The following is a 57,671-nucleotide window of genomic DNA, read 5'->3' as shown; positions in this document are numbered from 1 at the left end:
CCGCCCGAGGTGCCCCCACCCAGCGGCAAGGGGTGGGGGCAGATGATGATGATGCTGCCGATGCTCGCCGGCTCCTTCGCGATGGCGCTGATGTTCGCCGGTCGGGGTGGCTCGACTCTGGGCTATGTGACCGGCGGCCTGTTCGGGCTCTCCGCCATCGGCATGCTCGGCTCCCAGCTGACCAACAATGCCGGTGGGCCGAGCAAGCAGGAAATGCTGCAGAAGCGTCGGGAATACATGACGCACCTGTCGCGCCAGCGCCGCCGGGTGCTCAAGACGATCCGCAAGCAGCGTGAGGCGGCCTTCTACCGGCACCCGGATCCGGACGTCCTCTGGTCCCTGCCGCTCGGGCCACGGCTGTGGGAGCGCCGTCGCGGCGACGTGGACTTCGCCACCGTACGCATCGGTCTCGGGCCGCAGGAGCTGGCCACGCCGCTGGTGCCACCGCCGGCGACCTCGCTGGAGAAGCTCGAGCCGATGTGCGCGCTGGCCCTGCGCCGCTTCCTCACCACCTACGGCGAGGTGCCGGACCTGCCGGTGACCATGGCGTTGAACGGTTTCGCGCGGGTGTACCTGCGCGGCGACGACGACGCCGCCCTGGGCATGGTCCGGGCGATGCTGGCCCAGGCCACCGCGTTCCACGCGCCCGACGACATGCTCGTCGCGGTCTGCGTCTCGCCGGACCGGCGGGCGCACTGGGAGTGGACGAAGTGGCTGCCGCACGCCCTGCACCCGTCGCGTACCGACGCGCTCGGCCAGCTGCGGTTGGTGTCCGGCTCGGTCACCGGCCTGGAGGCGATGCTCGACGACGTGCTGGCCAGCCGGCCCCGGTTCAACGCCAGCGGCGGCGCGGCACAGGTCGGCGGGCCACACGTGCTGGTGGTGATCGACGGCGGGGACACCGCCGGCTCGGACCACCTGATGACCGAGGGCGGCGTGGAGGGCGTCACGCTGCTCGATCTCTCCACCGCGCCGCCGCGCCTGCTCGACCGGGCGCGACTGGTGCTCGACGCGACGGCGGACCGCCAACTGCACAGCACCACGGTCGACGGGCCGGCGGAGATCGGCCGGGCCGACGACTGCCGGCTGGCGGAGATCGAGGCGCTGGCGATGCAGCTGGCCCCGCTGCGTTTGTCAGCCGCCTCCCGGGCCAGTGGCGACAGCCCGCTCGCCACCGAACTGGGCCTGGAAGAGCTGCTCGGCATCGGTGACCCGTACGAGTTCGACGTCGACCGGGCCTGGCAGCCGCGCCCCAACCGCGACCGGCTGCGGGTGCCGATCGGCCTGGGTGCCGACGGCGCACCGGTCGAGCTGGACCTGAAGGAGTCGGCGCAGGACGGCATGGGCCCGCACGGGCTGCTCATCGGCGCCACCGGTTCCGGCAAGTCCGAGCTGCTGCGCACCCTGGTGCTGGCGCTCGCGGCGACGCACTCCTCGGAGAGTCTCAACTTCGTCCTGGTCGACTTCAAGGGTGGCGCCACCTTCACCCGGCTCGACGGGTTGCCGCACACCAGCGCGGTGATCACCAACCTGGCCGACGAGCTGCCGCTGGTGGACCGGATGACCGACGCGATCAACGGCGAGCTGGTACGCCGCCAGGAGCTGCTCCGCGCGGCGGGCAACTACGCCTCGCAGCGCGACTACGAGAAGGCCCGGGCGGCGGGCGCCCCGCTGGCACCGCTGCCCAGCCTGCTCATCATCTGCGACGAGTTCTCCGAGCTGCTCACCGCCAAGCCCGACTTCATCGACATGTTCGTGCAGATCGGCCGGGTCGGCCGGTCGCTGGGCGTACATCTGCTGCTGGCTTCGCAGCGGCTGGAGGAGGGCCGGCTGCGCGGGCTGGACACCCACCTGTCGTACCGGGTCGGTCTGCGGACCTTCTCGGCGATGGAGTCCCGGGTGGTGCTCGGCGCCACCGACGCGTACGAGCTGCCCCGCTCGCCGGGCCACGGTTACCTGCGCTTCGGCACCGAGCCGCTGGTGCGGTTCAAGGCCGCGTACGTCTCCGGCGTCTTTCGGGGCAAGACCGCCGCGGCCGTCGCGGCCGGTGGCGGTGGGGACCAGGTACGCGAGTACAGCACCACCTACGTCGCGCCGCCGGTGACCCGTACGCCGAAGGAGGAGGAGGCGTCGGAGCCGGCCGACGGGGTCGGCGAGAGCGTGCTGGACATTCTGGTCGGACGGCTCGTGGGGCGGGGCAAGCCGGCCCACCAGGTCTGGCTTCCGCCGCTCGCCGAGCCGCCGACGCTGGACCAGATGCTGCCGCCACTGACCGCCGACCCGGCCCGGGGGATCACCGTGGCGCACGCCGGTCTGCTCGGCGAGTTGCAGGTGGCGGTCGGCATCGTCGACAAGCCGTTCGAACAGCGCCGGGACGTGCTCTGGTTCGACCTGGCCGGCGCGGCGGGCCACGCGGTGATCGTGGGCGGTCCGCAGAGCGGCAAGAGCACCCTGCTGCGGACGATCGTGACGTCGCTGGCGCTCACCCACACCCCACGCGAGGCGCAGGTGTACTGCCTCGACCTGGGCAGCAGCGCCCTGTCGTCGCTGCGCGACCTGCCGCACGTCGGCTCGGTGGCAACCCGCCTCGACGCCGGCCTGGTCCGCCGCACCATCGCCGAGCTGCAACTGCTGATGGGTGAGCGGGAGCGGCGCTTCGCCGAGCGGGGCGTGGACTCGATGTCCGCGTACCGGCGTGCTCGCCGGCACGGTCAGCACAACGACGACCCGTTCGGCGACATCTTCCTCGTCATCGACGGGTGGTCGACGCTGCGGGCGGAGTTCGAGGACCTGGAGGCGACCATCAACGACATCGCCAACCGGGGGCTCTCCTTCGGCATCCACCTGATCGTCACGGCCGGACGCTGGATGGACCTGCGCCCGGCCGTCCGGGACGTCTTCGGCACCCGGCTCGAGTTGTGGCTGGCCGACCCGAGCGACTCCAACCTGGACCGCCGTGCGGCCATGAACGTGCCGGAGAAGTCACCGGGCCGGGGCATCACGCCGGACGGGCAGCAGTTCCTGGCAGCGCTGCCGCGCACCGACGGTGCGCAGGAGGCCGACAGCCTGCCCGAGGGCTCCCGCAAACTGGTCACCGATCTGGCCGCTGCCTGGCAGGGGCCGGGGGCCCCGCCGATCCGCCTGCTTCCGCCGACCGTCCCCTACGGCAGCCTGCCGAGCACCGGACGCCCCGGGGTGCCGATCGGCATCGCCGAGGTCGACCTCCAGCCGGTGCACCTGGACTTCGCCGGCGACCCGCACTTCATCCTCTTCGGCGACGGCGAGTCGGGTAAGAGCACCTTCCTGCGGGCGCTCGCGCAGACGATCGTCGACCGGCACGAGCTGACCGAGGCACGGCTGGTCATCGTCGACTACCGGCGCAGCCTGCTCGGCGACATCGACACGCCGCATCTGATCGGCTACGGGTCCACCGCACAGGTCACCGAGGGCATCGTGGCCGAGGTGGCCGCAGTGATGCGGGACCGACTGCCCCCGCCCGACATCAGCGCGGAGCGGCTGCGGGCCCGCGACTGGTGGAAGGGCCCCGACCTGTACGTGCTGGTCGACGACTACGACCTGGTCGCCGGAGCGGGCAGCAATCCGCTGACCCCGCTGCTGGAATTCCTGCCCCAGGCCCGGGACATCGGCCTGCACCTGGTCATCGCCCGCCGCACCGGCGGCGCGAGCCGGGCGCTCTACGAGCCGGTGCTGATGCGGTTGCGCGAGATCAGCACGCCGGGCATCGTGATGTCCGGCAACCGGGACGAAGGGGTGCTGCTCGGCACCGTCCGCCCCGGACCGCTACCGCCCGGCCGTGGCTGGTTGGTGTCCCGGCGCGGCGGGACCCGGTTGGTGCAGCTGGTGAACCTTCCGCAACGCTCGTGAGCGGCGTACGGGGTTGCCCGATCGACCTACGGTCGGCCAGAGTGGACGCACGGTGCGCGGCTGCGACCCCTCGATTTGCCACGACGAGGGTCAGCCGCGCCAGCACCGGGTAAGGCATCGGGGGAGGAATCATGGGCGGCGAGTGGCTCGTCAACGAAAACATCGACGTCGACGTCAACCAGTTGAAGGACTTCGCGCAGGCGATCCAGAACGAGTTGAAGACCAACTTCGTGCCCAGCTACGAGAACGGCGTGAGCCCGATGCTCACCGTGCAGGCGCCGTTCGGCCGAGGCGGGCTCAAGGAGGCCGCGTTCTTCCGGGGACGGCACGACGAGAGCCGGATGGCCGTGTCCCACCTGATGGGTGACGTGATGAAGGGCCTGACCGCGCTCAGCACGGCGGCCCTGTCCATCTCCGCCGAGTACCTGATGGGCGACGCGTTGGCCCAGGCGACCAACGACGACGTCTACAACGCTTTCCAGGCGGTCGACGGCCAGGACACCCTCAGCGGCGCCTGGCAGCAGAAGGGCGACCCGGCCGACAAAGTCCCGGCGGAGGCCAAGAACCCGGAGGTCGTCGGCCCCTACTACGGCATGGACTCCTGCACCGTCGAGGATAAGCGGGAAGAGGCCCCGGAATGGACCAAGCCGGACACCGTGGGTGAGGGGCCGGGCGCGTACCAGATCCCGGGCGAGGACCAGCGCATGCACGGGGACGACTTCCGGATGGACCAGTCCGGCCGGCGCTGACTGGCGGCAGGGACGCGGGTACTGAGGAGCGGGGATGACGGACGACTACTACGGCTTCAAGCCGATCAGCTATCCCGTGTACGCCGGGGTGTCGGACGACTACGCGGCCGAGCGGGCCGCGCAGGCCACGCCGTACCAGCCCACGGCGTGGGACGACGTCAACATCGAGACGATGTGGGAGCACGTCCGCAAAGAGAGCGACGAACGCACCACGGCGCTCGCCGAGATGTGGCGCCGGGCGGCAAGCCTGCTCGAATCCACTCGGGACAACCTCAAGCGCCACGCCAACTCGCTGGACGCGAAGTGGAGTTCGCCGGCCGCTCGGGAGTTCATGTCGCGGGTGGGCGCCACGCTGCACTCGCTCGACGAGTGGAAGACCGTGGCCAGCAACAACGCCACCGGCCTGGAGCAGTTGGCCGGGAAGATCGCGTCCAGCCAGCGCCAGATGACCGAGCTCTGGAAGGAGTACCAGGCCGAGCAGAAGCGGCAGCAGGAGATCTTCGAGAAGGACAAAGCCAAGATCACCTTCGGCGACATCTTCGGCGACAAGCACAAGTCGTACGACGAGGTGCAGAAGGACTTCCACCAGCGCGCCAAGAACATCGTCAAGCCGCTCGCCGACCTGTACATCGACGTCTACATCTCGAACCTCTCCCGGGGCGGCAAGTTCAAGGGCCCGACGGACGCGGTCGTCCGTCATTCGGGCAACGTGCCCAGGCCGGGCAGACCGGGTGCACCGCAGCCGGGCACGCCCCCGAGCGGGCCGGGCCCGAACCGACCGAACATGCCGAACCGGCCCGACATGCCGAACCGGCCCAACCTGGGCGACCAGCCGAACCGACCCGACCTGGGCGATCAGCCGAACCAGCCCGACCTGGGCGATCGGCCGAACCAGCCCGCCATGCCACCACCGAACGTGCCGGACGGCGTCGGGCTCGCCGGCGGCGCCACGGTCACCGCGCCTCCCGCGCCGGCGCCCACCCCGCCACCGGTCACCTCCGCGCCGAACGCGCCCACGGCGCCCGGCCCGGCCGTTCCGCCGATGGGCGGACCAGGAATTCGCCCCGGCAACCCGGGTCCGGCCTCGCCGAATCCGGGAGCCCGGCCGAACGCACCCCGGACCACCCTGCCGGGTTCGGGTGGCCCCGGCGCACCGACCAGCCGCGGCCCGGCGCCGAACCGTCCTACGCTGCCCGGCGCCGGCGGTCCGGGCAGCGGGTCCGGAGCACCGGGCGGTGGCCGACGCGGCCCCGCGCCGAGCCGTCCGACCCTGCCGGGCAACACCGGCGCCCCCGGCGCCGGTCCGGCCCGGCCACCCGCCAGTGCCCGGCCGGGGGCATCGGCCACCCCGCCGCCGTCGAGCCCGCGCCTGCCGGGCTCCACCGCCCGCCCCGGCCAGCGCGGCGCCACCCCGGGCACCCCGCCGAGGATCGGATCCCCGCTGACCGGTCGTTCCGGCCAACCGGCCAGCCCTCCGGCCGCGGGGCCGAGCGCCCCAACCAGCGGCGGTCGGCCCGGCCTGAGCGGCCGGACGGGCACCGGGCGGCCGGCACCGACCACCGGACCGGCACCGTCGCTCGGCGGCCGGCGCGGTGGGTCGGCTGCCCCGGGCCAGCGCAACGGCGGGCAGCGGGACGTGGAGCAGGAGACCTGGGAGTACGGCGACGGCGACGACGAACTGTGGGCCACCGAGTCCTCGGCGGTCGGCGTCGTCGAGGCACCGACGGAGCACCGCCCCCGTGAACAGGGCCGGGCGCTCGGCCAGGGCTGACGTCGAACGGGCCGGTCAATCCACCTTGGGTGGCCGGCCCGTACCATGCGGTGACCGTCCATCCCCGGCCGTACCGCCATGAACCACAGAGGAAGGTAGGCGGGCATGCATGTCCTCACCCGATCGGCGGCTGCCGCGGCGCTCAGCACCGTGAGCGTCCTGGCGGCCCTGGCCCTGCCCGCGGCGCCGGCACTGGCGGACTCCGTCCGGGACGACTCGTGGCATGTCAAGACCCTCGAACTCGCCGAGATGCACAAAGTCACCCAGGGTGAGGGCATCGTGGTCGCGGTGATCGACACCGGGGTGGACGCGAAACACCCGGACCTGAAGGACAATGTCCTGCCCGGCGTCGATCTCTACGACGACGACAGCTTGGGGCAGGTCGACCGGGAGCGGGAGGGGCACGGCACCGGCGTGGCCTCGCTGATCGCCGGCCACGGGCACGGGCCGGGCAACCGGAACGGGGTGCTCGGCATCGCGCCGAAAGCCAAGATCCTGCCGGTGACCATCAAAGGTAAGCGGAGCCCGCTGATCGCACCGGCGGCGCTGGCCGCCGGTATCGACTGGGCGGTCGACAACGGCGCGGACGTCGTCAACGTCTCGCTCTCCAGCAGCTTCAACGACGACCTCAACCGCGCGGTCGCGCGTGCCTACCAGCGCAACGTGGTCGTCGTCGCGGCCGCCGGCAACGACACCGACGTCCTCGTCGGCAGCCCGGCCTCGCACCCCGGCTGCATCTCGGTCAACGGCGTCGACCGCAAGGGCGTGATCAGCAAGAAGGCCTCCGTTCCGGGCACCCTGGACCTGCGGATCGACATCGCCGCGCCCGGTCAGGACATCGTCCTGGCCATCCCCGGCGGCCGGTACGGCACCGCCACCGGCAGCAGCAACAGCAGCGCCATCGTCGCCGGTGCGGCAGCCCTCATCAAGGCCAAGTACCCGGACCTGACCTCCTACCAGTTGTTCCAGCGGCTGCTGGAGACCACCAAGGACGCGGGCGAGCCCGGTCATGACTTCTACTACGGCTGGGGCGTGCTCGACCTGCGGGAGGCGCTGACCGGCGAGCCCGACGGCCGGGGCAGCCGCACCGCGAGCGCCGCACCGGCACCCGATGGGGTCGAACGGTGGGCCGACCCCCGGGAACGCGAGGACGGCATCCTGATCTTCGTGTGGTCGGTGATCATCGCCGTACTCATCCTGCTCGTCGGCGGGGTCGTGGGCACCGTCATGCTGCTGCGCGGCCGAGCGCGTCGGCGCCAGGCCGAGCTTGCCGACCAGGACCCGCAGTTGGCCGGGGACGATCCCGCGATGCCGCACGTCCCGCCGCAGGGTGGCCCGGCGGCGCCCACCCACGGCCCCGGTCAGCCGACGGAGACGACGGACGACGTCTGGCGGCGGCCTTCCGGCTGACCGATCCGACCTGAGGAGGTAACGGCAGCCATGTCGACCCCACCCGGCGCGATCCCGCCCCCGGGCCCGCCCCCACCCCACGGGCCGCCCGCGTCCGCCGTACCTTCGCCGCCCCCGGGTCCGCCAGCGGCCGAGTCGAATTCCCGGGCTCGGCGGCCGCCCGTCGTCACCCTGGCGGCCCTGCTGATGCTGCCCGCGATCGTGACCTGGCTGATCGCCGGCATCGCCTTCTTCCTGGCGATGCTGCGGACCGAGGGCGACGGGCTCGGCAGGATCCTGGTGGTGGGCATCGGGGCGGGCGTGCTCGCGCTCGCCCTGCTGGTGGTGTTCCTCGCGTCGATCGGCATCCTGATGGCCTGGACTGGCGACAACGCGCAGGGCCTGGCGGTGCCGGCGAGCTTCACCTTCGGGCTCTTCGTCGTCGTCATCGTCGTGTTGCTGGCGCAGGGCAAGCTGACTTATCAGCCGACGATGGTCACACCCCTGGTCGTGGGCGGGCTCGCCGGTGTGTCGCTAGCCTTGATCAAGAGCTCTCCGGCGCGCGCCTGGTTCGCCGGCCGCGGTCGCTGACCGCCGCTGCGGCCGATAGTGCCGGCCTGGCCCCGGCCGGTGCCGCAGCTCAGGCCGGTGACCAACGACGGGCGGCCGCGTCGAAGCGGGCCAGCAGCTCGTCGCGGCCGTCGTGGTGCAGGCAGTGCAGCTCGGTGCCGTCCGGCACGACCAGGGACTCCATCCGGGGCTGGCCCCGACCCCACTCCTCCGGCGTGTCCTCGCCGGGCGACCAGCGCAGCGCCGCCACCCACTCGTCCGACTCCTCGAACGGCGAGCCTGCACCGAGCAGTCCCAGGCGACGGTAGAGCCGTACCGGGGTGTCCCGCTCCGGGCCGTGCCAGGCGTGCACCAGCCCGGCCGCCCGGTCGTATCCCTCGTCCAGGTAGGACGGCAGGTAGCGGTGCGGGATGACCAGTTGCAGTCGCAGTGGCACGTCGGGGTCGGGCCCCTCGTCGACCACGGGATCAGAAGCTGGCCGGGGCACCGGAACGCCCACCGTCGACGGGTCGGCGTACGCGGCGCTCACCCGCCGCTGGCGCTCCTGCTCGGCCGCGTCGTCGAGCACGTGCCGCAGCTCGCCGAGCCAGTCGCGCAGCGCGGACACCGCCTCGCCGGGCAGCGCCGCGGCCAGCGGCGTCTCCGGGTTGAGCAGCAACTGCCAGGACGAGTCGGGCCAGTGGCCGGTCAGCTGGAGGCTGCTGACCACCACCGAGTCGTGATCGCCCAGCGCCTGCCGCAGCCGGGCCTCCGAGGTGAACACCGGCAGGCTCGTCCGCCCCTGCTCGTCGGGCAGGCCCCACCAGGGAAACTCCGGGTCGGCGAGGTCGCGCGTCGCCGGGCCGTCCGGCCGCAGCGGTAGCACCAGCTCGGCCCGGAGCAACGCCGCCATCAGTGCGTCCGGGTCCTGCCGCTGGACCGCCTCGCGCAACGGCCGCTCCGCCTCGACGGCCGGGGCGGCGAGGGTACGCAGTTCGTCGGCGGTGAGCCGGACGCCGATGGGCAGCCCGGCGTCGATCGCCAGCACCCAGCGGTCGTCGGGCCAGTCGACGGCGAGGTCCGCCAGTGCGGACACCCGGTAGCTGACGGACTGTCCGGGCAGGCCGGCAGCGATCGCCATCGGCGAGGTGTAGGCGACCACGTGGGTCACCCCCTCGTGCCGGCCCGTCGGCCAACCGACCGGTTCATCGACGGCTGCCGTCGGTGACACAGGCAGCAGCAGCGGACCGGCGGCGAGTTCGGTGTGGAAGGCCGTTTGATCGCCGGCCTCGACGGCGGCCAGGAGCGCACGCTCGGTGGCCGTGCTCGGCTGCCAGCTGGTCACCAGGTGCCGTCCGCGCGTACCCGCCGGGGGTGGCGGCCGAGCACCAGCGTGACGAGCGCCTCGTCGACGCTCGCCCCGAGGAACCAGTCCCCGGTGTGGTCGAGTACGAAAACCCGGCCCTGCTCGTCGACGGCGAGGATGCCGGTGCCGCCGCCCTCCTCGCCCAGCGGGGTGAGCGGCGCCCCGGTCGCCTCGGCCAGCTCGGCGAGGGTGGCCACCGAGTGGCGTACCCGGAACGGGTCGAGGTCGAAGGCGCTCGGTGCGACCTGCTCGCCCGCACCCTGCGGGCGTACGCGCAGCCCACCGAACTCGGCGTACGCCTCGATGGCGGCGGCCGTCACGACGTGCTGGCGGCCGTCCGGCGCGGCGTCGGCGGCGATACGCAGCGCCCACTCGCGCGCCCGCTGCTCGTCGCGCCCCTGCGGTGACCAGCCGGCCATGGCGAGGGTCTCGGCCACCAGCGACGGAAAACGTTCGGTCATGGCAGTGCCTCGATGCCGAACCAGTCCAGCAGGGCCGCACACGATCGGCAGGGCGGCTGGGTCTCGCCGTGGCGCGGGTCGCCCTCCTCCCGGACGCGGGTGGCGCGGACCTTCGCGCCCCACAGCAGCGAGCGGGCCCGGGCAGCTTCGAGCGGCGGCCCGCCGGCCTCGGCGGCGTACAGCCGGTCGGAGATCAGCACCGGCTCGGCGCACCAGTCGGCGAAACGCTCGCGCTGCTCGGTGGGCAGCCCGTGCAGGAAGCGCCGGACCACCGGATGCAGCTCGGGCGGCACGTCGCCGCGTACCGAGGTGTGGGTGTGGACGGTGCCGTCGACCAGCAGCGCGCCCGCCGCCAGCGGCAGCATCCGCAGCTGCACCATCCGTCCTCCCGCGATCGACGGGGATCCGACCCGGGGTCGGTCCGCTTCCGCCCGAGCCTATCGAGCGTCGCCCGGTGCGGGCCTCCACGGTGTGCGGCGCCTGGGATATCGTCGGCGCAACCCCTCCTGCCGTCGTACGAAGCCCGGAGCCATGACGCGCACCCTTCTCGTCTCCCCGGATCAGCCCGGCGCCTACCCCTCGATCGGGGAGGCCCTGGCGGTGGCCAGCGACGACACTGTCGTGTCGGTGAGTCCCGGCACCTACTACGAGGCGCTGTTCATCAACGACCGAGGCGTCACCATCGTCGCCGCCGAGGGCGCGGGGACGGTCACCATCGACGCCTCCTCCGGGACCTATCCCACGGTGTCCTGCAACTCGGGTCGGCTGGAGTTGCGCGACCTCGTCCTCAAGGCAGGTGACGCGCCGGTCGTCGTGGCCGACCGGGCTGCGCTCACCATGATCGGGTGCGAGCTGAGCGCCAACTTCGGCGCGGCGATCCAGGTGGCCGGCCGTACGGAGTTCACGCTGGCCCGCTGCCAGGTCACCGGCGGCCGCTACGGTCTGGTGGTGGAGGACTCCGACGGCACCGTCGAGGGGTGCGAGTTCGCCGACCTCAGCGAGGACGGGATCATCGTGCGGATCGGAGCCGCCCCGACGATCCGCACCAGCACGGTGACCCGCTGCGGCAACCGTGGCATCTACGTCTACCAGGGCGGCCGACCCACCATCGAGGCCTGTGACATCTCGCAGACCGGTCACGCCGGGGTGGCCGTCGTGCATCAGAGCGCCCCGGTGCTGCGGCGCTGCCGCATCCGCGACACCCGCGGCCCGGCGGTCTCCTTCGGCCGCGGCTGCAACGGCACGGTCGAGGAGTGCACCACCGAGAACAACACCCAGCCGGCGATCGAGGTCGCCGAGGGAGCCAACCCGACCATCGTGGAGGGCGCGGCGAGCCGGAAGGCCACGTACGGCGCGGACGCCGCCCGCGCCGCCGCCCAGCAGGACACCGCGCGGGTGGAGAAGCTGCTCGCCGACCTGGAGGCGATGGTCGGCCTGGAGTCGGTGAAGGAGGAGGTCCGTGCCCTCATCGACGAGATCCAGGTCAACGAGTGGCGGCGCAGCGCCGGGCTGCCGGTCGGCGCGGTCAGCCACCACCTGATCTTCGCGGGCGCCCCCGGCACCGGTAAGACCACCGTGGCCCGCATCTACGGTGACCTGCTCGCGGCGTTGGGCGCGCTGCCCGGCGGCGCGTTCCGCGAGGTGTCCCGCCGCGACCTGGTCGGCCAGTACATCGGCCACACCGCCGAGAAGACCGCCGGAGCGTTCGACCAGGCGCGCGGCGGCGTGCTGTTCATCGACGAGGCGTACGCGCTGTCCCGGTCGTCCGGAGGCAACGCCGACTTCGGGCAGGAGGCCATCGACACGCTGGTGAAGCTGATGGAGGATCACCGCGACGAGGTCGCCGTGATCGCCGCCGGCTACACCGGGGAAATGCTTCAGTTCCTCGACGCCAACCCCGGTCTGGCCTCCCGATTCGCCAAGACCATCGAGTTCGGAAACTACTCCCCCGAGCAGTTGGTCGTCATCGTGCAGCGGATGGCCAGCGGCGACGAGTACCTCCTCGCCGACGGCGTCGCGGAGGTGCTCCGGGAGCACTTCGGCACGATCGAGCGGGATCAGAACTTCGGCAACGCCCGCGAGGCGCGCAAACTGTTCGAGGGGGTCCGCAAGGCGCAGGCGCAGCGGTTGCGCCAGTCCGGCCAACGGCCCAGCCTCGACGAGCTGCGTACGGTCACCGTCGCCGACGTGCGCGCCGCGATCGGACGCTGACCCCCTGGCGGCAGGGGGCCGAGACCGGCTGACACCCCGCCAGCCCCCCGCCAGCCCCTGCTCCAGCGGCGCCCCGGCAAGCAGGTGCACCGCAGTTTCGGGGAAGTTGCGGTGTCAGGGCCCCTCTGAGGCAACAACTTCCCCGAAACTGCGCGGATCATCAGGGCCGGATCGGGAGAGGTGGGTGGCGGAAGTGCCGCCGACCCGGTCCTTGGCTGTGTTGTGGCCCCTGATTCCTGAACGCGACCATCCGCACAGCCCGACGGCATCCCCGGGTAGGGGTGCGGAAGCCTTTGCTCTGCTTCACTCCGCGCAACGGTTTGCCGACGAACCCGTTGCGTAGGTTGAAGCAGAGCAAAGGGGGCAGTGTGGGGAAGTAAGGGCGCGCTGACCCATCCACCCTGTCAACACCGTGGGGCCGACGCCGCCCTCGACCGGCCGTTAGGCGGCTGTCAGCGACGCCGCGATCGGGCGCCGATCCCCGCGCGACAGGGAATCGAGGCCGGCTGACACCGCAGTTTCGGGGAAGTTGCGGTGTCAGGACGCCTCTGAGGCAGCAACTTCCCCGAAACTGCGCGGATCATCAGGGCCGCCGGAGGGCGGCGCGAGCCGGGGCGGGGTGGGGGAGGTGGCGGGAGTGCCTGCTCAGGCCGGGTCGGTCTGCAGCGCGTGCAGGAAGCCGGCCCAGGCACCGGCGTCGAAGGCGAGGGCCGGGCCGGAGCGGTCCTTCGAATCGCGTACGCCCACCACGCCACCGGCAAACCGCACCTCGACACAGGCCGCGTTGTTTGAACTGCGGGACGACTTGAACCAGTCACGATCGGGTGCACGACGAGGGGTGTTCACGTCATCTCCTTGGCGATCCGCCGGATCAGGGCCAACGACTCCTCCGAGCCTAACGCCCGCTCCCGCGCCTCGGCGAAGGTGACGACGTAGTCCGCCACCCGGCTGGACTGATCGATGATGTCGCTGGAAGTAAGCACCTCCTGCCAAACCAGCTCGGGCAGCCGGGGCGACGGGAAAGACAGGATCTGGAATGGTCCACCGAGCGCGGGATGGGCTCCAGCGGTAAACGGCATGACCCGGATATCGACCTGCCCGGCTCGTTCCATCAGCAGCGTGGCCAAGTGGTCGAGCTGAGCACGCATCAGTACCGGCCCACCAACCTGTTGGCGTAGCGCACCTTCGCCGATCACGGTGGTCAACCGTAGTTGCGCCCGACCCTCAGTCAGCCGCGACTGGCGCGCCATCCGGACGCTGACCCGTCGGTCAATCTCAGTGAGCCGGACGTAGGTGTTGCCACCGCGGATCACCGCACGCGCATAGTCCTCGGTCTGCAACAGTCCGTGCAGCAGCTCATTGTCGTAGCTACGAATGTGTTCAGCGCCGGCCTCGTAACCAAGGAATCGGAGGAACTCGGCCGGGAAGAGTTGGGAGTGCTGGTGCCACCAAGCGCGCTGCATCGCGGCTACTCGCAACTCCTCCAGCTCAGCGGCTTCCGCCGGATCGATCTCATAGATCTTGACGAGCTGGGTCAATCGATCCGCCGGCAGTTTGACCCGGCCAGCCTCAACTCCGGACACATACGCCTGCGTGATGCCGCTTGCCTTGGCGGCGGCAACGGCTGTCATGCCTAGCTCTTCCCGGCGCTCCCGGAGCCGAATGCCCAGCTCCCAGCCATGCACTGTGGGAGAGGAGAGCGACGCCTTCGATGCCCGGGGCGACCTCGCCTGCCTGGGATTCATGACGACTCCTACGAGTGGACCGGCAACTGTCCATACCCTACGCGTGAACCTTCGCGTGGACCAGGTCTTGATATAAGCGAGAGATTGCTCGATGCTAAAAGCAGACTTCGCCCGAAGCTGGGAGACAGCCATGAAAGACACGGGTCGGTGGGTGTATCAAGAGGAGCAGGTGCCGTACGCCTTCTCGCTGTGCCGCGTGCTCGACGCCGGCACGGCCGACCAGTCGTACGACCTGCTCGGGATCGTCCGGGTCAGGGTGGATCGGCTGCATCCGGAACGGCTGCCCGCCGGTCTGCGGCCGTGGGCGCTGGCCACCCTCGCCAACGGCGGCTACGGCTTCGGCCGGTTCTACGCCTCGTACAGCACCCTCGACGAGGACGGCGAGCCGGACAGCAACCTCGCCGACGAGTACATCGACTGGTCCGGCAGCGAGGTCCTCTCCCCGCAACAGGCACAGCCCTCGACCCGCTGATCGGTGTCCGCCGTGCAGGGCGGCGTCGCGACGGGATCGCACGGTGTCGAACGGCTGGGATATCGTCGGTCCAACCCTCATCGCCGTACAAAGCCCGGAGCCATGACGCGCACCCTCCTCGTTCCGCCGGACCAGCCGGGCGCCCGCTCGTCCACTGGGGCAGCGATGGCGGCCATGATGGACCGGTCAGGAAGGGGCGGGCGGTGACGCATCCGGGTGCGGACCGGCCAGGCGAGCCGGGTTGGCAGCATCACCCGGACCCGGCCGCGCCGCCGCAGCAACAAGCACCGCAGCAGGCCGGAGCGTCGGCCCAGCAATGGGCGCCACCGCAGCAGGCCAGCGTGCCAACACAGCACCAGGCTGGGACGTCGACTCAGCAGCCCGGTGTCGCGGCACCCGTGCTGGGTGGGACCGGGCCGGGGCACAGTTGGGCAGCCCAGCGCGGGCAGGGCCGGGCCACCGTCGGCGGCACCTACACCAGCCAAGCGGCCGGCAGCGCCGCGCAGACCGGCCAGGCCGGCACCGGCACCGCGCACCCGGGTCAGACCAGCACCGGCACCGGCACCGGCACCACATACGGCCGGCAGGCCAGCACCGCACCCAGCGCACAGTCCGGCACCACGCACAGCGCACAGCCCGGCACCACGCACAGCGGACAGGCCGGCACCGCACACAGCGGGCAGCCCAGCACCACGCACAGCGCACAGCCCGGCACCGCACACAGCGGACAGGCCAGCACCACATACGGTGCGCAGACCAGCACCACATACGGCGCACAGACCGGCACCGCGCACGCCGAACAGGCCGGCACCGGGCAGGTTGCCGGCGTGGCGGCGGGGGCGGCGCCCGCGCCGGCTGCCCGGGCGGAGGCTGTCGCGACCGGGACGCCGGCTCGGACCGCAGCGGCGGAGGCCAGCGGCGTGGCGGCTCCGGTGGTACGCCCGCATCGGCGTCAGCCCCGGGTCGCCGGTATCCACGTCGCGCAATTGGTGGCCTGGCAGGCCGGTGCGGCGGCGGTGCTGGCCGCCACGCCACACGGTGTGCCGATGACCGTCGCCGTGGCCGCCATCGCGCTGGTGCTGCTCGTCCCGACGATGGTGCGCCGCCGGGGCCGGTGGCTCTACGAGTGGCTGGGAGTCTGGTGGAGCTACCGGGGCCGGCGCCGGCAGTTGACCGCCACCGGGCCGGACGCCGTGTGGCAGTTGCTGACCCAACTGGAGGGCAGCGTCGAGCTGGACCAGGTCGAGATCGACGACCAGCCGGCGGTTCTGCTCACCCACCGGGGTGGGCTCAGTGCCGTGCTGGAGGTGGATCCGACCGAGGGCGCGCTGCTGATGGGTGCGCCGCAGGCCCTGCCGTCGCCGATGTCGCTGCTGCCCGCGGCCGATCCGAAGACGCCGCTGGTGGCGGTGCAGGTGCTGATCCTGGTCACCCCGGCACCCCGGGTCGGCGCGGCGGCGGTGGACCGGGCGTACCGTGAGTTGACCGGCGGGAGCGTGCCGGCGAGCCGGCAGGCGTGGGTGGTGCTCCAGGCCCCGCGTACGCCCGACTTCCACGCCGACCGCGATCTGCGGCCGGCGCTCACCGCGGCGATCCGGCGGACCCGGCGCCAGCTGCGCCACGACCGGGTGGCGGCCCGCCTGCTCAACCGCGACGAGGTGCTCGCCGCCGTCGCCAACCTGACCCATCTCACCGGCGCGGCGGCGGGCGGGGACCGCCCATTGGTTCGGGAGAGCTGGCGGAACTGGTCGGCGCAGGGCACTCCGCAGAGCTGCCACCGGCTGCTCGACTGGCCGGACCGGGCGTGGGAGGTGGACCCGCTGCTACGCGCCCTGCCCGCGGCGGCCGGCGTGGTGTCGATCGCGGCGGCCCGCCAGTCCGGCCGGCCCGGCGAGGACGAGGCCGTGCTGGAGGTGGCGTTCCGGCTGATCGGGGCGGACGCCGCCGGTCTCACCGCCGCCGACCGCGCGTTGGACGAGGCGATTCGCGGTCACGGCGGTCGTCTGCAACGACTCGACGGCGAGCACGCCCATGGTGTGGCCGCCACCCTCCCGCTCGGAGGATTCCTGCGGTGAACAGCGTCGCTTTTCCCGGCAGCCGGATCGGGCTGCACGTCGCCGACGGCGCCACCCTGGCCGGGCTGCGCCTGGTCGCCGGGGGTGGCGGGCTGGTGGTCGGCCGGAACCGGCAGCAGGAGCCGGTGGGCCTGCGGGTGTTCCGGGCCGAACCGACCCGGCTGATGCTGACCGGCGGGGTACGCGCGGCGGAGCTGCTCGCCTTCCGGGCTCTGGCGCTCGGTGCCCGGCTGTTCATCCAGACCGCCCGGGAGCAGGAGTGGGACGCCTTCCTGCGGCGCTGCGTCATCGGGCGGGAGATCGCCTCGTTCCTGCCGCCCGGGGTGGCGCCCCCGGTGCCGGCCACCCCGACCGAACCTCAGCTCGTGGTGATCGACACCGGCCCGGTGACCGGGCCGGACACCAATCTGGCCGCGCCGTGGCGGGCCACCCTGGTGGTCCGCGACGACCTGGCCGGCTGGGACGTCGAGGTGCTGGTCCGCAGCGACATCGTGGTGCTCCAGCGGCTCACCGAGGCCGAGGCCGCCACGGCGGCGAACGCCCTCGGCCTGGTGAGTGTGCAGAGCTGGTTCACCCAACTGCACCCGGAGATGGTCGGTCTGATCACCAAGGGCAAGGTGCAGTGGGTGATGCTCAGCGTGACCGGCACCGAGCGCCAACTGGTCGGGCCGGTGGCGCGGGGCGCTTGACCTTTTAGCCGGCATTCGTCCCATGTGAGGACTACTATCCGGATAGTTCGCTTCGACAGCTGGAGGCATCCGGATGAACGACACCCCGGCGACCGTCTACCGAGTCCGGACCGACCGAGTGGCCTGGCGTACGGCCGGTGACGAGGGCGTACTGCTGGACCTGGAGCAGGCCGTCTACTTCGGGCTCGGGCCCTCGGCCGCGCTGCTCTGGCCGCACCTCGTGGACGGAGCCACCGCCGAGGAGCTGACCCGCGCGTTGGTCGAACGAGCCCCGGTCGACGAGGAACGGGCCGCCGCCGACGTGTCGCGGTTCCTGAGCGAGTTGGAAGCCGCCGAGCTGGTCGACCGCAGCTGAGCGCCGCCCGGTCGCACCGCAGCTGACCGCCGCCGGTCGCACCGCAGCTGACCGCCGCCGGTCGCACCGTGCTGAGCGCCGCCGGTCGGACGGTCAGGACAGCCAGGTCGCCGGCGTGGGGTGGCGCAGCAGTTCGACCATCTTCTCCCGCTCGGCGTCGGTGTCCCCGTCCAGCCAGGCGTGCGCGTGGAAACCGGCGCTCGGCGCGGTCACCCCGATCACGATGGTTCGGCTGATCCGCCGGGCCGCGTACCAACGCTGCCGGACCAGCGCGCTCTCCAGGCAGTTGGCCCTGTCCCGGCGCAGCGCGCGGTGCATGACGTCCGGGTCGGTGCCGGGTGGCGGTCCCGGCAGGCGTACGGCGGGGAGTCCGCCCCGGGTGAGCTGACGTCGGACCCGGCGACGGGCGCGGACGGTCCAGAACGCCAGGCGTACGCCGGCCAGGCCGCTGCCCCGGGCCAGCCGGATCAGGCCGGGCACGAGTCGCACGGCGGTGTTGGCGCGTCGAACGAGCGTCACCATGCCACTGGTCGCCACGGATCCTCCTAGCTGCCCGCCGACCAACCTCCGAAACGGATACTATGCCCAACGAGGTCGTTATCAGACTATGACCAGGAAAGGTCGATTTCATGAGTGAAATCCGCAAGAAAGCAGCCGCGACGAAGGGGGCGTACGAGCCGCCTCGACTGCGCCGGTTGGGGACCCTGGCCGAGCTGACCAAGGGGGGCACCAGCGGAATCCCTGACGGACTCGGTGGCGTCGGCTTCTCATGACCGACCGCCTTCTCACCCGGCCCACTTGTCCAGCTTGTCCATTCAGCTGAGGCGGGCCACGCGCCGGTTCCGCCATCGGCCAGTCTTCACCGATCTGGACCTCGATGTGCCCCAAGGTGGGCGGCTCCTGCTCGCGGGCGACAACGGATCGGGCAAGACCACGTTGCTGCGGTGCCTGGCCGGGACGCTGGCCCTCACCGCCGGACGAATCTCGGTGGCCGGCGAACCAGTCGGTTCGCCGGCCGCCCGTCGGCTGGTCGGTCTGTGTCTCGCGCCCGAGCAGGGCCTGTACGGCCGACTGTCCGCCCAGGACAATCTGCGGCTCGTCGCCCGGCTGCGGCTGCCTCGCCGATCCGTGGAGCCGGCGACGGCCCGCGTCGTCGAAGAGTTGGGCATCGGGACGTACGCCGATCGACCGGCGGAGAAGTGCTCGGCGGGGATGCGGGCGCGGGTGAGCATCGCCCGTGCCCTGCTGGGTGATCCGGCGGTGCTGCTGCTCGACGAGCCGACCCGCTCCCTCGACGAACCGGCCCGCGCGATGCTGTGGGCAGCGCTGGACCGCCGTCCTCACCTGACGTGTGTCATCGCTTCCCACCATCGAGAGGACCGGGCCCGGTGCGATTCGATCCTGACCCTGCCGGTGGGGCGTTGACGACCGTCGAGGATCGGATCCGCCGCGTCGCGGCGGTTGCCGGGCGGTCATCCACGGGAACGCTGGCCGCCCTGACCGCCCTCATCCGCCGGGACCTGCGAACCGAGCCACTGGTGCGGCTCCCAATCCTGCTGGATCTCGCCTTCGCCACCGTCAATCTGGCGATCTTTCTGTTCATCTCCCGCTTCCTGGCCGCACCGGGCCGAGGTTCCGTCGAACCGTCCCACAGCTACTTCGACTACGTGGCGGTCGGCATCGCCTACATGCTGGTCGTGCAGGCGGCCACCACGCAGCTCACCATGCGCATCACGGCCGAGCAGCGGGCCGGCACGTTGGAGATGCTGGCGGCTCAGCCGATGTCGCCGGCGGCCCTGGCGGTCGGCACCTGTGGATACCCGTTCCTGTTCGCCGCCATCCGCGCCTCGATCTACCTCGCCGTGCTCGGTCCGTTGCTCGGTCTCCGGGTCGGGCACGCCGACTGGCTCGGCATGGTCGTGCTGCTGATCGCCGGATGCGCCGCCATGGCCGGCATCGGAATCCTCCTCATGGCGATCACGATCGTGATCGGGCACGGTGACGCGGCCGCCCGGGTGATCGTCGTCGCGCTCACCTTTCTCTCCGGCACGTACTTCCCCGTCGACGCCCTCGGTCCGGTGCTGCATCCGCTGTCTGCGGTGCTGCCCAGCCGCTTCGCGCTCGACGGCCTGCGTGCCGCGCTCGCCGGGGCGGCCTGGACCGGCCCCGCGCTCGCCCTGCTCGGCATCGCCGTGGTGCTGCTGCCGCTGTCGATCTGGATCTTCGGCGGAGCGCTGCGGCTGGCCACCAAACGAGGAGTCCTGACCCGTGAATGAGCTGTCCACATCGTCGATCCCACGGCCCACCCGGCTGGACATCGCCAGCGGCTCGGTGTTGGGGCACGGCGCCCGCTCGCCGTCGCTGATGGCCGCCGACCGGCCGGTGCCCGCCTCGCCGCTGGCCGCGCTGGAACAGGCGGTACTGCCCGCGCTGGCCCGACCGCCCTGCGTGGTGAGCTTCTCGGGCGGGCTGGATTCCTCGCTCGTGCTCGCGGTCGCCGTACGGGTCGCCCGCCGTGAGCAACTACCACCGCCGGTGCCGGTGACCTGGCGGTTCACCGACGCGCCGAAGGCCGAGGAGTCCAACTGGCAGGACGAGGTGATCCGGGCGCTCGATCTCACCGGTCCGTGGCACCAGCTGTCGGCCGGCGACGATCTCGACTTCGTCGGGCCGGTGGCCGGGCGGCTGCTGCACCGGTACGGCGGCGTGCTGCATCCCGGCAACCTGCACCTGCACCTGCCCATCATCGAGTTGGCGCAGGGCGGTTCCCTGCTCACCGGCGCGGGTGGCGATCAGATACTGGCCGGTTGGTGGCGCCCGGCCCGCACCATGCGGATCCGCCTACGGCGGGCCCTGGCTCCGGCCGTCCGGGCGGTGCTGTCACCGGGCCGGCATCGGGCCGTCCGGGCCTTCCCCTGGTTACGGCCCGACGTGGCAACCGACTGCCACCGATCGTACGCGGCGGAGGTGCGCGCCGAGCCGCACCGCCTGGACCGCCGGATCCACTGGCACCTGCGCCGCCGAGATCTCGCGATGACCTGCGCGAGCCTCGCCGGGGTCGGTGCCGACCATCAGGTGTCGGTGGTCAATCCGCTGCTCGACGCCGGTTTCCTGGCCGCGCTGATCGTCCGGGCCGGTCGTCTCCGCACCCCCACCCGGCAACAGTTGCTCACCCTGATCGCCGGGGACGAACTGCCGGCGGTGGTGACCGCACCCCGGGGCAAGGCGACGTTCCTGGAGGCCTTCGTACGCCGGCATGCCCGGAACTTCATGGCCGGATGGGACGGCTCGGGCGTGGATGAGGATCTGGTGGATCCCGTCGCGCTGAAGCGGCTCTGGTCGACGTGGCCGATCGTGCCGGGCACCACCGCCCTGCTCCAGCACCTGTGGTGGATGACCCGGTCCAGGCGGACCGGTGGCGTGCCGCCCGGACCGGCCCTCGCTCCGGAGCGGCCGACCGTGGCAGCACCGGAATGAGTGCGGCGGCTACCGCCGGGGTGGATCCGAGGCGGATCCGTCATCAGCGTGCCGGGCGGCACGCAGTTCGCGTACCCCCCGCGGCAGACGGGCGGCGTGCCAGCCCAGTCGACCGGCGTACGCCAGGAGAAGGCCGAGCCGGCCGCGCCGGGCCAGTGGGCTGAAAAAGCGCATCGACGCCGGCGACGGCAGCAGGCGCAGCCGGAAGTGCCGCAGCCGGGCGCGGGCCGTGGGCTGTTCGGTCAGCCGGGCCAGCGACTTCGCGGTCGCGCAGGAGCGGTGCGCGGCGAGCCACCGGCTCGGCGTGTAGACCACGGGTAACCCGCCCAGGTCGGCGGCGAGCAGCCGGCCGCGTTCGGTGGTGCGCAGGCCCAGGGCAAATGCCTCCTCGGCGGCACATCGGCGGGCGACGGCTGCGGCGGCCCGCCAGTCGTCGATCGTGAACATGTCCAGGGCCCGGCTCAGGTCGGTGACCGCGTGGTCGGCCTTGCCGGGCCGGGCCGCGTGCAGAACGGTCAATAGGGCGGCGCAGATCCGGTCCGGGACGAGCACCCACCCGTCGGCCAACGGCAGTTCTCCGGCGCCGGAGCGCATCGCCTGCCAGAACCCCTCCGGGTCGTCCACCCCGCCGAAGCCCCGATGTAGATCGACCACCAGCGAGACGGAACCGGGTACGAACCACTGCCGTTCGTGGAACAGCTGCTCGTCGGGACGGGCACCGGCGACCACCGGGCGGTATCCGGCAGTGGCCAGCGCCTGCTGTGCGGCCTCGAAGGCCGCCGGCGCGACGAGCAGGTCCACATCGATGTAGCGACGTTCGACCCCGAGCAGACGGGCCAGGCCGGCGCCCTTCAGCAGCACCGCGTCGATGCCGTGGGCGCGGAGCAGCGCGCAGGTCGCGGCGGCGGCCGAGTCCAGCGCCAGGCAGCGGACGGCGTCGGCGAGCGCGGTCACGACGGCACCCCCACCGGTGTCGCCAGCGCCCGGTCGAGCAGCCGGCGGGTCATCTCGACCGCCGCCCACTCCTTCGGCCGGACCAGGTCCCAGGCCGGCAACGCGGAGAGGGCCAGCAGCACGGCAGGGTCGGAGGAGAGCGCCGGCCAGGTGCGCAGCGCCGCGAGCCGGGCCAGCAGGTCGGTCGGAGCGACCGGGACCGCGGCCGACTCCCCGCCCCACCGTAGGAAGAACCAGCCGCCGAGGGGCAGCCGATCGGCCACGGGCGGCAGCGCGACCCGGAGCCGGGTCGCGTACCGCGCCGGCAGCGGGGCGAGATCGATCCCGGGGACCGGCTCCCGCAGGTCGAGGCAGCGCGGCCCGGCGAAGGCGTACCGCCCGTCGGTGATCAGCGCGTCGTCGGCGAGCACCGGCACGCCGTCGGCCGCCAGCACCGCGAGCAGGCTGCTCTTGCCGGCGGTACGCGCACCGAGCACCGCCCAGGCGCGACCGCCGCCGACGAAGGCCCCGGCATGGAAGGTCTCCCGGCTGCTCCACCGGTTGACGATGGTGGCCACGGCGGCGAGATACGGATGGGCGAGCAGGTCCGGCGCCGGCGTGGGGCCGTACAGGGTGGCCCTCGCCCGGTCCCGGTCCACGCTCATCCACCGGCCGTCGGCCAACATCCGCACGCACCGGCGTTCGTCCGGTCCGCCCGGCTGCGGCGGTGTCCCGGTGGGGTCGGACCGGATCGCCACGGTCGGCCGCCCGTCCGGCGGTCCGGCCGGCGCCAGCTCGACGACGTGGTCGAGGCCGCGCACCCGCAGCCCGTAGGCGTACCGATCGGTGTCGCTGTTCGGCATCTGTGCCCTCCCGGGGCGTGCCTCGCGGGCGGCACCGGCCGGTGCCGCCCGCGAGGGTCGGTGTGGTCAGTTGCTCTCGTGCCGTTGGCGGTGCGCCCTGGCCTGGTCGGACCGGGGTTGGGTCAGCTCGCGCGGCACCACGCCAGCGTCGCCGTTAACCTGGGTCCGGTTCGAGCGCTTGCTTGCGGCGGTCGACACCGTGGGCGGGTCGATGCCCAGTGCCAGGACGTCCCAGGCGCCCCAGAACGATCCGGCCGACTCGACGCTGAACGTCAAGGAGTAGTTGAGCGTCCCGCCTGGCGGCAGGCCACCGAGCGGCAGCGGCAGGGTCGCCTCGCTGTAGAGGCCACCACCGGGCGGGTCATCGGACGGGAGGTCCATCCGCAGGTTGTTGACCGTGACGGTCCGCCCGTCGCTCAGCGTGAACGTGCTGGTCAAGGTCGCCGGGTTGCGCCACCGCAGGTCGGCGTACGGCGGCCGCGGAGAGCTCCCGGCGGGCGGCGGTGCCCCGTTCAGCTGACTCAGGCTGGAGATCCGCAGCTTGATCTGGCTCGCCGGCGTGCTGGCCCGGTTGGTGAGCGTCCGGCGGATGATCAACTGCCCGCGGCGGGTCGGCGTGGGCGCGATGTACTCCCGGTTGGGTGCCGCGCTCGCGGACACACCGCTGTCCAGCAGCGTGGTCTGGAGCAGAGCGTTCACAATCCGAGGCCCGTTGGCGTTGCGGGGGTTCCCGGTGCCGATCGCCGACGGTATCCCGCCCTGGATGCCGCCCGTCGTGGTGAGGAACCGGAAATCGGCTCGGGTGTTCCCGGTGTCCAGCGGTCGGCCCGCCTCGCGCAGTCGACCGAAGATGTTGCGGACCGTCGGCGTGTAGCTGAAGGTCGGCAGCGGGCTGCCCCGGTAGAACCCGGGGGTGGAGCCGGCGGCGTCAGCGATGGTGCCGGTGCCGGGGGTGCCGGAGTCCGGGTACCGGACGCGTAGCCCACCGATCGCGCCCAGTGAACACACCGGGCCGACCACGACGGTGCAACTTCCGTCAGCGGGATCAGGGCTCAGCGCCAGATCCGGCTCGGCGACGGCCCCGAGCGAGTAGTCCGCGGCCGTGATCAAGAAGGCCTGACCGACCGCAAGGGACAGCCGGGTGGGCGGAACGGTGACGACCGTGCCGTCCGCTGCCTCGACCCGTAGGCCGGACACCGGCAACGGGATCGGGCTGTTGTTGTAGATCGAGACGTACTGGTCCAGTGGCCCGGCGACGCCGGACTGGCGGAACTGGGTGATCAGGGCCTGTCCGGCCACCCCGGTCGCCTGCACGTTCACCGAGTTGGAGTTGACGACCGCGTTCGTGTTGCTGGAGTCGTACCGCACGTCGAACTGGTTCGTCCCGAAGTCCGGCACCCGGATGGTGAAGGTGGCCTGGTTGCGCGTGACCGGGAAGGTGCCGAGCAGGGTACGCGTCCCGGCGCTGTTGTCGAAGAGGCTCACCGAGCCCTGCGCCTCACCCGGGCCGATGTTCACCGTGAAGGTGACCTCGTCGGCGAAGTTGACCGATGGATCGTCGACGCTCAGGGCGACCACGCTGCGCGCCTGGACCACGAGCCGGATCTGCTGGACGTCGGTCGCCCCGAACGCGTCGGTCACCCGGACGTCGGCGCCGTGGGTGCCGGCGACCGTCGGCGTGCCCGAGATGAACCCGTCGACCGTGTTGAGGGTGACGCCGGGTGGCAGCGACCCGGCCGCCACCGACCAGGTGAACGGCGGGGTGCCGCCGAGCACGGTGAGCCGCTGCGAGTAGGACGCGCCGACCTCGCCGAGCGCCAGGCTCGGCACCACGATCTGCGGCCGGGCGTTGATGGTGATGACGGTCAGCACACTTCCTTCCCGACCCTCGGCGTCCACCACTCGGAAGATCACCGGATACTGGCCAGCGGTAGTGGGGACACCGGTGACGGCAGGGCCCAGCCGGTTCAGCGCCAGGCCGGGCGGCAAACTGCCGGTGATCGGGCTCGGCTCGACGGACCAGGTGTAGGGCGGCACTCCGTTGCTGACCGTGACGTTACCCACGTACGCCGCGTTGACCGTGCCTTCGGGTCCCACGTACGACACGTTCGGCGAGACGTCGGTCGTGACCGGCACCGACCGCTCGGACTCGGGGCCGGTGCCGAGCGCGGTGCGGGCCGCCACTGTGAAGGTGTAGGTGGTTCCCCGGGTCAGACCGGTCACCGTCGCCGTGGTCACCGACGGCACCACCTGGGCCGACTGCGCCGTTCCGTCGATGTACGGCGTGATCACGAACTGCGTGACCGGTGAACCGCCGTCGTCGGCGGGCCGAATCCAGCTCAACTGCGCCGACGAGGTGTGGGCGGTGACCGCGATGATGGTGGGCGCGGCGGGCAGCGCTACCGGTACGGCGGCCTTGGAGCGGGGACTGGCCGGGCCGGTGCCGGCGTCATTGGCGGCCGCCACGGTGAACGTCCACTTCCCGCTGGCCGGGGAGATCTTCACCGCGCGGCTGGTAACCGACGCGTCGAACTTGCTCGGGGCCTGCGCCTTGCCGTTGCGGAACGGCGTCACCACGTACCCGGTGATCTTACTGCCGTTCTCGGCGGGCTTGCGCCAACTGACGGCGGCGAGATCGCCGCGCTTGCCGGCCGTCGGCCGCTTCGGCGCGGCCGGCTTGCTGGCGGCCTTCGGTCGGACCGGATCGGCGGCGTTCGCCGAGCCGGTGACCGCCGGTTTGACGGGGCGGGCGGAGGCCGCCGGTGGCGCGTCCCCGGGGGAACGCGCGGAAGCGGGGGTGGACACCATCGCCGACGCGACCAGCGCTATGGCAAGCGCTGATCCCACCAGCGTCCGAAAACGACGCGGCATGGACATGGGACTCCTACCTCTGATGCGGAAATCACCTTCACGCAAGGAGGGCCGATCGCCGCTTCCGACAGCGTTGTCGCTGGTGGTGAAGCCCTCCGGGCTCGGCGATTTCCACTGATCGCGGAAATGACGAACCCCCATCGCATTTAAGACAATTGATTAGCACGCCATCTCTCTATAGCACGCCCGCGGCCCTCGGGGCAGTCGCCTAAATCAACTTCAGCCGTCGCCGATCAGAATCGAAATCACGAATTCCCTTGCCATGCGCAGCAAACGAACGAAATCGGTTATGGATGCTGTCGCATGTCGGACATTCCACTCCGGCCTCCCAGCGAGCCTGCCCTCCGGCAGGCGGCCCCGATCGCCGCACCGACGCCATCGAGACCGCGATCGAGCAGGCCAGCCGGCTGAGGTAGACCACGAACGTTCGCCGCTTTGATACATCTGGTGGCTGCCGCAAGGACACCGGGGCCGCTTATCCTCCGACGGTCTACCCCCTCGGAGGCCGCGCAGATGCAGCGAAGAAGAAGCACCCGACTATTCACAATTCCGGGCGTACTGGTCACCGCCACCGCCCTCACCCTGGCCGGTGGCACCGTCGCGTTCGCCGACCCGGCGCCGGCGACGCCGTTCATCAGTGAGATCCACTATGACAACGCCGGCACCGACGTCGGCGAGGCGATCGAGATCGAGGCACCGGTCGGCTTCGACCTGACCGGCTGGCGCGTCGTCCTCTACAACGGAGGCAACGGTGCCGCGTACCACACCCGGGCCCTGACCGGCACGGTGCCGGCCGCCGGTGTGATCGTCGAGAGCTACCCGGTCAACGGCATCCAGAACGGCGACCCCGACGGCATCGCCCTGGTCTCCCCAACCGACTCGGTGGCCGAGTTCCTCACCTACGGGGGCACCTTCACCGCGGTCGGCGGCCCGGCCAACGGGATCAGGGGCACCGACATCGGGGTCAAGGAGTCCAGCTCCACCCCGGTCGGTCACTCGTTGCAGAAGATCGCCGGCAGTTGGCGCCCGCCGGCACCGAACAGCTTCGGCGTACGCAACGCCGCGCCGGACCCGGACCCGGACCCGGAACTGGGCTGCACGATCGCCGTCGACCACACCATCGCCCAGGTTCAGGGCACCGGTGCCGCCACACCGGTGGCGGGCACCCGGGTGACCGTCGAGGGAGTCGTCACCGCCGACCACCGCACGGGTGGCTACAACGGCGTGTACGTGCAGACGGCGGGCAGCGGCGGAGATCGCCCGGTCGCCGCCGACGCCGCCTCGGACGGCATCTTCGTCCACCTCACCACCAACACGGCCAACCACCCGTCCCTCGCGATCAGCGACCGGGTCCGGGTCAGCGGCACCGCCAACGAGTTCAACGGGCTCACCCAGCTCACCATCGCGGCCAAGGGCGACGTGCAGGTCTGCGAGCGGGGCGCGCCGCTGCCCGCCCCGGTTCCGGTGGAGTTCCCGCTGGCCGAGGAGGCCCGCGAGTCGGTCGAGTCGATGCTGGTCGCGCCGGTCGGCGCGTACACCGTCGCCGAGGTCTACAACACCAACCGCTACGGCGAGGTCGCTCTCGCCGCCGGCGACCGGCCAGCGCTGACCCCGACCGACCGGGCCCGCCCGGGCACCGCCGAGGCGCGGCGCATCGCCGCCGAGAACAAGCTCCGTCGGGTCCTGCTGGACGACGGCAAGACCACCAACCTGGCGACCGCCGGGCTGCTGCCGCCGTACGTGTCGAAGGCCAGCCCGCTGCGGGTCGGCGACTCGGTCGAGGCGTTCGGGCCGTCGGTGCTGTCGTACGGCTTCAACGAGTGGCGCCTGCAGCCCACCCGCCCGGTCGACGCGGACACCCCGCCAGCCGCCCGGACCACCTTCAAGGCCACCAACCCGCGTACCGCCGCTCCCGTCGATGTCGGCGGCGACCTGCGGGTGGCCAGCTTCAACGTGCTGAACTACTTCGTCCACTTCGGTGGCGACGCGCGCGGTGCGGCCAACGAGGGGGCGCTGGCCAAGCAGGAGAAGAAGATCGTTTCGGCGATCAGCGCGCTCGACGCCGACGTGGTCGCGTTGGAGGAGATCGAGAACTCGGTCCGGTTCAGCCCCACCGACCCGCAGCGGGCGCTCAAGCGCCTGGTCGCCGCGCTGAACGTCAAGGACGGCGCGGGCACCTGGGACTACGTCCGCGCTCCGGCCGAGCTGCCCGGTGCCGCCCAGCAGGACTTCATCACCACGGCGATCATCTTCAAGCCGGCCAAGGCGCAGCCGAAGGGCGCGTCGCGTTCAGTGAACGACGAGAGCGTCTGGTTCAACGCCCGCGAGCCGATCGCGCAGACCTTCACCGCCGGCCCGCTCGACTTCGTGGTGGTGGCCAACCACTTCAAGTCCAAGAGCGGGGCGGGCAGCGGCGACAACGCCGACACCGGGGACGGCCAGGGCGGTTGGAACGGTGACCGGGTCCGGCAGGCCACCGCGCTGGCCGCCTTCGTCGCCAAGGTCAAAACCGACAGCGACACCGACAACGTGCTACTGCTGGGTGACTTCAACGCGTACACCCAGGAGGACCCGATGCAGGTCCTCTACGCCAGGGACTACCGCAACCTCAACGACACCGGGAAGACCAGCTACGTCTTCAACGGAGAGTCAGGCTCGCTCGACCACGCCCTGGCCTCGCCCACCCTGGCGGAGCGGGTGACCGGCGTCGACGTGTGGGAGATCAACGCGGTCGAGTCGTACGCCTTCCAGTACGACGGGCTCGACGCCTTCTACGCAGCCGATCCGTACCGGGCCAGCGACCACAACCCGCTGGTGGTGGGCATCAACACCGGGTCCGGCCCGGTCGACCTGCAACTGCTGAGCATCAACGACTTCCACGGCCGGCTGGAGTCCCCGGCCACCGTGGGCGGTCAGCCGGTCGGCGGTGCCGCCCAGCTCGCCGGGCTGGTCGGCCAACTGCGCGGGCAGAACCCGAACACCGCGTTGGTCTCCGCCGGTGACAACATCGGCGCGTCGACCTTCATCTCGGCGATCGACGACGACAACCCGACGATCGACGCGCTGAACCGGATGGGCCTGGCCGCCTCGGCCGTGGGCAACCACGAGTTCGACAAGGGCATCGCCGACCTGACCGGCCGGGTCACCGACCGGGCCGACTTCCCGCTGCTGGGCGCCAACGTCTACCGGGACGCCGACCGGGTGCTGCCGGCGTACTCGGTCAGCACCGTCGGCGGCGTCCGGGTCGGCTTCGTCGGCGTGGTCACCGAGCAGACCGCCTCGCTGGTCAGCCCGGACGGCATCGCCGGCCTCACCTTCCGCGACCCGGTGGCCGAGGCCAACGTCGTCGCTGGCCAGCTCAAGGACGGCGACCCGGCCAACGGCGAGGCCGACGTGGTGGTGCTGCTCGCCCACGAGGGCGCCGCCACGGCGAACATCGACTCCGCCGAGGCACTGGCCGCCGACCCGGTCTTCGGCAGGTTCACCCGGGCCGACGCCACCATCGACGCCATCTTCAGCGGCCACACCCACCAGCCGTACGCCTTCGAGGTCCCGGTTCCCGGCACCGACAAGCTGCGCCCGGTGGTCCAGGCCGAGGACTACGGCAAGCGCCTGGGCAAGGTCACCCTGACCTACGACCCGGAGTCGGGTTCGGTCACCAACGCCGACGCGTCGCTGGTCGACGTGGTGGGCGCGCCGCAGGACCCGGCGGTGGCCGAGATCGTCGCCGCCGCGAAGGTCCGGGCCGAGGAACTGGGCAAGCAGCGGCTCGGTGAGATCACCGCCGACATCCGGCGGGCGTACACCGACGGCAACGAGGACCGGGGCAAGGAGTCGCCGCTGGGCAACTTCATCGCCGACGTGCAGCTCGCCGGCACCGGCGACGCCGGCCGGGGCGGGGCGCAGATCGCGTTCATGAACCCGGGCGGTCTGCGGGCCGACCTGCTGTACCGGACCGACGGCACGGTGACCTACGCCGACGCCTTCGCCGTCCAGCCGTTCGCCAACGACGTGGTCACCAAGACCTACACCGGTGCCCAGCTCAAGCAGGCGCTGGAGCAGCAGTGGCAGCCGGCGGGCGCGTCCCGCCCGGTGCTCTGGCTGGGCGTGTCGAAGGGCTTCAACTACACGTACGACCCGACCGCCGCCCAGGGCTCGCGGATCACCTCGATGAAGCTGAACGGCACGCCGATCGACCCGGCGGGCAGCTACCGGGTGACGGTGAACTCCTTCCTCGCCTCCGGTGGGGACAACTTCACCGCGCTCGGCCAGGGCACCAACCCGGTCACCACCGGCGACAACGACCTGACCATGCTGGTCAGCTACTTCGCGGCGAACTCGCCGGTCACCCCGGACAGCACGCCCCGATCGACCATCGGCGGCGGCGAACCCGAGGTGCCGGCGTGGGACGTCGAGGTGACGGCCCGCAGCCAGTGCGTCGGTACGACCGCGTACGTCGCGGTCACCGCCCGCAACGCCGACGACGTGGCGCTCACCATCGAGCTGGTCACGCCGTACGGCTCGCGTACGGTCGGCGAGGTCGCCGCCGGCAAGTCCGCGTACCAGTCGTTCAACACCCGGGTCAGGTCGGTGCCGGCCGGCACCTCCACGGTGAAGGTCACCGGGACGGTGCACGGTACGCCGGTGACCGCGCAGGTCGAGGCGGCGTTCGCCGCCATCACCTGCGGCTGACCCTTCTCGCGGTGGCGGCGCCCCGGCCGGGGCGCCGCCACCATCGCATCCCTTCGAATTCAGCAACGGAGCATGCACATGAGCACAACCAGGCGCAGGCGCCTCTTCGCGGCGGTGGCCGCGAGCGCGATGGTGGCCGGATCGGTGGCGATGGCCGCACCGGCATCGGCCGAGCCGGCGGACAGTGCCGATGTCGAGGTGACTGTCGACATCGAGGAGATCAAGGAGCCGGGAGTGCTCGCGCTCTCGGTGGCGGCGGACTCGGTGGCCCTGTCCGAGAACGGGTCGACGCTGCTGGTCCGGCAGTTCGTGGGCACCCTGCCGACGGTGACGGTGACCGACACCCGCACGGCGGACGAGGTGCCTGCGGGCTCGGCGTGGGCCGTGGTGGGCAGCGCGACCGACTTCGTCGGTAACGCCGGTCAGGAGCCGATCGGCGCCGGACACCTCGGTTGGCGGCCACGGCTGCTCGACGGCGGTGACACCGGCCTGGTGGCCGAGGGCGAGGAGGTCGTCACCGTCCTCGACGAGCCGACCCAGCCGGGCAACAATGTGGGCCTGGTCGACCAGGAACTGCTGGTGTCGACGTTCGACTCGGGTGCGGTGGCCGGTGGCGAGTACGCCGTGAACGCGGAACTGTTCCTGCGTACGCCGGCAAATGTCGCAGCCGGCGCGTACTCCTCGACGCTGACCCTGTCCCTGTTCGAGTAACACCCGTGGTGGGGGCCGCCGGTTCCGGCGACCCCCACCACACTGCACAAAGGATGCCGTCATGACCCGAACCTCGTCGCGGGCCCTGCCCCGGCTGCTCGCCGCTCTGGCCGTGCTGCTCGTCGCCGCACCGATCGCGCCCGCCGCCGCCGCGGAGCCGACCAAGCCGTCGGTGACCTGGTCGGTGCAGCCGGCCAACCAGAACGGCCCCGACGGCCGGCGATGGATCGAGCGCACGCTCGACCCCGGTCAGGTCGTGACCGAGCATCTGGCCGTACGCAACTTCAGCGACTCCGCCGTGGTCTTCTCCCTCAAGGCGGCCGACGGCTACCTGACCGACAAGGGGCGCTTCAACATGCTGCCCTCCAACGAGAAGTCGGTGGACGGCGGCACCTGGATCACCGTGCAGGAAAAGGTCTCCGTCGGGGCCAAGGAGACGAAGGTGGTGCCGTTCACCATCACCGTGCCCACCGACGCCAGCCCCGGCGATCACCCGGCCGGCATCGCGGCGACGGTCACCAGTTCCGGCGGCACCGTCGCTGTGGAGAGTCGCGTCGGATTCCGGGTCATGCTGCGGGCCAGCGGCACGATCACCGCCAGCATGGCGATCGAGAACCTCACCGCCACGTACACGCCCTCGTGGAACCCCTTCGCCGGCGGCACCGTGCGGATCGGCTACACCGCGACCAACACCGGCAACGTCGCGGTGACCGGCGGCGGCCAGGTCACCGTCGCCGAACTCTTCGGCCTGATGGAGCGGGACACCCCGGCACAGATCGAGGAAATGCTGCGGGGCGGCGACCGCGCGGTCGAGACCCGGGTGAACGGCGTGTGGGGGCTGGGCCCGATGCGCGCCACGGTCGAGGTGACGCCCGCCGTCCTCGGCGGCGACGCGACCGGCGCCGACATCCGGACCACCTCGGCCACCGTCACCACCTGGGCGCTCCCCTGGGCGCAGCTGATCATCGCGCTCGCCCTCGGCGTGCTGGTCTTCGCCGCCCGCACCGTCACCCGGCGGCGAAAGCAGCGCCTCGCACAACTCCTCGACCAGGCCCGCAAGGAGGGCCGCACCCAGGCCCGCGAAACCCCCCTCGCCGACGCACCGCCGAAGTCCTCCTGACCCCACCCTCCCCCACCCCTCGCCCTCGCCCTCGCGGTCTTGCACTTCTGGTCGCCCTTTTGCCCCGATTGACACGAATTCGAGCGACCAAAAGTGCAAGATCGGCGAGGGGAGGGTGGGGTGGGGAGGGTGGGGTTGCGTCAGGCGGGGGCGGCGCGGAAGACGACGGTGTAGCTGAACGACGTGCCGTCGACCTGGTACGCGTAGCAGCCCGGACCGCTGACCGTGGTGGTGGCCGGCAGGTCGGTGTCCGGGTTGGTGAGCACGGCGTGGTGGCCGTCGTCGCGGGACTCACCGAGGTAGGAGAACTGCATGGAGGCGCTGCCCGGCCCGTCGATGCGACCGACCCGTACCAGCACCGGGCCGGTGTAGCCGGCGGCGAGCCAGCGGGCCTTCACCGTGTAGCTGCCGTCCTGGTTGCGGTCGCGCAGCGGCAGGGCGTTGTCGGGGAAGTAGGACGCGATCGGGTAGAGCGGGCCGGAACCGATTACCCGGGGTGCCTGATCTGGGTTGGCCCAGGGCTTCGACTCGGTGACCGGGCAGGCGGCGCCGGGGGCCACGCTGGGCAGTCGCAGTGGTGGGACCGGGAACTCGCCGGGCGAGGTGGAGACCTGGGGCTCGGTCGGGGCGGAGACTGTCGAGCCGGTCGGGGCGGCCTCGGGTGTGGCGTCGCAGGCCGTCACCGCCGATACGAGGCCCACCGCCGCCACCACCACTACCCGGGCACGTCTTCGCATCCCCACAGTATCGACCATGCCCGCCGATGCCGCTGTCCCGAGCGATCGACCTGGCCGCGCGTCCATGGCGGTCGGGCTACCTGGCTGCGGCCCGGTCGAGCAGGGCGCGCCGCTCGGCGTCGCCAGGTGTCCGGGCTGCCGCCGCGCGGAACAGCTCCGCCGCCCGCTCGCCGTTGCCCTGCCGGGCCAGCAGATCCGCCTCCACCGCGAGCGCCAACGGGTAACCGTCCAGGGCGCCGCCGCTGCTGGCCTCGGCGAGCCGGGTCAACCCGACCGCCGGCCCGTACGCGTAGCCGTACGCCACGGCACGGTTGAGCGCGACCACCGGGCTCGGTTGGAGCCGGGCGAGCTGGTCGTAGCAGTCCGCGATCCGTCGCCAGTCGGTCTCCTCCGCACTGGGCGCGGTGGCGTGGCAGGCCGCGATCCGGGCCTGCCACGCGTACGGGCCGGGCTGCGGCGATCCGGCCAGCAGGCGGACACCCTCGGCGATCGCGTCCCGGTCCCAACGCGACCGGTCCTGCCGGTCGAGTGGGACCAGGTCGTCGTTGTCGTCACGCCGTGCGGCGTGCCGGGAGTGCTGCAACAGGAGGAGCGCGAGCAGCGCCGACGCCTCCGGCTGCTCCGGCACGAGCCGGACCAGCAGCCGGGTCAGCCGGATCGCCTCGTCGGCGAACGCCGGTTCCCCGTCCGCGTCGTACCCCTGGGTGAAGAGCAGGTAGAGCACGGCCAGCACCCCGGGCAGCCGCTCGGTGAGGGCCGGCCCCTGCGGCACCCGGTACGGGATCCGCGCGGCGGCGATCTTCGCCTTGGCGCGGGTCAGCCGGCGGGTCATCGTCGACTCGGTGACCAGGAAGACCCGGGCGATGTCGGCCGTCGGTACCGCACAGATCGTCCGCAGGGTCAGCGCGACCCGGGCCTCGATCGGAAGCGCCGGATGGCAGCAGGTGAAGATCAGTCGAAGTCGGTCATCCGTCACCTCCTCCCACGCCGGTTCGGCGGTCGCGGCGGTGACCGCCAGCACGGCCAGCTCGCGCAGCTTGCGCCGCTCGACCGAGGCTCGGCGTAGTACGTCGAGGACCCGGTTGCGGGCCACCGTCATCAGCCAGCCGGCCGGGTTCGCCGGTACGCCGTCGGCGGGCCAGCGGTCGAGCGCCCGGAGCAGCGCCTCCTGCGCGCTGTCCTCGGCCAGCGTCCAGTCACCGGTGATCCGGATCAGGGCCGCCACGATCTTGGGGTACGCGTCGACGGCCGTGGCCGCGACGGCGTCCGCCGCCGCGGCCCGGTCCGGGTCGGTCACTGCTCGAAGTCGGCGAACGGCCGGAGTTCGATGCGTCCCGCCCAGGCCATCGGATGCGCGCGGGCCACCTCGATCGCCTCGTCCAGGTCCGCGCACTCCAGCAGGTCGAAGCCGACGATCATCTCCTTGACCTCGGCGAACGGCCCGTCGGAGAGCAGCAGTTGGCCGTTGCGCACCCGGACCGTGGTCGCTGCCGATGCCGGTGCGAGCTGCGCACCCTGCAGACGCCGGCCGGCTGCGTCGTTCTCCGTTACCCACACCTCGACGTCCGGATGGTTCGCGTGGTCCGAATCCGGCTCCGGGTCGGTGCAGACGAACATCATGTACTTCACGTCAGATCCTCCGTGTCTCCGTCATGAGGGTGTTGCACCGTCATGACGAACGGCGCGACCCCGTCCGGACAACGCGCGATTCCTCGGCCCGGCCCGGCGCGAACCTCGGGTCGCCGCAAGCAGACGCGCCCCGGCAGTCCCGATCTCCGAGCCACCGAGGCGCGTGCGTGCCGAGCCGGCGGTCAGCCGATCGCGTACGCCCGGATGATGGTCACATCCGTGTAGCCGCCGGTGGTGTCGGTGACCCGGGCCCGCAGCGACACCGCACCCGAGGGCGGGTTGGTGACCTGCGCGGTCCACACCCCGCTGACCTTTTTGACCTTCACCGACCGCCAGGTCTTTCCGCCGTCGAACGACGCCTTGGCGGTGACCGTCTTCACCTTCGAGTTCTTGCCCAGCTTGGCGTCCGGTTCGCCCTTGAGCCGGGGCAGCTTCAACTGGACGTTGGTGCTGCTGCCCGGCTTCGCCCGGTTGTTGAGGTCCAGCCCGGTGGGCAGCATGGTGATCGCGTAGACCGGTGCGGTCACCCAGGTGTTCGGCTTCGCCTTGAACCGGTACGTGACGCTGGTCTTCGGCGACAACATCCCGGCCGGGAAAGTGATCTCCGGGTAGTGCCGGCTGGCGGTGTTGGTCAGCTTGTACCAACCGGCCTTCTTCACCTTGTATTCAAGGGCGGTCCCGTAGGGGTCCCAGCCCTTGTCCTTCACCGTCTTCACGGTCTTGCCGCCGAAGGTCAGGGTCGCGGTCGCCTTGTCGCCAACCTCGGCGCTGTCCCGGGGGAAGCCGGGGTCGGCGAACATGTCGTTCAGCGAGTACGAGATCCGGCCGTTGAGCACCACCGGCAACCGTGTCGAAGGGCCCCAGGCGGAACGGAAGAAGTTCAGGTTGTACGACTTGCCCGCGACCACCGTGCGCGTCGCGGTGTAGCCGCCGATGTTGTACGACGAGCCGTCCTTGGCGCTGCCGGAACTTCCTGCCCGGAAGTCCCACTTGCCGGCCGTCACCTTGACCTTCGTCCGGTACGCGGCTTCGCTGCCCACCAGGTTCCGGTAGATGTGGCTACCGCAGGAACGGCCGGTCGGCTGCGCGACAAAGTCGCTCAGGTTGCCCCCGGAGGGGCCGCGCCGGGCGGTCACGTCGACGGTGGCGAGCGAGGACTGCTTGATGGTCCGAGAAGGATTGGTCGGTACACCGGTCGTCGTGTACATCACCGCGTACTGGGTGGACCCGGGGAGTCCGGAGCCGTCGGCCCAGGTCCGCAGCGCGGCAAAGGCGTAGGTCTTCGACGAGTTCGGAATCACGTACAGGCTGCGGTTCCAATCCGAGCCCTCGACCACGTGCCTGAGCGAGGTGGTCCTGACGCAGATCTGCGCCACGGTGTCCCCGTCCAGCCCTTCGCCGGCCGGCGAAGGGCTGAGGCCGACCGCAACCTTCTTGCCCTTGCGCGCGTCCACGGTGGTCTTGCTGGCACCGGAGACCTTCACCGTACGCACGCCGAGCGTCGTCGACGAGCCGTCCTTGACCGAGGCGAGCACCGCGTAGCTGCCCTTCGGCAACTTCTTCGGCTTGTTGGACTTGACCGAGTAGGTGGAGTTGGTGCTGAGGTTGACCGCATTGGCGGTGACGGTCACCTTCTTGCCGTTACGGTCCAGCGTGGTCAGGGTGAGCGTGTTGCCCGCGGCGACCGCCGGAACACCACTGCCGAGCACGATGGCCGGCACGAGCGCCGCCGCGACGATCCTGGAAGCCAGGCTGCGACGGGAACGGAACGACGAGCCGAGGCTGAAGCCAGCCCGGTCAGACAGAGAAGACAATTCCACATCCCCATGAGTGGAAGGGTGATCCCCGGCGTACGACAACGGCGGGAGATCATCGTAGGTCAGGCGCGGCGAATTCGCTCTCCCGCTTTCCGGCGGCGTGAGGTCATCACCAACGCCGGTGCCCCGAGCGTGACGGGCCACGCTCGGGGCACCGATACCGTGCGGGTGCTCGGCTCAGCCGATAGCGTACGCCCGGATGATCGTCACGTCGGTGTAGCCGCCGTTGGTGACGGTGACCCGGACCCGCAGCGAGACCGCACCGGAGGCCGGGTTACCGACGATCGCGGTCCACTTTCCGTTGATCTTTGTGACCTTGACCGATCGCCAGGTCTTGCCGCCGTCGAACGACGCCTTGGCGCCGATCGACTTCACCTTCGGGTTCTTGCCCAGCTTGGTGTCCGCGTACATCTTGGACCGGTTCAGCTTCAGCTCGACGTTGGTGGTGCTGCTCGGCTTCGCCCGGTTGTAGAGATCCAGCCCGGCCGGCAGCATGGCGATCCCGTAGACGGGCGCGACCACCGAGGCGTTCGGCTTCGCCTTGAACTTGTAGGTGACGCTGGTCTTTGGCGAGAGCATCCCGGCGGGGAAGGTGATCTCCGGGTAGTACCGGCTCGCGGTGTTGGTGAGCTTGTACCAGCCGGCCTTCTTCACCTTGTAGCTCAGGTCAGTGCTCTCTGGCTCCCAACCTCGGTCCTTGACCGTCTTGACGGTCTTGCCGCCGAAGGTCAACGTCGCGGTCGCCTTGTCGCCGCCCTCGACGTTGCCCCGCGGGTAGCCGGGGTCGGCGAACATCTCGTTCAGCGGGTAATTGATCCGGCCGTAGACCGTGGCCGGCACGTACGCGGACGGGCCCCAGGCGGAACGGAAGAAGTTCAGGCTGTACGACTTGCCCGCGACGATCTTGCGGGGCGAGTAGTAGTGCCCGATGAACGGCGACGAGCCGTCCTTGGCCGTGCCGGAGCTGTGCACCGGGAAGTCCCATTTGCCGGCCGACACCTTGACCTTCGTGCGGTACGGCTCGTTGCTGTTGAGCAGACCGTGGTAGATCCCGTTGCCGCACGGGCGGTCGATCGGCTGCACCGCCAGGCTGCTGTAATCGCCGGCGGAGGGACCGCGCCGGGATGCCACGCTGACGGTGGCGAGCGCGGACTGCTTGGCCGTCCGTGACGGCTTGCTCGGCACACCGGTGGTCGTGTACATCACCGCGTACTGGGTGGACCCGGGAGATCCGGAGCCGTCGGCCCAGGTGCGCAGCGCGGCGAAGGCGTACTTCTTCGAGGAGTTCGGAATGACGTAGACGCTGCCGTCGCGGTAGTCCGAGGCCTGGACGGCGTAGCTGGCGGAGGCGGACCTGGTGCAGACCTCGACCGTGGTCTGCGCGTAGAGCCACTCGCTGGCGGGTGCCGGGCTGAGGCCGACCGTGACCTTCTTGCCCTTGCGCGCGTCCACGGTCGTCCGGCTGGCGCCGGAGACCTTGACGGTACGCACGCCGAGCGTCACCGCGGAGCCGTTCTTGATGGAGGCGAGCACCGCGTAGTTGCCCTTCGGCAGCTTCTTCGGCTTGTTGGACTTCACCTTGTAACTGGAGTTGGTGGTGAGGTTGACCGCCGTCGCGTTGACGGTCACCTTCTTGCCGTTGCGGTCCAATGTGGTGAGGGTGAGCGTGTTGCTCGCGGCGACCGCCGGAGCGCCGGCGCCGAGCAGGATGGCCGGCACGAGTGCCGCAGCAGCGATCCTGGTGATCACGCTGCGACGGGTACGGAGCGACGGGCCGAGGCTCGACCTGGCCCGGGTAGACAGAGAGAACAATCCACGATCCCCATGGGTGGCGGGTGATCCCGGCGTACGACAACGACGGGAACAATGAGCGTAGGCCATGCGCGGTCGATCTCACTCGCCCGTTTGCCGCCGGTCGCGACCAGGGCTCACGGAACAGCGGCGTCGTCCTCGGCGGGGGCACCGGCCGGGGCGGCGTCGGAGGGGAAGCCCAGCCAGGCGCGAACGGTTGCCACCTCCTCATCGGACAGGGGCAGCTCGGCGGCTTCGGCGCGGTTGAGGACGTTGCCGACGAAACCGGCGCCGATCTGTGCGGCGGTGGGCGGTGGCTGGCCGTGCAACGGGGAGCCGCCGAACGACGCGCCGCGTACGACGAACGCGACGGCGTTGCGACTGACCGGTAGCCCCTGATCGCGGAGCTGGTCCCGGCACCAACCGGTGCACCTGTTCAGGTTGAACCGGTGGGACTGGGCGTAGTCGGCGAGGGTCTGGTAGATCGCCGGCCACCAGGAGTCGGGCAGCCGGGGCAGATCCAACTGGTCGGCCAGCCGCTCGACCGGCTCCGGGAGCGCGATCTGCGACGAGGCGGCGGCCGACTCGGCGGCGGCGTGCCGGCTGTCGTCCCAGAGCAGGTGTTGTGACATGCGCAGGTTGGGCAGGTCCAGGCTCTGCACGGCACGGGCGAAGCTGCCGAAACCGAACCAGCCGCTGTCGCTGACCGAGCGGCCCAGTTGGGCTCGCAGCCGGTGGGCCAGCGACGCCATGTTCAGCGGCTCGGATGCCTCGTCGTACTCGTGGGTCATCACCGAGCGGAACTCGTCGTACCCCTCGCGCTGGTCGGCGGCGGCGACCGCGCCCTCGAACTCGGTGCTCACCTCGTCGTGCGTGTCGTCGTCGAAATCGACCGACTCGCCCTGGACCAGCGCCAGCAGATGTTGGCTGTCCAGGACCTGGTCGGCGATGGACGTGAAGGCTTCGGCCGCATCGGCCGGCGAGACGATCATGGTCCGCCGGTCGGACCGGCGCAGCCGTTGCAGCAACGGCGTCATGTCGGAGTCACCGGAGGCGATGACGAACTCGTCGTACCGGGTGTCTGCGGAGAGCGCATCGAGTGCGTCGACCACGATCCTGATGTCGGCCGCGTTCTTGGTCCCGCTGTAGCGCGGGCAGTCGATCACTTCGAAGCCGGCGCGGACGAACGAGGGCCGGAACTTGGAGAAGAACAGGCGGGGCTGCTCGCCCGTCGGGTCCGGGTGATAAACCCAGCCGGCGGGGTTGAGGTAGCAGCGCAGCACCAACCAGCGCCGGGTGGCGCCCGTCGTCGAGGTCGTCGACAGCTGGCGCAGCCACCCGCCCGGATCGCTCGCGAACTGGACCGCCGCCTCCGGATCCAGCTTGTAGAGCCCGCCGAACACGTTGTCGAAGTCGAGGTAGAGCGCCGTTCGGGTGTCACCCATGACGGCAACCTACCAACGCTGCTCGGGCGTACGGTCACGCGCGCACCGGCCACCGGGAACACCGCGCGGACTCGCCCGAAGCCGAACTCGATCGCCGTAGGTAGGACATCGATCCCGGCGGCGTCCGCGAGCTGCAGCAGTGGCGGCTGCCAAAAGTTTTTGTCGGGTTCCTACAACTGCGGCCGCCCTGGGTTCGGTGGTTACGGTATGGCGCTACCGGGCCGCAGGCAGAAAAGTGATGAGTGCCGGGGGTCGACGTCCCGCGGCGTTTTCGTCGTACGTCTACCGGAGGGGTCGGTCGGGTGTTCAGCCGTATCGCCATCGTCAACCGTGGTGAGGCCGCCATGCGGCTCATCCACGCGGTCCGAGAGCTGGCTGCCGAGACCGGGACCCGGATCGAGACCGTCGCCCTGTACACCGACGTCGACCGCACCGCCACCTTCGTGCGGGCGGCGGATATCGCCTACGACCTCGGTCCGGCGGCCCGGCGGCCGTACCTCAACCTGACCGTGCTCGAACGGGCGCTGGTGGAGACCGGGGCCGACGCCGCCTGGGTCGGTTGGGGCTTCGTCGCCGAGGACCCGGCGTTCGCGGAGTTGTGCGAGAAGCTCGGCGTCACCTTCGTCGGACCGCACGCGGAGGCCATGCGGCAGCTGGGCGACAAGATCGGCGCGAAGCTGATCGCCGAGGAGGTCGGGGTACCGGTCGCACCGTGGAGCCGCGGCGCGGTCGAGACCCTGGACGCGGCGCGGGCGGCGGCGACCCGGATCGGTTACCCGCTGATGCTGAAGGCGACGGCAGGCGGCGGCGGACGCGGCATCCGCGTGATCAACAACGAGGCCGAGCTGGTCGACGCGTACGAGCGCACCAGCCAGGAGGCGGCGCGGGCGTTCGGCAGCGGCGTGGTGTTCCTGGAGCGCCTGGTCACCGGCGCCCGGCACGTCGAGGTGCAGGTGATCGCCGACGGGCAGGGCACCGCATGGGCGCTCGGCGTCCGCGACTGTTCCGTGCAGCGGCGCAACCAGAAGGTCATCGAGGAGTCGGCGTCCCCGGTGCTCAGCGCCGAGCAGGCGGCCGAGCTCAAGACGTCGGCCGAGCGGCTGGCCGTCGCGGTCGGCTACCGGGGTGCGGCGACGGTCGAGTTCCTCTACCACCCCGGCGACCGGCTGTTCGCGTTCCTCGAGGTCAACACCCGGCTCCAGGTCGAGCACCCGATCACCGAGTCCACCACCGGGTTCGACCTGGTCAAGGCACAGCTGCACGTGGCCTCGGGTGGGCGGCTGGAGGGCACGCCGCCGGTGGAGCGGGGGCACGCCATCGAGGCCCGGCTGAACGCCGAGGACCCGGACCGCGACTTCGCGCCCTCCCCCGGGCGGATCGCCCGGCTGGACCTGCCCGCCGGGCCGGGCATCCGGGTGGACACCGGCGTCAGCGAGGGTGACACCATCCCCGCCGACTTCGACTCGATGATCGCGAAGATCATCGCGTACGGCCAGGACCGCGACGAGGCGCTCGGCCGGCTGCGGCGGGCGATGGCGGACACCACGGTGATCATCGAGGGTGGCGCCACCAACAAGAGCTTCGTGCTCGACCTGCTCGACCAGCCCGAGGTGATCGACGCCAGCGCGGACACCGGCTGGATCGACCGGGTCCGCGGGGAAGGCCGACTCGTCGGGTACCGGCACTCCGCCGTCGCGCTGGCGGCAGCCGCCATCGAGGCGTACGAGGACGAGGAACGCGCCGAGCGGCAGCGGCTGCTGGCGACGGCGGCCGGCGGCCGTCCGCAGGTGCGGCACGCCAGCGGCCGACCGCTGGATCTCAAACTGCGCGGCGTCGGCTACCGCACGCGGGTGGCGCGGATCGGCGCGCACCGGTTCCGCGTCGGCATCGAGGCGGGCGCCGCCGTCCGTACCGCCGACGTCGAGCTCGATCGCTTCGACCGGCACACCGGTCAGATCGTCGTCAACGGCGCCCGTTACCACCTGCTCACCGGGACGTACGGGCCGGACCACCTGATCGAGGTGGACGGCGTGACGCACCGGGTCAGCCGCGACGAGGGCGGCGTCGTCCGCTCACCCATGCCCGCGCTGGTCGTCGCCACGCCGGTGGAGGTCGGCGCCGAGGTCGAGGCGGGCGCGCCGGTGCTGGTGCTGGAGGCCATGAAGATGGAAACGGTGCTGCGGGCACCGTTCAAGGCGCGGCTGCGGGAGTGTTCGGTCTCCGTGGGCAGCCAGGTGGAGGCCGGCGCGGCGCTGCTGCGGCTGGAGCCGCTCGCCGACGGGACCGCCGAGGCGACGGAGGAGCCGACGGGCACCTCCGTCGAGCTGGACCTGCCCACCCCGACCGGGACGGTCCCGGCACCGGAGCGCATCCGGCGCTGCCAGGAAGATCTGCGCGGCCTGCTGCTCGGCTTCGACGTCGACCCGCACGACGACCGCCGGGTACTGGACGACTACCTCGCCGCGCGTCGGGCGGCCGGCGAGGACGGCCACCGGCCGCTGGCGGAGGAGATCCACCTCGTCAACGCCTTCGCCGACCTCGCCGAGCTGAGCCGCAACCGGCCAACGGGCGAGGACGGTGGGGCCCACCTGCACAGCGCCCGCGAATACTTCCACACCTACCTCCAGAGCCTCGACGTCGAGCGGGCCGGGCTGCCGGACGCGTTCCAGGCCAGGCTCGCCCGAGCCCTCGGCCACTACGGCGTCACCGATCTGGAGCGCTGCCCCGAGCTCGAAGCCGCCGTCTTCCGGATCTTCCTCGCCCAGCAGCGCGGGTCCACCGACGCCACGGTCGTCGCGGCGCTGCTGCGGGCCTGGCTGCGGGAGCCACCGCCGGACCAGGCGCTGCGCGAGCCGGCCGGGCTCGCACTGGAGCGGCTGGTGGCCGCCACGCAGGTTCGCTTCCCCGTGGTCGCCGACCTCGCGCGCGGCGTGGTGTTCGCCTGGTTCGCCCAGCCGCTGCTGCGCCGCAACCGGGCCCGCGTCTACGCCGACGTACGCGCGCACCTGCGTCACCTCGACGCGCACCCGGACGCGCCGGACCGCGCCGAACGGATCGCGGCGATGGTCCGCAGCACCGAGCCGCTGGTCCGGCTGCTCGGCCAGCGACTCGTCCGCGATCACCTGGACAACGCGGTCATGCTGGAGGTCTTGACCCGGCGCTACTACGGCAACAAGCGGCTCACCGCAGTGCACACCCGGGCGGTCGCCGGTTGCACGTTCGTGGTCGCCGAGCGCGCGGACTCGAGCGTCGTCTCCGCCGCGGTGAACTTCGACGCGCTCGGTGGTGCGTTGCGTGGCCTCGCCGAGCTGGCGAGCGACGGGGACGTCATCGACGCCGACATCTACCTCGCCTGGGAGAACCAGCCGGAGGATCTGGACGCCACCGCAGCCGCGCTGCTCGATGCCATCAACGCGCACCCGCTGCCACGACAGGTGCACCGACTCACCGCCACCGTGGCGGGTCGCGGCGGAGCGGTGATGCACCACCACTTCACGTTCCGCCCCACCGGCGCCGGGATGACCGAGGAACGGCTGATCCGCGGCCTGCACCCGTACATCGCGCAGCGGATGCAGCTGGAGCGGCTGCACAAGTTCGACCTGACCCGGCTGCCCTCGGCGGACGAGGAGGTCTACCTCTTCCAGTGCGTGGCCCGGGAGAACCCGTCCGACGAACGCCTCGTCGCCTTCGCGCAGGTGCGCGACCTGACCGAGCTGCGCGACCAGGACGGCCGACTGGCCGCCCTGCCGACGACCGAGGACACGGTCGCCGCCTGCCTCGACTCGATCCGTCGCGCCCAGTCACGGCGGCCGTCGAAGACGCGCTTCAACACCAACCGGATCGTGATCTACGTCTGGCCGCCGAACCGGCTCACCCGCGAGGAGATGACGATGATCGCCGGGCGGGTGCGCCCGACGACCGCGGGCGCCGGCCTGGAGGAGATCCTGTTCATCGCGCGGCAGCGCGACCGGAGCACCGGTGAGCTGGTCAGGATCGGCGTACGGATCTCCTTCGACGCCACCGGCGGCGCCGAACTGGCGATCGGCGAGCCGCCGGCCGAGCCTATCGAGCCGCTCGACGACTACCGGCTCAAGGTGCTGCGGGCGAGCAGCCGCAACACCGTGTACCCGTACGAGCTGACCCGGCTCATCGGCGACTTCGTCGAGCACGACCTCGACGACGACCACGCGCTCGTCCCGGTGGACCGGCCGAAGGGACGCAACAGCGCGGCGATCGTCGCCGGCGTGGTCACCACGCCGACTCCGCGACACCCGCAGGGCATCACCCGGGTCGTGCTGCTCGGCGATCCCACGAAGTCACTGGGTGCCCTGTCGGAACCGGAGTGCCGGCGCGTGATCGCCGCGCTGGATCTGGCCGAGCGGATGCGGGTGCCACTGGAGTGGTACGCGCTCTCCGCCGGGGCCCGGATCTCCATGACCTCGGGCACGGAGAACATGGACTGGGTGGCGGCGGCGCTCAAGCGGATCGTTGAGTTCACCCAGGCCGGCGGTGAGATCAACATCGTGGTGGCGGGCATCAACGTCGGCGCACAGCCGTACTGGAACGCCGAGGCGACGATGCTGATGCACACCAAGGGCATCCTGGTGATGACCCCGGACTCGGCGATGGTGCTCACCGGCAAGCAGTCGCTCGACTTCTCCGGCGGGGTGTCCGCCGAGGACAACTTCGGTATCGGTGGCTACGACCGGGTGATGGGCCCGAACGGGCAGGCGCAGTACTGGGCGCCGAACCTGACCGCCGCTCGCGACGTGCTGATGGCGCACTACGAGCACACGTACGTCGTACCGGGCGAAGCGGGGCCGCGTCGGACCGCCACCGTCGATCCCACCGATCGCGACATCTCCGACTTCCCGCATGTCGTGGCCGGCAGCGACTTCACCACCGTCGGCGAGATCTTCTCCAGCTCGACCAATCCGGAGCGCAAGAAGCCGTTCGACATCCGGACGGTGATGCGGGCGCTCGCCGACCAGGACCACCCGGTGCTGGAACGTTGGGCGGGCATGGCCGACGCGGAGACCGCCGTGGTGCAGGACGCCCACCTAGGCGGCATCCCGGTCTGCCTGCTCGGCATCGAATCCCGGGCGGTCCCCCGGCGCGGCTTCCCGCCCACCGACGGCCCGGACACCTACACCGCGGGCACGCTGTTCCCACGCTCCTCGAAAAAGGCCGCGCGGGCGATCAACGCGGCCAGCGGCAACCGTCCGCTGGTGGTGTTGGCGAACCTGTCGGGCTTCGACGGCTCACCCGAGTCGATGCGGAAGCTGCAACTGGAGTACGGCGCCGAGATCGGCCGGGCGATCGTGAACTTCCGTGGGCCCATCGTCTTCTGCGTGATCTCGCGCTACCACGGCGGCGCGTTCGTGGTCTTCTCGAAGGCACTGAACCCCAACATGACCGTGCTGGCGCTGGAGGGCTCGTTCGCCTCGGTGCTCGGCGGCGCTCCGGCTGCGGCCGTCGTCTTCGCCGGCGAGGTCAAGGCCCGCACCGCGGCCGACCCGAGGATCCGGGAGCTGGAGGCCCGTGTCGCCGCCGCCTCGGGCGCCGACCGGGCCGCGTTGACGGCGGAACTCGACGAACTCCGCTCCTCGGTGCACGCGGAGAAGCTCGGCGAGGTGGCCACGGAGTTCGACCGGGTGCACAACATCCAGCGCGCGGTCGAGGTCGGCTCCGTGGACGCCGTCATCCGCGCCGCCGAACTCCGTCCCCGGGTCATCGAAGCCATCGAAACCCACCTCTCATCGACCTGACCCCCCCCTCCCCCGGACCCGCTCGTTGATCATGAAGTTATTGCCTCCGGAAATCGCTTTCCGGGGCAATAACTTCATGATCGGCCGAGGTCGGGGGCTTTCCCGCCGCCGGGCCCACGCCGACCGACCGGACCCGGCGCAACCTGGCAACTCGATCCGTGAGGCACGGGATCAACGCCCCCATGCCTCCGCCGGCCGGCAGTCATCGGAGGACCTGCCGTAGACAACCTCGCCCGCTGGGGTGGTGTAGCAGTGGGCGAGTTGGTCCTCGGCCTGGAACAGCGGACGCCGGTCTATCTCCGAACCCTCGGCGTCGTAGCTGACCAACTCGGGATTGTTGGCTGCGCTGAGCCGGGCGTCGGTCGTCAACAGGCCGAACGCTCCGCCGGAGAGACGTGCGGGGGTGGTCCGGCCATCACCGTGGTCGAGCACCAGTCGGTCGACCCGGGCGCTGACCCGACCACTGACCGCGACGTCCCCGCCATCGACCTCAGTCGACGTCAACAACAGCCGCTGCACCGGGCCCGGCAGCCACCCGCCGGGCAGCCAGCGGTCGTACGCGATGCTGCGGCCCACCGCCGTGTCGCCGGACGCGGGCATCTCCAAGACCCAGGAGTCACACGTCGCATAGCCGGCATCGTTCATGAACAACACCAGCGCGTGATCCTCGGCGTCGATCGTCACCGCGAGATCGTGCATGGACAGTCCCAACCATGGAGCCTGCCGCTCCAGGGCAGCGCCGATGCCCTCGGCGTGCCACCGCAGGCATCGCTCGGCCACGTCATGCAACGACGGTGACGTCTCGGCAAGCCCCATGGCCACCAGACGGACCCTCGATCCGGGTTCACCCGGCCGGTCCCACATCCCGGCCACCACACCAGCGGCCGCGATGGACAGCGCCAGCCCGGCCAGCGCGATCCTCAGCCGTCCCGCACGTGCCGAGCGGCGCCCGGCCGCGCGCAGCAGTCTGGCCCGCATCGCGTACGCCGCACGCGGCGGCAGGTCCCGCTCCGCGGGCGGGTCAAGGATCTCGTTCATCGCTTCGCCTCCTGAATTTCCGCAGGTAGCAGGCGGGCCAGCCGGCTGCGGGCACGACTCACCCGGGACCGGACCGAGGCCTCGCTGATTCCCAACACCGCCGCCGCGTCCGGGTACGGCAGGCCTGACCACAGGCACAACGCCACCGCCTCCCGCTCGGCGGGCGAAAGCCGGCGTACGACCGCGAGCAGGGCATTCATGCGCCGCTCGTCGTCCAGCCGCGCGGCGACCTCCTCGGCGAGATCGCCGTCAGCGTGGTCCACCGCCGGTACCCGGTGCAGCAGCGCCAGCCACCGGCGGGCCGACCGCCACTCCGAGCGCACCGCGTTCGTCGCGACGACCAGCAGCCACGGCAACGCCGAACCCGCCACCAGCCGGGCGTCGTTGCGCCGACGCCACGCCACCAGAAAGGTCGCCTGGGTGACGTCCTCCGCTGTCGACCACGAGCCCGTCAGCCGGAACGCGTGGTTGTAGACCGCGCGGGAGTGGCGATCGAAGAGCTGCCCGAAGGCTGTCTCGTCACCAGCGACGATCGAGGACCACAGTTCCTCGTCCGAGGGCCGTACCTGATGTGTCACACCTGACTATGGCCGCCACCGGCACGCCTGTTGCACGGCCGACCATCGTCGGAGGCGTCAGGGCGGCGGCAGCGTCACCGTGACGGTCAGGCCACCGCTGGGGCGCGGCTGCGCCTCGGCGCTGCCGCCGTGCGCCCGGGCCACCGCCCGCACGATCGACAGCCCCAGTCCGAAGCCCCGGGCGCCGGCCGTCCGTTCCCGGCTCAGCCGCCGAAACGGCTGGAACATTGTTTCCACGTCGTAGCCGGGCACCACCGGGCCGGTGTTGACCACCACCAGCGTCGGTCGCCCGGCCGTCACACCGGTGCGCACCTCCACCCAGCCGTCGGCCGGCAGGTTGTGCCGTAACGCGTTCTCCACCAGGTTGAACGTCAACCGCTCCAGCAGCACCGGGTCGCCCACCGTCCCGGCCGGGCCCAGGGAGTGGCGCACCGGAATGCCGGGTGATGCCGCCTCCGCCTGGTCGATCACGTACGCGGCGATCTCAGCCAGATCCATCTGGGTACGCTCGGTCAGCTCGTTCTCCGAGTCAGCCAGCGTGAGCAGGCCGTCGATCAGCCGCTCGTGCCGCTCGTTCACCGACAGCAGCGCCTCGCCGAGGTGGCGCACCTCGGCCGGGGCGTCCGGCCGGCTCACCGCCAACTCCACCAGCGCCCGGTTGATCGTCAGCGGGGTCCGCAGCTCGTGGGACGCGTTCGCCACGAACCTCCGCTGCCCGTCGAAGGAGCGGTCCAGCCGTTCCAGCATCTGGTCGAACGTGTCGGCGAGTTCGCGTACCTCGTCGCGGGGGCCGGTCAGCGCGATCCGCTCGTGCAGCCCACGCCCGGCGGAGCCCGCGCTCGCGATCCGGCGGGCCGTCCCGGTGATCTGGTGCAGAGGTTGCAGCGCTCGGCCGGCGATCAACCAGCCGATCGCCACCGCCGCCGCCGAGACCACCACCAGCGCGAGGACGCCCTGGGTGAGCAGTGACTCCAGGGCGTTACGCTTCGCCTCGCTCTGCACGTCCTGTACCAGCATGCGGATCCGGTCGAGATCCTGCTCGCTCGGCAGGGAACGGGCGGGCATCACGGCCCGGTCCGGGAATTCGGCCCGGAACGGCTGCGGCATTCGCTGCTCCACCAACACGTACGTGACGCCGAGCAGAACGATGCCGGCGAGCAGGAAGAGACCGCCGTAGACCAGGGTGAGGCGGGCGCGGAGGGTGAGACGCTTCACCGGATCCGATACCCCGCTCCCGGCACGGTCTCCACCACCGGAGGATCACCGAGCTTGCGCCGCAGCTTCATCACGGTGACCCGCACGACGTTGGTGAACGGGTCGATGTGCTCGTCCCAGACCCGCTCCAGCAGTTCCTCGGCGGAGACCACCGCACCGTCCGCGCGCAGCAGCTCGGCCAGCACCGCGAACTCCTTACGGGTCAACGGCACGTACCGGCCGTCGCGGTGGATCTCGCGGCGGGCCGGTTCGAGCACGATCCCGGCCCGGCGCAGGGCCGGCGGCGCCACCGGGCCGGCCCGCCGGGTCAGCGCGTGCACCCGGGCGGCCAATTCCACCAGCGCGAACGGTTTCACCAGATAATCGTCGGCGCCCAGCGCGAGGCCGGCCACCCGGTCGCGAACCGCCGCCGCCGCGGTGAGCATCAGCACCCGAGTCGGCCCGCCGGCATCGACGATCGCCCGGCACACGTCGTCGCCGTGCACCACCGGCAGGTCCCGGTCGAGCACCACCACCTCGTACGCGTTCACGCCCAGCCGCTCCAACGCGGCGTCCCCGTCATACGCCACGTCGACCGCGAACGCCTCCCGGCGCAACCACTCCGCGATGGCGTCCGCCAACACGTCCTCGTCCTCCACCACCAGCACTCGCACCCGCCAATGGTGCCGCGACCGGAGATAACACCGCCGTAAACAGATTCGGTTATGCCCGCGATACGCGGCGTCGGCTGAACTGGCCCGGTCGTCCGGCGGCTGCGCCGGGCGCACCGTCCGGCGAGAGACGCCGGACGCCGGAAAGGACACCGACGATGCGACGGAGAACTCTCTTGCTCCCCGCGCTGCTGGCGCTCGCGCTGACCGGGTGCGCCGGCCGGGACGACGCCGGCACCGGCGTGGCCACGGCCGGCGGGGCGGCCACACCCTCCGCCTCCGCGACCGGCACCGAGGGCAGCGACGCCGAACGGCGGCTCGAATTCACCCGGTGCATGCGGGAGAACGGCGTGGACCTGCCCGACCCGCAGGGCGACGGCGGGCCGGGGTTGCGGTTCGACGGCAGCGTGGACCGGAGCAAGGTCGAGGCGGCCATGGAGAAGTGCCGCGAGCTGCTGCCCAACGGCGGCCAACCGCCGCAGCTCGACGCGCAGCAGCTCGAACAGATGCGGGCGATGGCCCGGTGCATGCGGGAGAACGGCGTACCGGACTTCCCGGACCCGGCCCCGGACGGCCGGATCCAGATCCAGCGGGACGCCTTCCGGTTCGACATGGACGATTCGACGTTCCGCGCGGCGATGGAGAAGTGCCGGCAGCACGCGCCCCGGTTCGGGGATGGCCGATGACGCGGCCCGCCCGTCGTAACCGGGTGGGGGCGGTCGCCGGGGGCGTGGCGTTGCTGCTGGTCGCCCTCGCCGGCGTGGCAGCCTCGGTCGGTTTCGGTGGTGGCGCGGGCGGTGCCGCCGCCGAGGCCGGCACCGCGCCGCCCGCCAGTGCCACCGTCACCCGGCAGGCCCTCGCCGACGCACAGACCGTCGACGGTGAACTCGGGTACGGCCCGAGCCGGACCGCCACCAGTCGGCTACCCGGCACGATCACCGCGCTGCCGGAAACCGGTGCCACCGTGCGGCGCGGCAAGGCGCTCTACGCCGTCGACGGCGATCCGGTGGTGCTGCTGTACGGGAAGGTGCCCATGTACCGGACGCTTCAGCCGGGCGTCGAAGGGCCGGACGTCGAGCAGTTGGAGCGGAACCTGAAGGCGCTCGGCTACACCGGCTTCACCGTCGACGACGAGTACACCTGGGCCACCGCCGACGCGGTCCGCGCCTGGCAGGAGAAGCTCGGCGTGGCCGAGACCGGCCGGGTCGAGCTGGGCCGGATCGGGTACGCCGACGGCCCGGTCCGGATCGAGGGCCACCAGCTCGACGTCGGCGCGATCGTCCAACCGGGGCAGGCGGTGCTGACCTACAGCGGCACCGACCGACTGATCACCACGGAACTCGATGTCGACGACCAGCGCCTGGCCAAGCGGGGCGAGCCGGTCGAGATCGGCCTGCCCGACGGCCGGCGGGTGGCGGGCAGGGTCAGCACGGTCGAGACGAAGATCGTGAGCGGCGCGACGGGCACGACCGGCGACTCCACTGGCGAGACGAAGATCGAGGTGGTCGTCAGCGTCGACGACCAGAAGGCGTTGGCCGACTTCGACCGGGCCTCGGCCGAGGTGACCTTCACCGTCAGCGAGCGTCCCGATGTGCTGACCGTTCCGGTCGCCGCGCTGCTGGCGCTGGCCGAGGGTGGCTACGGGCTGGAGGTCATCGACGGCGGGTCGAGCCGGATCGTCGCCGTCACCACCGGGTTGTTCGCGAACGGCCGGGTCGAGGTCACCGGTGACGGGATCACCGAGGGCACGACCGTCGGGATGCCGCGATGACCGGGGACGTGATCGTGCTCGACCAGGTCGGCAAGCGGTATGCCGGCGGGGTGGTCGCCCTCGCCGCCGTGTCGCTGCGCGTGCGCCATGGCGAACTGGTGGCGATCGTCGGACCGTCCGGCTCCGGCAAGTCGACCATGCTGAACGTGATCGGCACGCTGGACCGACCCACCTCGGGCACGGTGCTGATCGACGGTCACGACGTGGCGCGACTGACCGATCGGCAGCTCTCCACGCTCCGGGCCACCCGGATCGGCTTCGTGTTCCAGCAGTTCCACCTGGCCCCGGGCGTACCGGTGCTCGACAACGTGGCGGACGGGTTGCTCTATGCCGGCGTACCCCGGCGGGAGCGACGGCGGCGCGCGGAGGCCGCGCTGCACCGCGTCGGCCTCGGCCACCGGCTCGGGCACCGGCCACACGAGCTTTCCGGCGGCGAGCGACAACGGGTCGCGGTGGCCCGCGCGGTCGTCGGCGAGCCGGCCGTGCTGCTGGCCGACGAGCCGACCGGCAACCTCGACACCAGCTCCGGCGCGGCCGTGCTCGATCTTTTGCACGGGCTGCACCGGACCGGGACCACGGTCGTCGTGATCACGCATGACCGGGAGATCGCTGCCAGCCTGCCGCGTCAGGTGCAGATGCGCGACGGGCGGCTGTGCGCCGACTCGCGACCGGTGCCGAGCGGGGTGAGCTGAGATGACGCTGCTCTCCCCGGACCGGACGCCCCGGCTCGCCCCGGCCCGGATGCCTGCGGCCGATATCGTCCGCGTCGGCGGGGTCGGGTTGCGGACCCGACCGCTGCGGGCGTTCCTCTCGGCACTGGGTATCGCCATCGGCATCGCCGCGATGATCGCCGTGGTCGGGATCTCGTCGTCGTCCCGTGCCGAGCTGGATCGCACCCTCGCCGCGCTCGGCACCAACCTGCTGACCGTGTCACCGGGCCGGACCCTCTTCGGCGGCGACGCGCAGCTTCCGCTTGAGGCGGTGGCGATGATCAAGCGGATCGGGCCGGTGACCCGAGCGACGGCCACCGGCCAGCTCGCTGGCAACGTCTACCGGACCGACCGCATCCCGGTGGCGGAGACCGGCGGCATCGCCGTCCGGGCCGCCCAGCTCAGCCTGCTGGAGACCGTCGGGATCGAGGTGGCGAGCGGCACCTGGCTCAACGAGGCCACCGCCCGGTACCCGGCGGTCGTGCTCGGCGCGACCGCCGCCGAACGCCTCGGGCTCTCGGCCGCCGGTCCCGACGTGCAGGTGTGGCTAGGTGGCCGCTGGTTCACCGTGGCGGGCATCCTCGCCCCCGCCCCGCTCGCGCCCGAACTCGACAGCTCGGCCCTGATCGGTTGGGAGGTCGCGGCCAGCCACCTGGGGTTCGACGGCCACCCGACGACCGTCTACACCCGGGCCGAAGCCAACCAGGTCGAGGCGGTCCGTGCGGTGCTCGGGGCGACCGCCAACCCGGAGGCACCGAACGAGGTCGACGTCTCGCGCCCCTCGGACGCCCTGGCCGCCGCCCAGGCCACCGACGAGACGTTCACCGCGCTGCTGCTCGGCCTGGGTGCGGTGGCCCTGCTCGTCGGCGGGGTCGGGGTGGCCAACACCATGGTCATCTCGGTGCTGGAACGGCGTGCCGAGATCGGCCTGCGCCGCTCGCTCGGCGCCACCCGGGGGCAGATCCGCACCCAGTTCCTCTCCGAGTCGCTGCTGCTGTCGGCGCTCGGCGGGACCGGCGGGGTGCTGCTCGGCATCCTGGTCACCGCCGGATACGCGCTCTCCCAGGACTGGCCGGCCGTGGTACCGGCGTGGGCGACGCTCGGCGGCGTCGTCGCCACGTTGGTGATCGGCGGCCTCGCCGGCCTCTACCCGGCGATCCGAGCCTCCCGCCTGGCACCCACCGAAGCGCTCGCCACCGGGTAGCAGCGGGCAGCAGTGGCCCCCGGTGCCGGGCGTGGCACCGGGGGCCACACCGGGCGAAGAAGGGTCCGTTGCTGCGTCAAGGCACCGCGCGTCGGGTTGCCCGCCGGGCTTACGTTTGAAACGGCTTGTCACCCTGCGGCCACGAACCGTCAACGCGGCAGCAGTTCATCCAAGAACTACGATCCGAGGGCAGAGGAGGGCCGCCGTGTTTGAACGGGCCTGCATCGCGCCCCAGGGGCAGAGCCGAGAGTACGCCCGGACGACGCGCAGATCGCTGCGGATATCGGTCGCACTGCTCCTGGCCACGTCGCTACTGATCTCCTGCAGCTCGTCCGACACCCCGGTTCCTCCGGTCCCCTCGACCACCTCGGCAGCGCTGGCCCCGGAGTTCGTCGTGGCCATCGGCGCGGACGGCCTCGCCCTGGCGGGCACCGACTGGTTGGCGCGGGTGGACGGCATCGAGCCGGCGGAGAGCGATCCGCGTGGTCAGCTGGTGGCCGGGATCGACGCGGCACGTGCGGCGGTGGTCTACGCCGATCACATCGCGGTGGTGCAGCAGCACCGGCCGGCGATCATCGCGGACTGCGTCGACTGTGTCGGGGTCGCGGTGACCGACCGCTTCATCGTGACCAGCCGGAGAAACTTCACCCCCGGCAACGGCTTCGATCTGGTGCTGTTCGAGCACGACCTGTCCACGAGCCGGGCCGTTCCGGCCCAGCGACTGGAGGAGCGCGCCACCACGGACTATCCGGCGGAGAACGACGAATCCCCGATCACGCTCGCCGCCGACGAAGAGCGGATCACCGTCGGCTACGTGGCACGGGACGGCGGCTATCGGCGCGGCCCCTCGATCATCGCCCAGTACGCCTTCGACGGCCGGTTGCTCGCCAGCACGAAGATCATGGGTCTGCTCGGCCGCTCCGCGGTCTCCCCGGACGGTCGCCGACTCGCGGTGGGCGCCGGCGGGTCGAGCGGATACTGCCACACGCACTACGCGCCGGTGATGATCGATCTCGGGTCGCTGCGGGTCCAGCCGGTCGAACCCGCCGTTCCACAGGTGGACTCGGACACCGCCGACCCGTGGTTCTTCCTGACCGACCTGCAATGGGCGGCCGACAAGCTCATCGCCACCGGCGAACTGCACAACCCGCCGGAGAACGACATCTGCGATCCAGAGCCGCAGATCTGGCAGCGTACGGTCGATCCCACCACCGGGGCCCCCGTGGACTCCGGTGACCATCGGGCGATCTTCGCGCGCTGGATCGGCCCCGGCTGCGACGACGTACTCACGGTCGGCGGCAACTACCCTGACCGGGTGCTCAGCCGCGGCTCCGGTGAGCGCCTCGGCCGCTACCACCGGATCGGTCTCGGTCGTCCGGCACCCGCCGGATGTCCACAGCCGTGAACGAGCAGACCCGGTACCACGCCTTCATCAGCTACCACAGCAGCGGACGGCGGGTCGCCAGACGACTCAAACGCGATCTGTATGCGATCGCGAAGCGCCATGCCGCAGGCGCCGGGTTCGCCGTCTACCTGGACACCTCCGATCTCAGGCCCGGTCCGCTGAGCGACGAGATCCGCACCGCCGTCGCACAGTCCCGGTGCCTCATCGTGCTGTTGTCCCGGGTAACCGTCGAGTCGAGTTGGGTGGCCCAGGAAATCTCCCACTGGCTGGCCAGCGGCGGCACCGCGGACCGACTATTCCTGGTCCGGCTGGACCCGGAGCTGGACCTGAGCTGGGACGACAGCGCGGGCACGTTCCGCAATCCGCTGGCCCTACCCGCACCGCTGCGGGGGTTGTTCCCGGTCGAGCAGAAGTGGATCGATCTGGCCGACCGGTCGACGGTACGCGGTCAGGAGGGTGTGACCGGGCTCTGCGCCGCGCTGATGGACATCGGCGCCAACGAGTTCCTGCTTGAAGAGGCGACGTACCAGCGGCGACGGACCCGTACCTTCACCGCCGTCGCCGCGTTGATGGCCCTGCTCACCGTGGCCGCGACCGCCGGTAGCGTCGCCGCGCTGAACAGCCGCCGCGAGGCGGAGCGCAACGCCGAGCAGGCGCTCGCCCAGGCCGATGCCGCGGAGGCATTGCTGGCCGCGACGGAGACGCCCACGCTGGCCATCGAACGCGCGCTGCGCGCCGCCCGGCACAGCGACAGCCCCACCGTACGGTCGGCCATGCTCGCCGTGTCCCATGCGACGCGCCGGCTGACTCGGGCCCTGACGTATCCCGAGGCGGAGACCGGCCACCCGGCGGCGGGCGGTAGCTTCTCCGCAGACGGAACAAGGCTGGTGGCCTGGGGCGCGGGCCGGGAGCCGAACAGCTCGGTCCTGCAAGTGTGGGAGATCATGACAGGGCGGGTCGCGGCCACCGTCCCGACCGACGCCGCCGACCTGCGGGACGTCACCTTCGTGGGCAGCAATCACCTCGCGGCGTGCGCCGCCACCGGGCCGATGCTGATCAACCTCGGGACAGCGAAGAGCACCCGTCTCGACGCCGCCCCCCGAGCCGCCTGCCAGGTGCACCGCTTCGCCGCCGGTGTGATCCTGTTGAGCGGAGACACCGCTCCGGGCGGGGCCAGCGACCGGCACGCAAGCGGCATCGCGGGCGGCACGGCGTACGCGGTGGACCTGCACGGCAGCACGACGGCCCTGGCCGGCGTCGACAGCGTCGCGGCCCACCCGTACGCCCGGGTCGCGGTCGTGACGGGCCCGGCCGGGGTCGCGGTCGTGACATCGGAGGGCAGCCGGCTGCCGGTGCCGGTCCCGTCCCGCTGGTCGGCGAAGGCCGCCGACCAACGCGGCGGTTTCCTCGTCAGCTCAGGCGGCCGGCAGTGGGCCATGATCGCGCTGCGCGAGGGCCGGCCGCACCTGCGGAAGCTGACCGTTCCCGCCGCCGCCGTCGACGTCGCACCGCTGCTGAACTTCGACCGGATGACCGGCGAAGCGGCGTGGATAACCGCCGACGGCACCATCGGCTGGACCGGCGACAACCGGCGAACGCGGCTGCCGGACTCCCAGGGACAGCCGAGCTGGCGCGGGTACGGCAACCGTCTCGAACCACTGGCGGACGGCAGACTGGTCGCGATCCACCGCAACACCGCCGCGGTCGTACGCCCACCGAAGGGGTCTCCTGCCGACGTACCGCAGGGTTCGGTGCCGCCGAACGCGGAGGTCACCTGGACACAGGCGATCGTGCCGGGGCCGCTGGGGCCGCCGGCCGACGACGGCTCGGAGCCGATCGCCGCCACGTGTGCGGACCGTACCGGGGTCCTGGTCCGCACCAACAGGCCCGACAACGGCATGATGGTCATCGACGGGGCCGCGCAGGGATGGCAGCTCGACGGGCGCGGCGAGTTCACCGACTCGTGCGACGTGGTCGTCATCGGCCGCACGCTGTCGTTCCTGCCGGATCTCGCACCGGCCAGGGCAACCGTGCTGCGCGACCCCCTGACCACCGAAACCGTCGTCGTACCGCCAGCCGGCGATCAGGTGGCCCTGCTGAAACCCGGGTTCGCCATCGAGATCCTCTCCACCCTGGGACCGGAGTCGTTGCCGAAACCGTGGGACGCCACCGTCGACTCGGGCGGTGCCGTGACGGCGAACGGTGAGCGGGAGGTCTTCGTCAGTCTCGAGAAACTGGCGATTTCGGCGGCCGGAGGGGCCGTCGATCGGGTCCGGCTGCCGGCCCCCGCCGAACTTGTCGCGGCCAGACCGGACGGCACCGGCGCTGCGGTCGCCGAATACTCCTCCAACCGGGTCTGGCTGGTCGATCAGGGATCGCTCGCGCCGTCCGACGCCTGCACGGGCAAGCGGGTGGCGTACCTGCCAGGGCCGGACTTCACGACCAGTCGCGCCGACGCCGAGGCGCAGATTCCGCTGGCCCGCGTCGGCCACACCCGGTTCGTCGACTGCCGCGACGGGCGTACCGTCTTTCGTGACCCGACGTTGGAGGTCCTGTCGTACGACATTGGTCGCGAGACCGGCCGGATCGTCGCGCGCAGCGGGCGCAAGACCACTATTACCACCTGGTCCCGGAGCGGTGCCGGTGGAACGACCACCCTGGACGGGCCGCCGCTGCCGACGGATCGGGCGATCACGTCGTTCGACGAGAGCGGGCGGCTGGCGGTCACCTATACGCCCGGAACGGGCGCGGTGACGCTCCACCAGCACGACGGCGGAGGCTGGACCACGACGCTGAGACTGGCCAGCAGGCTGGCCCGGATCACCACCGCGCAGCCGGTCGACGGCGGGACGCTGGTCCTCACCGTCGGCACGACGGGCGGCTTCGAGCTGTTCGACGTGGCGACCGGTCGGCTCGTGGCCGCTGATCTCGGCCTCTCCGTGGGAACCGACGTCGAGCGGGTCTCCGCCCGCCGGGTCGGTGACATGCTCGCCGTGGCTCTGCACGACCGAGGCGAGCCGGCGGCGGACGCAACGATCCGCCTCCCGGTCGGCATCCCGGCGCTGAGACGGCAGCTCTGCTCGATCTACGCCGCGGAGGAGTGTGTCGACTGATCCACCGGAAAGATCACACCGTGGCGGTTGCGGCCAGCCCGGTGAGCCAATCACGGGCGGGCTCGGCCTGACACCGAGCCCGCCCGCGTCATTGGATCAGCGTTGCAGGGTGAGGACGCCGGGGCGGTACGGCAGGAGGCCGTAGTCGCCGCCGGAGCTGGGGGAACGCCCCTGGTAGAGCAGTTGGAGGTTGCAGGGGTCGATGGTCATGGTCTGGTCGGCGTTGCTGCGGATCAACTCGCCGTGGCTGATGTCGTTGGTCCAGGTCGCGCCGCTGTTGGCCTTACCCGCGAAGGGGTTGCTCTCACTCGTCGCCTGCGGCGTCCACGTGCCGCCCAGGCTGGTGGCCGTGAAGGAGCGGAAGTAGCGGCCCTGCGAACCGATCGCCTCGACGAGCATCAGGTACCGGTTCTGGC

General features: G+C 71.5%; 44 protein-coding genes (1 of these 44 running past the window's edge). 24 read left to right on the top strand and 20 right to left on the bottom strand.

The annotated features are described in order from the left end of the window. The 5 genes from eccCa to IEY61_RS26010 form a co-directional block, all read left to right on the top strand. Positions 1-3,885 carry the 3' portion of a type VII secretion protein EccCa gene (gene eccCa, locus IEY61_RS26030; RefSeq protein ID WP_189048926.1) on the top strand. Its footprint begins 78 nt before the window's first position, so the window shows 3,885 of its 3,963 coding nt (coding positions 79-3,963); its start codon lies beyond the left edge, outside the window; its stop codon occupies positions 3,883-3,885. 131 nt (positions 3,886-4,016) lie between these two features. Next, positions 4,017-4,634, top strand: a complete 618-nt coding sequence (locus tag IEY61_RS26025; protein WP_189048924.1) for a hypothetical protein — start codon at positions 4,017-4,019, stop codon at positions 4,632-4,634. Between the two features lie 34 nt (positions 4,635-4,668). Beyond that, positions 4,669-6,405, top strand: a complete 1,737-nt coding sequence (locus tag IEY61_RS26020) for a WXG100 family type VII secretion target (RefSeq protein WP_189048922.1) — start codon at positions 4,669-4,671, stop codon at positions 6,403-6,405. Between the two features lie 105 nt (positions 6,406-6,510). Further along, on the top strand, positions 6,511-7,815 hold the full coding sequence (gene mycP, locus IEY61_RS26015) for a type VII secretion-associated serine protease mycosin (RefSeq protein ID WP_189048920.1): 1,305 nt from the start codon (positions 6,511-6,513) through the stop codon (positions 7,813-7,815). Between the two features lie 186 nt (positions 7,816-8,001). Next, positions 8,002-8,385 carry a hypothetical protein gene (locus IEY61_RS26010; protein ID WP_189048918.1) on the top strand — a complete coding sequence of 128 codons (384 nt, stop codon included), beginning with the start codon at positions 8,002-8,004 and terminating at the stop codon, positions 8,383-8,385. Positions 8,386-8,434: 49 nt separating this feature from the next. Here IEY61_RS26010 and IEY61_RS26005 read toward each other — a convergent pair whose 3' ends face one another. Genes IEY61_RS26005 through IEY61_RS25995 form a run of 3 tightly spaced genes read right to left on the bottom strand, consistent with a single transcriptional unit; the run spans position 8,435 to position 10,550 of the window. Beyond that, positions 8,435-9,691 carry an SseB family protein gene (locus IEY61_RS26005; protein WP_189048955.1) on the bottom strand — a complete coding sequence of 419 codons (1,257 nt, stop codon included), beginning with the start codon at positions 9,689-9,691 and terminating at the stop codon, positions 8,435-8,437. Next, entirely contained in the window at positions 9,685-10,170 is a 486-nt protein-coding gene (locus IEY61_RS26000) for an SUKH-3 domain-containing protein (RefSeq protein WP_189048916.1), read from the bottom strand. Before IEY61_RS26000 ends, IEY61_RS26005 begins: the two co-directional genes overlap by 7 nt. Continuing rightward, the gene (locus IEY61_RS25995; RefSeq protein WP_189048914.1) at positions 10,167-10,550 is read right to left on the bottom strand and encodes a YwqJ-related putative deaminase; all 384 of its coding nucleotides are present in this window, start codon (positions 10,548-10,550) and stop codon (positions 10,167-10,169) included. The genes IEY61_RS26000 and IEY61_RS25995 overlap by 4 nt, the downstream gene beginning before the upstream one ends. A gap of 151 nt (positions 10,551-10,701) precedes the next feature. On the opposite strand from IEY61_RS25995, the gene IEY61_RS25990 reads away from it, so the two are divergent. After that, entirely contained in the window at positions 10,702-12,381 is a 1,680-nt protein-coding gene (locus IEY61_RS25990) for a right-handed parallel beta-helix repeat-containing protein (protein WP_189048912.1), read from the top strand. A gap of 645 nt (positions 12,382-13,026) precedes the next feature. On the opposite strand, the gene IEY61_RS25985 is transcribed toward IEY61_RS25990, so the two are convergent. Continuing rightward, on the bottom strand, positions 13,027-13,227 hold the full coding sequence (locus IEY61_RS25985; protein WP_189048910.1) for a DUF397 domain-containing protein: 201 nt from the start codon (positions 13,225-13,227) through the stop codon (positions 13,027-13,029). Continuing rightward, positions 13,224-14,126, bottom strand: coding sequence for a helix-turn-helix domain-containing protein (locus IEY61_RS25980; RefSeq protein WP_189048908.1), 903 nt, complete (start codon positions 14,124-14,126; stop codon positions 13,224-13,226). Before IEY61_RS25980 ends, IEY61_RS25985 begins: the two co-directional genes overlap by 4 nt. Before the next feature lie 130 nt (positions 14,127-14,256). Here IEY61_RS25980 and IEY61_RS25975 point away from each other — a divergent pair, with 130 nt between their 5' ends. The 4 genes from IEY61_RS25975 (at position 14,257) to IEY61_RS25960 (ending at position 17,717) form a co-directional block, all read left to right on the top strand. Further along, the gene (locus IEY61_RS25975) at positions 14,257-14,598 is read left to right on the top strand and encodes a hypothetical protein (protein ID WP_189048906.1); all 342 of its coding nucleotides are present in this window, start codon (positions 14,257-14,259) and stop codon (positions 14,596-14,598) included. 203 nt (positions 14,599-14,801) lie between these two features. Then, positions 14,802-16,673: a type VII secretion protein EccE gene (gene eccE / locus IEY61_RS25970; protein ID WP_189048904.1), complete on the top strand. Its 1,872-nt coding sequence runs from the start codon at positions 14,802-14,804 to the stop codon at positions 16,671-16,673. Continuing rightward, on the top strand, positions 16,670-17,362 hold the full coding sequence (locus IEY61_RS25965) for a hypothetical protein (RefSeq protein WP_189048902.1): 693 nt from the start codon (positions 16,670-16,672) through the stop codon (positions 17,360-17,362). Before eccE ends, IEY61_RS25965 begins: the two co-directional genes overlap by 4 nt. A 73-nt stretch (positions 17,363-17,435) precedes the next feature. Continuing rightward, positions 17,436-17,717, top strand: a complete 282-nt coding sequence (locus tag IEY61_RS25960) for a PqqD family protein (RefSeq protein WP_189048900.1) — start codon at positions 17,436-17,438, stop codon at positions 17,715-17,717. Positions 17,718-17,810: 93 nt separating this feature from the next. On the opposite strand, the gene IEY61_RS25955 is transcribed toward IEY61_RS25960, so the two are convergent. Then, positions 17,811-18,254: a lasso peptide biosynthesis protein gene (locus tag IEY61_RS25955; RefSeq protein WP_189048898.1), complete on the bottom strand. Its 444-nt coding sequence runs from the start codon at positions 18,252-18,254 to the stop codon at positions 17,811-17,813. 92 nt (positions 18,255-18,346) lie between these two features. Here IEY61_RS25955 and IEY61_RS25950 point away from each other — a divergent pair, with 92 nt between their 5' ends. From IEY61_RS25950 to IEY61_RS25935, 4 genes are read left to right on the top strand one after another with little or no spacing between them, the layout of a single operon-like run. Continuing rightward, the gene (locus IEY61_RS25950) at positions 18,347-18,490 is read left to right on the top strand and encodes a lasso RiPP family leader peptide-containing protein (RefSeq protein ID WP_189048896.1); all 144 of its coding nucleotides are present in this window, start codon (positions 18,347-18,349) and stop codon (positions 18,488-18,490) included. Positions 18,491-18,524: 34 nt separating this feature from the next. After that, positions 18,525-19,142: an ABC transporter ATP-binding protein gene (locus tag IEY61_RS25945; protein WP_189048894.1), complete on the top strand. Its 618-nt coding sequence runs from the start codon at positions 18,525-18,527 to the stop codon at positions 19,140-19,142. After that, complete coding sequence (locus IEY61_RS25940; RefSeq protein WP_189048892.1) at positions 19,106-19,993, top strand: ABC transporter permease; 888 nt, start codon at positions 19,106-19,108, stop codon at positions 19,991-19,993. Before IEY61_RS25945 ends, IEY61_RS25940 begins: the two co-directional genes overlap by 37 nt. Continuing rightward, positions 19,986-21,194, top strand: coding sequence for an asparagine synthase-related protein (locus IEY61_RS25935; RefSeq protein ID WP_189048889.1), 1,209 nt, complete (start codon positions 19,986-19,988; stop codon positions 21,192-21,194). Before IEY61_RS25940 ends, IEY61_RS25935 begins: the two co-directional genes overlap by 8 nt. A gap of 9 nt (positions 21,195-21,203) precedes the next feature. Here the strand turns inward: IEY61_RS25935 and IEY61_RS25930 are convergent, their stop codons facing one another. The 3 genes from IEY61_RS25930 to IEY61_RS25920 form a co-directional block, all read right to left on the bottom strand. Beyond that, complete coding sequence (locus IEY61_RS25930) at positions 21,204-22,148, bottom strand: nucleotidyltransferase family protein (RefSeq protein ID WP_189048887.1); 945 nt, start codon at positions 22,146-22,148, stop codon at positions 21,204-21,206. Then, positions 22,145-22,990 (bottom strand): hypothetical protein, encoded by an 846-nt coding sequence (locus IEY61_RS25925; RefSeq protein WP_189048885.1) that lies wholly within the window; start codon positions 22,988-22,990, stop codon positions 22,145-22,147. The genes IEY61_RS25930 and IEY61_RS25925 overlap by 4 nt, the downstream gene beginning before the upstream one ends. Positions 22,991-23,056: 66 nt before the next feature. After that, positions 23,057-25,861, bottom strand: coding sequence for a fibronectin type III domain-containing protein (locus IEY61_RS25920; RefSeq protein WP_189048883.1), 2,805 nt, complete (start codon positions 25,859-25,861; stop codon positions 23,057-23,059). Between the two features lie 513 nt (positions 25,862-26,374). Here IEY61_RS25920 and IEY61_RS25915 point away from each other — a divergent pair. The 3 genes from IEY61_RS25915 (at position 26,375) to IEY61_RS25905 (ending at position 32,384) form a co-directional block, all read left to right on the top strand. After that, positions 26,375-30,553: an ExeM/NucH family extracellular endonuclease gene (locus tag IEY61_RS25915; protein ID WP_189048881.1), complete on the top strand. Its 4,179-nt coding sequence runs from the start codon at positions 26,375-26,377 to the stop codon at positions 30,551-30,553. 78 nt (positions 30,554-30,631) lie between these two features. Continuing rightward, entirely contained in the window at positions 30,632-31,264 is a 633-nt protein-coding gene (locus IEY61_RS25910) for a hypothetical protein (RefSeq protein WP_189048879.1), read from the top strand. 61 nt (positions 31,265-31,325) lie between these two features. After that, positions 31,326-32,384 (top strand): WxL protein peptidoglycan domain-containing protein, encoded by a 1,059-nt coding sequence (locus IEY61_RS25905; protein WP_189048877.1) that lies wholly within the window; start codon positions 31,326-31,328, stop codon positions 32,382-32,384. 140 nt (positions 32,385-32,524) lie between these two features. Here IEY61_RS25905 and IEY61_RS25900 read toward each other — a convergent pair whose 3' ends face one another. The 6 genes from IEY61_RS25900 to IEY61_RS25875 all read right to left on the bottom strand — a co-directional run bounded on the left by IEY61_RS25900 (position 32,525) and on the right by IEY61_RS25875 (position 39,803). Next, positions 32,525-33,121 (bottom strand): hypothetical protein, encoded by a 597-nt coding sequence (locus IEY61_RS25900; protein WP_189048875.1) that lies wholly within the window; start codon positions 33,119-33,121, stop codon positions 32,525-32,527. A gap of 76 nt (positions 33,122-33,197) precedes the next feature. Beyond that, a complete protein-coding gene (locus tag IEY61_RS25895; protein WP_189048873.1) occupies positions 33,198-34,418 on the bottom strand; it encodes an RNA polymerase sigma factor in 1,221 nt (406 codons plus the stop codon). After that, on the bottom strand, positions 34,415-34,750 hold the full coding sequence (locus tag IEY61_RS25890; protein WP_189048871.1) for a YciI family protein: 336 nt from the start codon (positions 34,748-34,750) through the stop codon (positions 34,415-34,417). Before IEY61_RS25890 ends, IEY61_RS25895 begins: the two co-directional genes overlap by 4 nt. Before the next feature lie 182 nt (positions 34,751-34,932). Continuing rightward, positions 34,933-36,564 carry a hypothetical protein gene (locus IEY61_RS25885; RefSeq protein WP_189048869.1) on the bottom strand — a complete coding sequence of 544 codons (1,632 nt, stop codon included), beginning with the start codon at positions 36,562-36,564 and terminating at the stop codon, positions 34,933-34,935. A gap of 180 nt (positions 36,565-36,744) precedes the next feature. Continuing rightward, a complete protein-coding gene (locus tag IEY61_RS25880; protein ID WP_189048867.1) occupies positions 36,745-38,316 on the bottom strand; it encodes a hypothetical protein in 1,572 nt (523 codons plus the stop codon). 179 nt (positions 38,317-38,495) lie between these two features. After that, a complete protein-coding gene (locus IEY61_RS25875) occupies positions 38,496-39,803 on the bottom strand; it encodes an NYN domain-containing protein (RefSeq protein WP_189048865.1) in 1,308 nt (435 codons plus the stop codon). Positions 39,804-40,105: 302 nt separating this feature from the next. Between IEY61_RS25875 and IEY61_RS25870 the strand changes: the two genes are divergently transcribed. Then, complete coding sequence (locus tag IEY61_RS25870; RefSeq protein ID WP_189048863.1) at positions 40,106-45,571, top strand: ATP-binding protein; 5,466 nt, start codon at positions 40,106-40,108, stop codon at positions 45,569-45,571. A 171-nt stretch (positions 45,572-45,742) separates the two neighbouring features. Here IEY61_RS25870 and IEY61_RS25865 read toward each other — a convergent pair whose 3' ends face one another. The 4 genes from IEY61_RS25865 to IEY61_RS25850 are packed head-to-tail and all read right to left on the bottom strand — an operon-like array spanning position 45,743 to position 49,055. Further along, a complete protein-coding gene (locus IEY61_RS25865) occupies positions 45,743-46,609 on the bottom strand; it encodes a hypothetical protein (protein WP_189048860.1) in 867 nt (288 codons plus the stop codon). Next, positions 46,606-47,187: an RNA polymerase sigma factor gene (locus IEY61_RS25860; protein ID WP_189048858.1), complete on the bottom strand. Its 582-nt coding sequence runs from the start codon at positions 47,185-47,187 to the stop codon at positions 46,606-46,608. The genes IEY61_RS25865 and IEY61_RS25860 overlap by 4 nt, the downstream gene beginning before the upstream one ends. A gap of 57 nt (positions 47,188-47,244) precedes the next feature. Next, positions 47,245-48,402: a sensor histidine kinase gene (locus tag IEY61_RS25855; RefSeq protein ID WP_189048857.1), complete on the bottom strand. Its 1,158-nt coding sequence runs from the start codon at positions 48,400-48,402 to the stop codon at positions 47,245-47,247. Beyond that, positions 48,399-49,055 carry a response regulator transcription factor gene (locus IEY61_RS25850; protein WP_189048855.1) on the bottom strand — a complete coding sequence of 219 codons (657 nt, stop codon included), beginning with the start codon at positions 49,053-49,055 and terminating at the stop codon, positions 48,399-48,401. The genes IEY61_RS25855 and IEY61_RS25850 overlap by 4 nt, the downstream gene beginning before the upstream one ends. Positions 49,056-49,210: 155 nt before the next feature. Here IEY61_RS25850 and IEY61_RS25845 point away from each other — a divergent pair, with 155 nt between their 5' ends. The 6 genes from IEY61_RS25845 (at position 49,211) to IEY61_RS25820 (ending at position 57,255) form a co-directional block, all read left to right on the top strand. Continuing rightward, on the top strand, positions 49,211-49,738 hold the full coding sequence (locus IEY61_RS25845; protein WP_189048853.1) for a hypothetical protein: 528 nt from the start codon (positions 49,211-49,213) through the stop codon (positions 49,736-49,738). After that, complete coding sequence (locus tag IEY61_RS25840; protein WP_189048850.1) at positions 49,735-50,823, top strand: peptidoglycan-binding protein; 1,089 nt, start codon at positions 49,735-49,737, stop codon at positions 50,821-50,823. The genes IEY61_RS25845 and IEY61_RS25840 overlap by 4 nt, the downstream gene beginning before the upstream one ends. Beyond that, a complete protein-coding gene (locus tag IEY61_RS25835) occupies positions 50,820-51,515 on the top strand; it encodes an ABC transporter ATP-binding protein (RefSeq protein WP_229706443.1) in 696 nt (231 codons plus the stop codon). Before IEY61_RS25840 ends, IEY61_RS25835 begins: the two co-directional genes overlap by 4 nt. A gap of 1 nt (position 51,516) precedes the next feature. After that, positions 51,517-52,737, top strand: a complete 1,221-nt coding sequence (locus IEY61_RS25830; protein WP_189048848.1) for an ABC transporter permease — start codon at positions 51,517-51,519, stop codon at positions 52,735-52,737. 205 nt (positions 52,738-52,942) lie between these two features. Continuing rightward, a complete protein-coding gene (locus IEY61_RS25825; protein WP_189048846.1) occupies positions 52,943-54,142 on the top strand; it encodes a hypothetical protein in 1,200 nt (399 codons plus the stop codon). After that, positions 54,139-57,255 carry a toll/interleukin-1 receptor domain-containing protein gene (locus tag IEY61_RS25820; RefSeq protein WP_189048844.1) on the top strand — a complete coding sequence of 1,039 codons (3,117 nt, stop codon included), beginning with the start codon at positions 54,139-54,141 and terminating at the stop codon, positions 57,253-57,255. The genes IEY61_RS25825 and IEY61_RS25820 overlap by 4 nt, the downstream gene beginning before the upstream one ends. A 96-nt stretch (positions 57,256-57,351) precedes the next feature. Here the strand turns inward: IEY61_RS25820 and IEY61_RS25815 are convergent. Next, positions 57,352-57,671: non-reducing end alpha-L-arabinofuranosidase family hydrolase (locus IEY61_RS25815; protein WP_268240628.1), on the bottom strand; the 320-nt coding region annotated here is incomplete at its 5' end.

The sequence above is a fragment of the Micromonospora sonchi genome, assembly GCF_014646235.1.
Lineage (GTDB): Bacteria > Actinomycetota > Actinomycetes > Mycobacteriales > Micromonosporaceae > Micromonospora > Micromonospora sonchi.
The sequence above is the reverse complement of the archived record's forward strand: the minus strand, read 5'-3'. Positions and strand labels throughout refer to the sequence as shown.

Coding starts and splice junctions, on each gene's coding strand:
- IEY61_RS25960 (WP_189048900.1), top strand. CDS start 17,436: ATGAACGACACCCCGGCGACCGTCTACCGAGTCCGGACCGACCGAGTG.
- IEY61_RS25980 (WP_189048908.1), bottom strand. CDS start 14,126: ATGAATCCCAGGCAGGCGAGGTCGCCCCGGGCATCGAAGGCGTCGCTC.
- IEY61_RS25875 (WP_189048865.1), bottom strand. CDS start 39,803: ATGGGTGACACCCGAACGGCGCTCTACCTCGACTTCGACAACGTGTTC.
- IEY61_RS25910 (WP_189048879.1), top strand. CDS start 30,632: ATGAGCACAACCAGGCGCAGGCGCCTCTTCGCGGCGGTGGCCGCGAGC.
- IEY61_RS25835 (WP_229706443.1), top strand. CDS start 50,820: ATGACCGGGGACGTGATCGTGCTCGACCAGGTCGGCAAGCGGTATGCC.
- IEY61_RS25925 (WP_189048885.1), bottom strand. CDS start 22,990: ATGCCGAACAGCGACACCGATCGGTACGCCTACGGGCTGCGGGTGCGC.
- IEY61_RS25830 (WP_189048848.1), top strand. CDS start 51,517: ATGACGCTGCTCTCCCCGGACCGGACGCCCCGGCTCGCCCCGGCCCGG.
- IEY61_RS25905 (WP_189048877.1), top strand. CDS start 31,326: ATGACCCGAACCTCGTCGCGGGCCCTGCCCCGGCTGCTCGCCGCTCTG.
- IEY61_RS26020 (WP_189048922.1), top strand. CDS start 4,669: ATGACGGACGACTACTACGGCTTCAAGCCGATCAGCTATCCCGTGTAC.
- IEY61_RS25995 (WP_189048914.1), bottom strand. CDS start 10,550: ATGGTGCAGCTGCGGATGCTGCCGCTGGCGGCGGGCGCGCTGCTGGTC.
- IEY61_RS25975 (WP_189048906.1), top strand. CDS start 14,257: ATGAAAGACACGGGTCGGTGGGTGTATCAAGAGGAGCAGGTGCCGTAC.
- IEY61_RS25920 (WP_189048883.1), bottom strand. CDS start 25,861: ATGCCGCGTCGTTTTCGGACGCTGGTGGGATCAGCGCTTGCCATAGCG.
- IEY61_RS25865 (WP_189048860.1), bottom strand. CDS start 46,609: ATGAACGAGATCCTTGACCCGCCCGCGGAGCGGGACCTGCCGCCGCGT.
- IEY61_RS25915 (WP_189048881.1), top strand. CDS start 26,375: ATGCAGCGAAGAAGAAGCACCCGACTATTCACAATTCCGGGCGTACTG.
- IEY61_RS25845 (WP_189048853.1), top strand. CDS start 49,211: ATGCGACGGAGAACTCTCTTGCTCCCCGCGCTGCTGGCGCTCGCGCTG.
- IEY61_RS25950 (WP_189048896.1), top strand. CDS start 18,347: ATGAGTGAAATCCGCAAGAAAGCAGCCGCGACGAAGGGGGCGTACGAG.
- IEY61_RS25840 (WP_189048850.1), top strand. CDS start 49,735: ATGACGCGGCCCGCCCGTCGTAACCGGGTGGGGGCGGTCGCCGGGGGC.
- IEY61_RS26010 (WP_189048918.1), top strand. CDS start 8,002: ATGCTGCCCGCGATCGTGACCTGGCTGATCGCCGGCATCGCCTTCTTC.
- mycP (WP_189048920.1), top strand. CDS start 6,511: ATGCATGTCCTCACCCGATCGGCGGCTGCCGCGGCGCTCAGCACCGTG.
- IEY61_RS26025 (WP_189048924.1), top strand. CDS start 4,017: ATGGGCGGCGAGTGGCTCGTCAACGAAAACATCGACGTCGACGTCAAC.
- IEY61_RS26000 (WP_189048916.1), bottom strand. CDS start 10,170: ATGACCGAACGTTTTCCGTCGCTGGTGGCCGAGACCCTCGCCATGGCC.
- IEY61_RS25990 (WP_189048912.1), top strand. CDS start 10,702: ATGACGCGCACCCTTCTCGTCTCCCCGGATCAGCCCGGCGCCTACCCC.
- IEY61_RS25900 (WP_189048875.1), bottom strand. CDS start 33,121: ATGCGAAGACGTGCCCGGGTAGTGGTGGTGGCGGCGGTGGGCCTCGTA.